Consider the following 57671-nt stretch of genomic DNA (forward strand, 5'->3'; position numbering starts at 1 on the left):
CCCATCGGGTTTCCCCTTTTGGATAAGTCGGGTGACGATAGGGTGCGGATTATTCCGCTTTGATACCTTGCCCTATTACTTGCTCAAGGTAAGATTATTACAGCCCCTTACGGGCGCACTACCATACTGTTTGAGATCGGCGTACCCGTCGCAAACACAACGCCACGCCCTCCGGTAATCTCATCAAGGTAACGGCATTTCATAAAAAGGTCGGAAGATTTCTGCGCTTCCGTCTGAGCAATACCGCCCACATTCCTCATTTTGGTGTAAAGATACAGATTCTTGTAATAATGACTTTCATCTATGAAAAGCCTGTCTATACCGAGTTCTTCAAAGGTTACGACATCATCCTTTCTTGATTGATCGTTTAATTTTTCCAGCTTCGTTTGCAGGGATTTCTTTGTCTTTTCAAGCTGCTTGACCGAAAAACGGTCGCCACGGTTTCGCTTTATATCCGCAATTCCTTCAATAATATCGTCAAGCTGCTGTTGTAAAACAGCCCTCTGCCGTTCAATGCTTATCGGGATTTTTTCAAACTGTGAATGACCGATAATCACAGCGTCATAATCGCCTGTGGCAATCCTGCCGCAGAAGCGTTTTCGGTTTTTCATCTCAAAGTCTTTTTTGGTAGCGACCAAGATATTCGCCGCAGGATAGAGCTGCAAGAACTCCGCCGCCCACTGCTCCGTCAAGTGATTCGGCACGACAAAGAGGGATTTATTGCACAGTCCGAGCCGCTTGGATTCCATAGCGGCGGCAGTCATTTCAAAGGTCTTGCCTGCGCCCACGGCGTGTGCCAAGAGGGTGTTGCCGCCGTAAAGGATATGGGCCACCGCATTGCGCTGGTGGGGCCGCAGGGAAATTTCCGGGTTCATACCGGAAAAACGGATATGCTCCCCGTTGTAGCTGCGGGGCCGGATGGCGTTATAAAGTTCATTGTATTTCTGGCACAGGTCGGCTCGGCGGGCCGGGTCTTTCCAAATCCAATCCTTGAATGCCTCCCGGATCTGCTCCTGCTTTTGCTGGGCCAGCATGGTTTCTTTGGCGTTAAATACGCGGGTGGTGCTGCCATCCGGCTCATGGATGGTATCATAAATCCGGGTGTCCCGCAGGTTCAAACTGTCCTCGATGATCGCGTAGGCATTTCGCCGTTTGGTTCCATAGGTCACATAGGCCAGGGAATTATTCAGGCTGTCCCGTGATTTCCCGCTCACATTCCACTCGCCGGTGGCCGGGGAATAGCGTACCTGTATGTCCTTCTTGTAGCTGAACGGGGTTTTTAAGAGTTCATGGACAAATTGGGTGTAATACTTCGGGTCAATCCAGGTAACGCCGATCCGCACGTCGATCTCCGCTGCGGAGAGGTCTTTGGGCTGGGCTTGCTCCAGTGCGGCCACATTCTCTGCAAATGCAGGGTCAATCTCTGCCGCCGCCCGTGCAGCGGCCAGCTTCTTCCGGACGTTGCCGGATAAATACTCGTCTGCCGTTTCCCATCCATCTAACGGGCCGCCACCGGCTTCCGGATTTTTGTAGATGACCCCTTTCAGGTCACGGATGATGCTGTCGGTTTCGCCTGGGGTGCCAAAAAGGGAGGACATATACCCCAAATCCACACGGGCACGTTCTCCAATAGAAACGGCCAGGGCTTCACTGGCGGTGTCCACATGGTCAATCGTCACCTGTTGGTTGATGGTGCGTTTTGTGAACATATCCGCCTTGCGCTCTAGGTTTCCGTCCTCGTCCAATACCTCCAGGGAACACAGCAGGCAGTAGGACGAATCCTGTTCAAAGGCCCGCTTGTTTCCAGTGCTGTTTAAGAGGCCGTACTCTGCGGTATAAGCGTCGTAGGCTTGATTCAGTTTTTCCTGAGCGGCCTTGATGTTCTCATCAGTGCCACCGTGAAGCTGCAACTCAATGAGATTTCGGGTCAGTTCCCGGAGGCTAATCATCCCCCGGATACGCTTTTCGGTGGTGGCGGGAACCTCTACCGGAATCCGTTCGCCGTTCTCCACAAAGTACAGCTTGCCGCTGACCTCCGTGTAGCTGAAATTCCGGGCTTCCGGATCGGCGGTTTCCATCCGTTCTAACAGCTCCGGGACTTCCACCGCACCTTTTTGGGAAAGAAGCTGCTGATCCGGCGGGGAGAGTTTTAACAGGGCTTCCCCAAGCTGGTCGGACAGCACAGCTCCCGGCAGCGGGGCGCAGGTAGTTTCCCGTTCGTTGCCGTACATACTCTTATCCCAGGCCATCATGCCCAGCACCATATCCGGGTGGGTTTCAAAATAGCGGTTGATAGGGATGCCGTCTGCGGTCTGTCCCAACTGCACCCAATCCGGCACCTGCTCCGGCGGCTGCGCCCGTTTTTGCAGGAACAACATATCCGTCGTCACATCCGTACCGGCGTTCCGGGAGAAGGCGTTGTTCGGCAGACGTACCGCGCCCAAAAGGTCGGCCCGCTGTGCCAGATATTCCCGCACGGTGGAATCCTGCTTATCCAGCGTTCCCTTTGAGGTGATAAAAGCCACAATCCCACCGGGCCGCACTTTATCCAGCGTTTTCACAAAAAAGTAGTCGTGAATGAGAAGGTTTTGCTTATCGTACCGGGGATCGGCCAGCTTATAGCTGCCAAAGGGCACGTTCCCCACGGCCAGGTCAATGGAATTGTCCGGCAGGTTGACACGCTCAAAGCCATCCACGGTGATATTCGCCTGGGGATAAAGCTGCTTTGCCAACCGTCCGGTAATGCTGTCCAGTTCCACGCCCATCAGGGTCGCGCTCTGCATAGACTCCGGTAGAAGCCCAAAGAAGTTGCCTACGCCCATAGCAGGTTCCAGAACGGTATCTGGATGAACGCCCATCTTCTCCAATGCCTGATACATTCCCTCAATCACGGTGGGGCTGGTAAAATGCGCGTTCAGGGTGGAACCACGGGCCGAAGCGTATTCCTCCGGGGTCAGCAGCGTTTTTAACTCTGCATACTCCGAAGCCCATTTCTCATTGGTTTCATCAAATGCCTGGGGAATGCCGCCCCACCCGACATAGCGGGATAAGATTTCCTGTTCCTCCGGCGTCGCGCTGCGGCCCTGGGCCTCCAGGTCTTTTAAGAGCCGGATTGCAGCCACGTTGTTCTGGTACTTTGTCTTTTGCCCGCCTGCACCCAGGTCAGGGTCGGTGATGTGGAAGTTTTGGGCGGCAGGGCGCTCTGGTTCCTCGATATGCAGCCGTTCCACAACCACGTCGTAAGGTAAGTGATTTTTTTCTCCTGGATAAACTTTCTCGGTTTCTGGTGTAGCTTTTATACCCCGGTCAACAATCGCTTCATTTGCTCGCTGCCATTCATCGGCAGATACAATGGGCTTTATTTCAGGTGGAGGGAGCGTTCTGCCACTGGCCTGAGAGGTGTCAGGGGCTTTCCCGGTCTGGTCTGGGATAGCTTCTTTGATACGTTCCCATTCTTCATCAGATACGGTAATATCAACTTCATGGGTAGCGGGGCCATTCCCAACCGTCAGGGTGTCGCCCTCGCGGGTAATCGGCTGCCCGGTCAGGTCAGGCTGCTGCTTTTCGGCATCCGCTTTCTCCAGTTCCTTTATAAATTGAGCGGCGGATTCTGCGTCGGGAAAAACCTTTGCCCAACTGTTCTCGTCATAATAGTAGTCCCATGTTTCTTCATCGAAAATAGCAAATCGGCCACCATCCGGGACATAGGAATCCGTGCTGCTGGCTTCTATCACAGAGTAGCGATGATACGGTTTTACATCCTCCTGAATGGCGGCCGGATCTCTCTGAGCCGCGTCAAGGCCCGTACGGATGAGGTGATCAAAGTCAAGTGTGACAAGTTCCTTGAGAATCAGTTTCGAGAGATTTTGGTACTTATCTCGATGTACCAATTCGCCGTCCAGCAGGTAACTGATGGACGGCTCTACGAGATTTGCTTCCACCTGAAGGATGTGCTGTTCGTTGTCTGTAGTGGTACAGGCTAACCCGATATGCCGCAAGTCGGTAAAATCCACCTCGGAACCATATTCATACTCACAAAATTCTGTAATCAGCCTTTTGGCTGTATCAAGCTGGGATTGTTCGTAGGTTTCCGAGAGCATTTCCTCTGTGCGTGCAGCCGCCGCCAGGTCTTTTTCCTGCTGGCGTTCCACCCATTCCCGCACGATGGATACCGGCTCATCCCGGAAGATGGGAAATCCAGTTCTGACCCCAAAGGTATCATCCCGCAGGCTGACACGCCCCGCAGCGTAATCGACCTGATCAATAGTATAGATACGGTTTTCCTGCTCCAGCTTCATCCGCAGGGGAATAAAATCAGCCACATCCAGGTTTTTGACAATTTGATACTGACCGTTCTCCCATTCGCCAATAGTGACGTTATGGCCGTGAAGCTGTAACTGCTTTGCCAGATGGGGCCAGCCCAGGTTTGTGCCGGTGACAGTGGTTTTCCCAAGTCCGGGAATCTCCTGAACCACGGTCTTTAGGCCCAGGTCGGCGGCAGCCTGCTTTGCGTCCTCCCCATAGAGCAAAAAATAATCGCCCACCTTGACGCTTACAAAAGAGCCGGGGTGATCGGCCTTTAATTTCATGTACTCTGGCACATCCGGCACAAAGGAAGGAGGAACGGGGGCTTCTGTGGACGGTTTGACCGCTTCGGACGCGCCCGCGCCGGTGGGTTCCGGGGAGGGAACCGGCGGGGGTGGGGTTGTACCCTGGCTGCCCCCGTTTTGGGGTTCTATCTGTCCACGCTCGGCCGCTTGCCGTGTGCCTGTTAGGGCTGCGGCAGCCTGCTCCAGCACTTCCTTATCCATCCGCCGATGAAAATCCGGAAAATCATAGTAAAGTCGTAAAAGATCCGGTTCATTGACGGCCAGGACTGCCCGCCGAACCGCTGCCTTTCCCTCAATCGCCACATTTTCCGGATCGCTGTTCTTGACTGCGTTTTGGTATGCTTCATCGGCCAGCACACGGGAAAGCACCATTGGCTGAAATTCCCCATACAGTTCCCGTACACTGCGAGGTTCAGTCATTGCGGAAAGGTCAAAGGATAGTTGCTCATTGGCCGCTGTGCCGGACTGCTCAAACAGTTTCCGGCTGGCTGTTTCCAGCTTGTTATCCTTTGGCTGCTCCGGCTTTCTGCGCCGGGAACGGGAAGAAGCAGCCTCCGCTTCCTGGCGAGAAATCTTCTGTACCTGCATTTCCGGCAGGTCAAAAAGAGTAAGCTGCCGGTAGTCCGGCTTTGCAGAAAATGGCGCGTCTATCTCCACAGACGCAGAAACAGCAGGCTGTTCACCTGCCGTTTCTTCCGGATTTAACTGTAAATTAGGTCGCTTCGGATGATCTCCTCCGCCGACTGCTGGATGTTGTTCATCCGCTGCACCCATTCCATCGGATTGCTGGCTTTCAATGCTTCGGTCACGCCCTGTTCTTTCGCCATTTCTGCCACCAGATTGTCCATCTGCTCCTGGGCTGTCCGGTCGATCTCGGTCAGATGCGCCCACAGCCTGCCGGTCAGCAGCATCGAATTGTAAAGTCCCTTGCGGTGCTCCATCAGATATTTCTCCCTGGCTCTTCCGAACCGGCCCAGGGTCTGCGGTTCGTTCTCCACCTCGTCCATCCGGAGATTGGGAACCTGATACCCGTTCTGTTTGGTGTATGTCAATATCGCCATGCTCGTCGCTCCTTTCACGCTTTAATGTGCTAAAGTTTCTGCTATCATTATACGGCTCCCTGTCAGACTTTGCAAGAGGATTTTTGGCCTTTTCCCGTTCGATTTTCCGGATAGTGTCGCCAATCTCCAAAAGCAGTTCCCGGCTTCCCTGGGATACTGCCGTCCCCAGGCAAGCCAGGGCAGCGGTGGTGTTAAAATTGGTGATCTCCCGAAGATCCTCTGTGTCCAGGTAATGGTTCACGTCCAGGCCGCAGCGGGAAAGGACGGCGTACTGGACACTCGCCCGCAGGGTGTTGCGGAACAGCACCTCTACGTTAAAGTCGTCAAGCTCTTCTAAGAAGCTGTCCTCCCTCTCATAAAGCAGGTCGGGGAGATATTCGCCGTAGCTTTCCTGTACCAGCTTATCCGCTGCCTCCATCAAGAGGTCACCCAAATCACTAGCACCGTCAATTCCAAAGGCATCCCGCAGCCGTTCCATGACCGGCTCGCGGTTTTCCTCTGTCAGCTTCCACAGCCACGGGTCTTTGCCGCCCCGCACCGGATGGGTGTCTGCTACATCATGCACATAGTCCAGATAGGGCTTGCCGCCGTATCCCTTGCGGATCAGCGCGATGGCGGTGCTGCCCGCATTGACCCACCGGTGCATTTTGTTGTTCCAGGTGGACATATCCGCACAGGCTGTCGCGTCCGCCTTTTGTGCGTAAATTAAGAGTTGATCGTCGAAATCATAGGCTTTATAGAACCGCGCCGCCGTAGTCAGAAAGCGGCACCATTCCTCCGGTGAGTGTGTGACCTTCCGGCTGGTATCGGCGGCCAGTTCCGAAATGGTCTGCCATTTCTGCGCCATAAGAACCTCCTTTCAAAAAGAAGAGCGGCACAGACACCCCATGCCGCCCCGAATGATTAAGTGGATTGCCTGCGCTCCCGATTGCGCTGGTTCATCTCGTCCAAAACCCGTTTCTGTGCTTCGGAGAGCGCCCGCGGCGGTGAGATTTTCACCCACTTTTTAGGCAATTCAAAGGTCAGCCCACCGCAGCGGTTATCCTCAGTCTGCCGCACCTGGGCCGGGTGGGTCTGGCACAGTTCCAGAAGCACCCGCTGCAAGGCCGCGTTATGGGTATAAACGCTGGCTGTGGTTTCTGCTTCGTTAAAAAGAATGATGGTTTCCTGTTCTACCTTCAGCAAGGCCATCCCGATCACCGTTCCCTTTCCGGCACACTGGCCCCAGGCAGGGGACGCGCCTCCTGCGCCCGGCGGAGCTGCTCCCGCAGGGACGGCGGCTTTTGGGGTCTCTTTTCTTCCCTGTGTTCCAGTGCTTTGACGGTATCGCTGGTCTTTTCCGCCTCCCGGTCTTTGGCGCGGGTTCGCTCCGGCTGACATTCCAGAAAGGCGAGGATTTCTCCATCCGGATAGCGGATCGGCTCAAAAATACGTCCGGTCTGCAAAAACATCCCCTCCATTCCGGCCCCGGCCTTATAGTTTCCCTGGCTGTCCCGTTCGCTTTCCAGAAGCACCAGGCCGTTGTCCAGCACATACCCCGGCTCCTTGCGCTGGTTCACCCCCGACAGGCCGATGGTCACAGAAAAATCGGTGATGGCAGCAAACTGTTCGCGGGGGCCGACCTCGGCAAAGGCGTGGGGCTGCATTTCATCCCCGTCATAAACGGGGACAAACAGCTTTGGAGCTGCTGGTGCGCCAGTAACGGTGTGGTCGCCAGATTCATACACGCCTGGGGCCTCCTCCATAAAGTAGAGAAGCGTCCCATTTTCCAAAATGTACTCCACGCCGGGGATATTCTCATAGCGCGGCCCCAGGTATCGCTCAAAAGTGTCAAAGGGCACCACGGCATATTGGTTTCGTTCCTCACTCATGCTTTGCACCTGCTTTCTTCTGGTCAAATTCCAGCTTGTAATTCACATACTTGCCGGTATCGTCGAGTACCACGGTGGCATCGTAGGCCACGCCCTTTTTCTCGCTGAATAGGCCGGTCATTTTGACACGCCCCTTTTTCAACAGTGCGCTTGCCACCGTTTTAGTCAGTTCTTTATGCTTGTCGGCAAAGAAGCGGCTGTTCTTCCACATGGTAAACCCGCAGGAACGGTCAACACACAGAAAACTCAGCTTGCTTTCCACCACATCCTTGCCGCAGCGGGGACACTTGCCAATCGGCTCCCGTTTATCAAAGAGGGAGGTATCTGCCTGGATTGCCCGGTAGCTCTCCACCAGATCGGCGGTCATCCGTTCAATCCCAGAGAGGAAATCGTCTGCGGAACGCTCCCCACGCTCCACCTCCTTTAAGGATGACTCCCATTCTGCGGTCAGTTTGGCCGATTTGATGCTGTCTGGCAGCACCACAATCAGGTTATGGCCTTTTTTCGTGGGAAGAAGCTGGCGGCCCTTGCGTTCCAGAAAGCCGCCGCGCACCAGCTTTTCGATCACACCGGCGCGGGTAGCCGGGGTTCCCAGGCCCGTGCGCTCCACATCCTTAATCTCTGCAAATTCCTCTGCGCTGGCGTGTTCCATCGCGGAAAGCAGCAGATCTTCCGTGAAGTGTTTGGGCGGGCTGGTGGTTCCTTCACGCACCGCCGCCTTGCAGCCGGAAAGGGACTGCCCCTCGGTGATGGAGGGCAGCGCGGCCGCTTCCGGGTCGTCCTTTTCCGGCTTCTGCTTCAGCGTGGAGAGGAAGGCTTGCTCCACAGCCTTCCAGCCAGGGCTTGTTACTACGCGCCCCTTTGCGGCAAAGGAAGTACCGCCGCAATCCAGCTCCACAGCCGTATCCTCGTAAACCTGTTTTTCGCTGACCGCGCATAAAAGCCGCACGATGACCAATGTGAGGATGTTGCGCTCCCCGGCAGGCAATGCGGCAAGCGCATCCTGCTTTACCTGCATGGTAGGCAGCAGCGCATGATGATCGCTGACCTTTGAAGCGTCTATTACACGGGAGATGTCCGTCGGCCCCACCTCCACAGAAAACGGCAGGCTGGAAACAGATTGTTCCAAAAGCTCCGGCACTGTGGCGGCGGTGTCCTCTGTCAGATAATTGGAATCGGTACGGGGATAGGTCAACAGCTTCTTTTCATAGAGGGCCTGTGCATAATCCAACACCTGCTGGGCAGTGTAGCTAAACAGCCGGTTTCCGTCCCTTTGGAGGGAAGTCAGGTCATATAGCTTCGGCGGGCTGGCGTTGCGCTGCTTTTTCTCCACCCTTCGGACAGTGGCAGTCTGGCCTGCACAGGCAGCTTTCAGTTTCTCCGCTTCCTTTTTATCTGCCATCCGGTCGCTTGCGGCAGGAAAACCGCAATCCAGTTCCACCGTGTAAAACTTCTCCTTTTTGAAACTGTCAATCGCGGTTTCCCGTTCCACTACCAAGGCCAGGGTAGGGGTCATGACGCGCCCCACGTTGAGCGTCCTTCGATAAAGGGTGGAGAATAGCCGGGTTCCGGTAATTCCCACCAGCCAATCCGCCTTTGCCCGACAGAGGGCCGCAGCATAGAGAAGGTCATACTCGCTGCTGGGACGCAAGGCGGAAAATCCCGCTTTGATTGCGTCCTCCTCCATCGACGAAATCCACAGCCGCTCCATCGGCTTGCGGCACCCGGCCTGCTGATACACCAGCCGGAAAATCAATTCTCCTTCACGGCCCGCGTCGGTGGCGCACACCAGGCTATCCACGTCAGCGCGGTTCATCAGGTCGGAAAGCACCTTGAATTGTTCCTTTTTCCCTGGGTCAACGGTAAACTGCCATTCCTTTGGGATAATCGGTAAATCCTCATACGTCCACTCGGAATACTTCGGATCATAGGCATCGGCAGGGGCCAACCCCACCAAATGCCCGACGCACCAGCTTACCAGAAAGCCGCCGCCCTCCAAATATCCCTGTTTTTTCTGTTTGGCTCCCAGCACAGCGGCCAGACTTTGGGCCACGCTGGGTTTCTCAGCCACCACTAATTTCAATCGCGTTTCCTCCTTTCTTTCAAAAGCTGCTTATAGCAGACCCCTATACAGCGCCTTCCCATACCATAGTTGCAGCCATAGCAGGGATGATCGGGCGGGAGCGCCGGAGGTTTTGGCGCTCGCCGCCCGGCAGGTTTCTGCTGCATCATCCGTTCCAGCCCTGGATTGTTACTGAATAGTGGCATCCTCGTCCTCGTTCGGAAGTTCCTGCTCCTCCTCATAAAGCCGGCGCTGTTCGGCTTCTTCCTCGGCAGTCAGTTCCGGCGCAGGTTCTTCCAAATCTTCCTCCCGGATGGTCGGTTCTTCCGGCCCTGCAAACTCAAATTCATCCAAATCGGCGGCATCGTCCAATTCGTGTTTGGGCTTATAAATCTTGAAGTAGTACCCCAGGCCACCTACGGCAAGCACCGCCACGCCGATCAAGGCCAGCATAACCGGACTGGTGCCGGTTTCCGGCGCAGGCTCCGGTTCGGGTTCCTCTATTACCTCGACAGGCTCCTCCGGCTCCGGTGCCAGTGTGGGTTCCGGCTCTGGTTCCACCGGCTCAGTGGTTTCTTCCGCGTCCGGCTCGGCAAGGGCCATCAGGTCGGACTCCGTGACCGCATTGAGGAAATAGACGTTTTCCGTATCGCGCTGTTTATCAATAACCAGATAAAAGACGTTTTCATCCTCGGTCACAATGGTATAAAACTCCTTTTCGTCCTCGCTGGTGGCGTTATCCAGGACAGTGCCGGTTCCGTTTGGGGTAAAGGGGTTCGGCTCGGCAGTTTCCTCCGGTTCGGTAGTTTCCTCCACCGGCGCGGGTTCCGTCTGCGGTTCGTTACTCTGTGCATAGGCTGTAACAGAAAAGGTGCCAAAGCACACCGCAAGCGCGGCCAGCACCATAAAAGAGCGTAGCTTATTCTTCATCGTCCATTTCCTCCTGTTCCTCCGGATTCTGTACCGACACAGGCAGGCCGCCGGTATTGCCGTTGCGGATGGCCTGAATGATGGAGGCCAGTTCTTCCGGCGTGACCTCCAGGCCGCGCACCATACCAACAATCTCGGTATTCTCAAGTTCCGTTTTCTGCTGCTCCAGCTCCCTAAGCCTTGCCTGCTGGGTAGTGATTTTTCCCTTGATCTTCTCAATCTCGGTCACGATTTTCTGAATTTTCTGGTTCATCAAAACTCCTTTCCGGGCGGTTATAAGCGCCCAATTGCGTAAAAGTGCTGTTGCCAGTAAGATGTGTTGATATTGGCGTACTGAATGGGTGAGCCACAGTGGATCATCATCCCGTCGCCCACATAAATCCCCACATGGGACACCGGCCCCGCGCTGTCATAAGTTCCCGTGAAAAAGATAATGTCCCCTGGTTTGGCTTCGGAGGACGAAATAATCGCGCACTGATTGTAAATGCCTTGCGCTGTGGTACGGGGCAGGTTATGAACGCCGCTGTTGGTAAAGACCCAGCAGACAAAGCCGCTGCAATCAAAGCTGGTAGACGGATTTGAGCCGCCCCAGACGTAGGGGTAGCCCAGGTACTTTTCCGCTTCGGTAATCAGCGCGGCAAAGGACGGGTCGGACAGGGCCTCACCGGGGATCTCATAATGCTCCCCTTCAGAGGGGTTCGCGTAGATGTTGTCTCCGAACAGATAGGGCTTGTTGCCTTTTAACTCCAGGATGGCGGCATACCGGCCCTTTTCATCTTCGGTCAGGTTTTCCACCGCCACCGTCCCCAGGGAATGGTTCCGCAGGGTCACATGGAGAATGTAATACTCATACGCCTCCTCGCTTTCATGTTCGTTGCCTTCCTCATCCGTCCAGGTCACAGTCCGGTAACGGATCTGCACCTCCTCACGGGTGGTAAGGGTATATTGCTGGTTGAACAGGGCTTCTAATTCTGCCTGTACCTGAGCCGGGGTGAAGGCATTGAATTTTGCAGTCAGGTAGGAAATCAGCTCATTGGGATCGTGGCCAATGGTGTCCACATCGTACTGGTACTCGTCATAGCCGGGAAATTCGCTTTCAATATTGGCCATCCTGCGTTCCAGCCCCTGTTCCAGCGCAATATAGTTGTCCTCCACCTGCAAAATGTCCGGATCTTCGGAAGTATAGGAGGTGCCAAGCACAGCACCCATCGCCCCTTCCATCGTCACGGAACAGGAGGACAGGGAAGAAAACACCAGGATAAATAACAGGGCCACGCCACCGACAATCACCAAAATCCCCCTATTGTTCTTGACCAGGGCAACAGCGGCCTGTCCTGCATTGCTGATTGCTTCCTTTGCTTTTTTTGCAACCGCAGCCCCACGGCTCCCCGTTCTCTGTGCTTCCCGATAGGCTTTGGCGTACTCGCGCTTTAGCTTTCGCTTCTGAAACATGGCTGACAGCGAATGCTTTTGCAGTTGGGGATTGTCCCGGATGGCGGCACGGTAGTTAGCATTGACTGTGGCGCGGGCACTTTTGACTTCCAGGCGTTCCACCCTGCGATAGGGCGCATCCTTTATCGAGTGGTAGCCCTTCCGGATCGCGTTCGTCGCTAGATTTTCTGCTGTAAACTCGGTTTTGTGGGCCGCTTCGGTGCCCACATTTTCCTTTTCCACCTGCCGGATTTTACTGTGGGCCGCCAAATCCACCGACCGTCCAGCCTTCAGCCCTGCCTGCGTCACCGGGTTTTTCCGGCTGCGCGGTTTTACCTCGTCCTCAAAACTCAGCGAGTGCCGTACCTTGCCGGTCATGGCGTCAAATTCCCGGTTGATCCGGGGGCGGCGCTTCTTTGGCAGGTCTGCTTTGGCCTTTTCCAGCTTTTCGTCCAGGATTTCCGCCTTTTTCTCTGCATGGGCAGCCCGTTCCTCCGGCGAAAAATGCAGCCGCTTACTTTTGGCTGCATCATCCGCGTCATAGATATTGCGCTTTCGCTTCATAGGCCACCCCCTTATGCCGCCAGGTCGGAGGGTTTCGTGGTCATTACCCGGTAAAGCTGCGTATTGCGCGGGAATTTGTCCTCAAAGGGAATAATCTTATCCCCAAAGAACAGAAGCCCTTCGCCCTCGCCGCTGTTGGTCACATGGTTTAGCTCCTGGGGGGAAATGCCAAGCCGCTGGGCCAGGATATTCCGGTCGCTGGCACCCTGGTTCAGCATCAGCACAAAATCGCTGTTTTCCAGGATGTTTTCGATCTCGGAACTGTCCAAAAGGTCTTTGACATTCTGTGTTAGGGATGTGGGGATGCCATTCCACTTGCGGAACCGCTTATAAATCTCGGCGGTGTAGGCTGCTGTCTGCGGCTCCTTTAAGAGCAGATGAAATTCATCCAGGAAAATCCGGGTGGTGATACCGGCGTAGCGGTTGACCGCTGTGCGCTGCCAGATATGTTTCTGCACGTTGGACATGACCAGCTTTTTTAAGCCCTGGCCCAACTTGCTGATGTTGTAGCAGACCATGCGGTTATTCAAATCCACGTTCGTCCTGTGGTTCAGATAGGATAGGCTGCCGGTGACGTAAATCTCCATTGCTGTTGCCAGATCATCCGCCCGCGAATTATGCTGCTCCCGCAGGCATTGGTATAAATCTCCCAGGATTGGCATATTCTCCGGCCTGGGGTTCTTCAGGTAATCCCGATAAACCAGGCTGATACAGCGGTCAATCAGGGACTTTTCAATGGGCATGAGCGGATTGCCGTAGGAGGCCATCATCAGTTCGCACTGTGAAAGCAGGAAATCCGCCTGCATGAGCATGGGGGATTCGCCCACATCAGTGGACAAGTCCAGATCCATAGGATTCAAATAGCTGTGGCTATCCGGAGCCAGGTAAATGGTTTGACCGTGAAGCTGCTCCGTCAAGGCGGTATATTCATTTTCCGGATCTAATATCAGGATGTGGTCGGGTGTGGCAAAAAAGGCATTGGCCATCTCGCGTTTTGCAAAAAAGGACTTGCCGCTGCCCGGTGTGCCCAGCACGATCCCGTTGGGGCATTTGAGGGTTTTCCGGTCTGCCAGGATGATGTGTTTGGTCTGTGCATTTACGCCATAATATAGGCCACCCGGCTGGAACACCTCACAGGAACGGAACGGCAGAAAGATTGCCGTTCCGCTGGTGGTAAGGCCGCGTTGGACTTCCACCTGGTTCACGCCCAGGGGCAGGGCCGACACAAAACCCTGTTCCTGCTGATAGTCCAGCCGGATCAGGTTGCAGTTGTTGGCGTTGGCAATGCCGTTCACCGAATAGATGATATTTTCCAGCTTCTGTTTGGTGGGCGCGGTATGCACCAGAAGGATGGTGACCATGAACATCTTTTCATCATGGTTCTGCAAATCCTCCAATAGCTTTTCCGCTTCCTTCCCGAAGGTTACAAGGTCAGGGGGAAGAATGTCCATGTCAAAGCCGGAGCGCACTGCCCGTTTCTGCTCGTCGATTTTGGCCTTATCCAAGTCACTCAACTTCCGTTTGACGGTCTTGAGCGCGGCCCCCTGATCGAGCGCCTTTGCGTGGATACTGACGATCTGGCTGCTCTCTATATTAAGAAGTGCGTTCAGCAGCGTGTCATACAGTTTGGTGGCCTGGATCTGCAAAAAGGAAACCGCGCCGACCGACGGGCCAACGCGGAAGTACCGGCCCTCCTTAAATAAGAAGGAGCTGGGAGCAATGTAGTCCTTACTGGAAAGGCCGGTTCCCACCAGCGAATCCCAGTTGAATTTGAATTTTTGCGGTTCATCCAGGTGTAGGCAGTGATGCAGCAACAAGAGCCGCTCATAGCCGTCCATCCCGTGTGCCTGGGTGCCAATGCCTTTGAACCTCTCCAGCACATCGGCTTCGATCTGCTCTAAGCGGGAAGTGGCCTGATTCACATCCTCAGCCTCCACCGTGAAGGTCAGACAAAGGCTGCGTTCCGTCTTGCACAGGCTGGCTTTGGAGAGCAGCATATCGGAAAACTCCTTGCGGATGGGGTCAAAGCTGTCGCCGGTGGGCAGAATCCGCAGGATTTTCCGGTATTCCACCATATCCGGATAATAGCAGACCACCGATAGCTGAAAGCCCACTGTGGGGCCGAAGTAGTTGACCAGGCGGCAGTACAATTCAAAAATTACCGCCTTATCATCGTCGGACGCTTCCGCATAGCTGCGATCCTCAAACGCAATGCTTTTGCTGTAAAGGCGGTTCCCCAGGCGGCACACCCCATTCTCATACATTTCCTCATAGGGAATGGTCTGTTGGGCGGTGGCGGCAATCTTACCGTCGCGTTTTGCCCGCTTGATGGCCTTTGCCAGTTGCTTTTTCTGCGCGGCATTCAGCGGTGTGTCCGGCCGGATGATCAACTCGTCGCCCCAGCCCACGGCCCGTTTCGGCTCCCGTCTTTTCAGTATTGGAAACAAGCTGTTTCACCTCCTCGTCAAAATAGGCTTGCCGCTCCAGAGCGGCAAATCGGTTCTCTGTCCGGTAGGGACGCGCTTGCTGCGTCAGGAACCGGACACGAAAATAATTTCTAAGCATCTTTTCCGGTGTCTGCCCGTTCTTTTCGTAAAGGGCGAAGAAGAAAAAGGGCAGAGCCGTAACAATCAGAAGAATCAAGGCAATATCGTTGCCCAGGCTTTTCCGGGTCAGAAAGTAAGTAGGAACAGCCACCAGTGCAGCCAGTGCAAAAAAGATAAGCTGTCGCTGGGTCAGACCAAACACGACCTTGCTCTTGACCTCGGTCAAGTCCTTTGTAATGTTCACATGGGCCAATCAACTCACCTCCCGTAAGTTCTCTCGTGGCGGCCACCCCTGAATGGAGGCAGCCGCTTCGTTGCCCCACACATCCCATCCCGGCGCACGGCTGCGGGCAAAAAGCTCAATCCGGGGCACATCACCCATCAGCCGGACAATGCGGCTGCGGGCTTCCTCCGGTTTCTTGCTGTGTTCCTCGATATGGGACAAAATCACCTGATGTACCCCGGCATTAGCACGCTTTGGGTGCCCTCTGGTAGCCAGCAGGCAGATTTCCGCATTGGCCCGTGTCCAGTAGCCCATGCCCGTAAACAGGGTGGACGCTTTCCGGTTTAGCTTCACCCAAACAAAGGCGACGGATTTATAGGTAAATCCCCAGGCATCCAATACCGGCCACGCTTCTTTTAACAGCGGGAACGTCACCCAAAGAAACAGGGTGCAATCCTTTGCTGCCAGCAGATGAACCGGCAGCGCCTTTATATCCTCCAGTGACATAGTGGAATAATGGCTTTCCGCAGAGCGGCCCGTGCCCTTTTTGCTCCACACCCGATAATGCCAGGGTGGATCGGCATAGATTACAGAATATTTTCCAGGTTCACTCACTCGTCCACCTCCTTTAATGGGCGTTTAGAATACTTTTTGCTACGCTGCCTGACTTAAACAGGCTGAAACAGAGCAGGACGGTGTAGGCAACACAAGTCCAGATGGCTCCGTGAAGGTCGCCGCCGGATATGGACAGGCTTTTGACCAAAATCGCATATATTCCGGTAATGACCATGATTAAGAAGCCTTGCAGCCCCAGGGCAACCAGGCCCCGGATGTAGTTGGTGCCGATATTTCCCCACTCATGGTTGGCAAGGGTGGCAAAGGGCAGCGGCCCCACGCTTGCATAGATGTATATTTCAATCATTCTGCCGTAGAGGATGATCGTGATGAGTGCGCCCATCACCGTCATGGCGAAGCTGACCACCCAGGTTTCCAACATCAGGGCAAAGAGTTCGCCAAGCCCCTTTGCTTCCAGTTCAGTGGTAATGGAAGCCAGTGCCGACGAAATATCAATGCTGGCGTTTGCGTCAATGACCCCGGCACTTTGCTGCACCATTGTCTGTGCCACCTCGAAGATGGCGATGATAAAGTCGAATGTATGGCTGACGACGTAGGCCGCAATCCCGGCTTTGATAATCCACTTAAAGAAGATGAAGGTATCAAAATCGTGCATATTGTTCCGATCTATGACCATGCGGATCAGTTCATAAGACAGGACTGCGGCAATCACAAGGCCCGCGATGGGGACGATTACAGACTCGGACAGGCTGTGAATCATGGAGAAGACGCCGGAGTTCCATTGCTCCGGCGTCTTTCCAACTTCCCCTGCGATAGTAGCGACCTTTGTATTTACATCACCAAACATATTCGACAGGTTTCCCGTGATGGCTTCAATCAGGAAATCCTTAATCCATTCTGTTATTGCGTCGATGATAAAATCCATAGGCCGTTACCCATACATTAACCGAGCAGACCAGACAGCAGGGGAACCACCTTCAGGCCCAGCAGAATGACACCACCTCCGGCCATAAGTTGTTTTATCCCCAATTAGGTGTAAAACTCTGCTCGATGGCGGGCGGCGGCGTACAAAAAATCTATATGGTGTTTTTAAGAGAACCGTCCCGGTAGGACAGGTCAGGCAGTGACCTGTTCCACCTCTGGGATGGGTTTGAGATTAAAATGAATTTCGATAGAAATGTGTCTTGTTTTATCTTCGTCAATGCGCTCATGCACGACGATTTCTTTGATTAAGCGGTTAAGGGTGGCTGCGTCCAGCTCTGTGATGTTGGCATATTCCTGAATGGCTTCCACCCATTGTTTTGCGTCATTGGCAAGCTGGGCTTCATCGGACAGCCGCTTCCTGCCCTCGGACACTTTTGCTTTAAGCTCCGTCTGCTCGGTCTGTGTCTTTTCCAGCATGGTGTTGAAATTCTGCTCACTGATACGCCCTGCAATCATATCCTCATAAAGCCGCATGACCATTTTATCCAGAACCTCAATCCGTTCCTCGTCCCTTGTAAGGGAGCGTTCCATTGCTTCCCGCTGTTCCCGCTGCTCGGCTTCACAGGTATTAGTCAGGCGGTCGGCAACCGCTTTCCCGTCCATCAGGGCAGCTCTGGCACATTCCCTGATTTTCCGCAGCACATGGCTGCAAAGGGTGTCATAGTCAATCCGGTGCTGGGTGCAGTGGTTCTTTCCAAAGGCATTGTAGGTCTTGCAGGAATAAATCTGCTGGGGATGTTTTGCGTTTGTGTAGCGTATCGTCAGCGACTTCCCACACTCGCCGCATTTTATCAATCCGGCAAACAGGCTGATTTCATTGGTCTGCCCCGGACGCTGGCGGGATTTCAGCTTGTTCTGCACAATGTCAAAGCTCATGCGGTCAATCAGCGGTTCATGCTGTCCCTCCACCACAATCCAGTCCTCCGGCTTCTTTTCCCCAATCGTGCCGATTTTGAAACGGTAGTCTTTTTTCTGGGAAGCAATCGCCCCGGTGTAGACGGGATTCATCAAAAGGTCTTTGATAACGGAGAAGTCCCACATATACCGTCCTTTTTCTGGGTCTTTCTTTTCCCATTTGGTGCGGGTATTGCGAAGCCCCCGTTCCCGGTTCCACCATGTGGGGCAGGGGATTTTTTCTTCCTCCAGCCGTCTGCGGATATAGTTCGGACCATGACCGTTCAGGGCATATCCGAAAATCAGTCGCACAATCGGGGCGGTTTCCTCGTCAATGAGCAGATGGTTTTTGTCCTCCGGGTCTTTCCGATACCCAAACGGGGCAAGACACCCGGTAAACTGTCCTTTCTGCGCTTTCAGAAGATAAGAGGAATGGACTTTCTTGGAAATATCCTTGCTGTACATCTCGTTCAGGATATTCTTGAACGGGGCAATATCGTTGTTATCCCGCAGGGTGTCGATACCGTCATTCATGGCGATATAGCGGACACCGTTTCTTGGGAAAAAGTCCTCAATCAAATGCCCGGTTTGCAGATAGTTCCGCCCCAGTCGGCTGAGGTCTTTCGTGATGACAAGGTTGATTTGCCTGCGCTCAATGGCTCTCAACATTCTCTGTAAATCAGGACGCTCCATATTAAGACCTGTGAAGCCATCGTCCTGATAGACTGCCACAACCTCCCATCCCTGCTTTTCGCAGTATTTTTCCAGCATATCACGCTGGTTTGCGATACTGGCACTTTCGCCTTGCAGGTCATCGTCCTTTGACAGCCTGCAATAGACCGCTGCACGATACCCTCCGGCAAGTGCCGAACCGGTTGTTCTGTATTCCATTTCGTTCATCATAGCCATTTACCCACACAATCCAGACGGTATCTGGCTCTTTTGAACCTCATCTTCATTATAGCTCATATCTTTCCTTTTAGCAAGATATTCTTTCGTATTTGTCTTACCGTATTTCTGGGAAATCAGGCTGACGAACACATCGGTTGCGTCCAGCTCCCCGTCAAACACCGTTGTAACATGAATCTCTGTTTTGTTTTTTGCCATAGGCAGTTATCCTCCATACATGAAAATAGCCAGACAGAGGGTGTCGGCAACGAAGTCCGGCAACGGGCTTCAAAAGACCTTGCAAACAATCTCAATCTGGCGATGGTTACTATTTATACTTTTCTTTTATTTTTCTGTTGTTTTGGTTGTCATAGGGGAGAAAAGCCGATAGTTTCGGGATTTTCCCCGGCAACCGGCTCGGCAACGGGATAGCAACAGGGGGTGCAACGGGCTGCCATTTTCAGAACGGAAGCTCCATCTGTTCTGTGACCTCCACAAAACCGTCCATCGTTTTTTCAGACGGGTTGCCGGAGTCCGTTGCCGGGTTTTCACGCTCCCAGCCCTTTTGTCTGCCATATTCGGAAAACATTCTTGGGTTCGGGAAGTACCGCCAGCCAGAAATGCACTGGTTCATAATCTCGTTGATTTCCCGGATTTCCCATTGCTTCGGCTCGTCAAAGGCATGGTTCAAGGCTTCCTTATAGAGCTGCTTGGAGCAGACCATGCTCCCGGTGTACCTATCAAGATACGCCTGTATCATTCCGGCTTTGGTGTCCTCCGGCATAAAATCCCGCTGGTGTTCTTTCAGATACCGCTGCATGTCGGGGCTGAAAGCCAGCTTGAACCTGCCGCTTCGGTAAATCTCCATCGCTTCCGCCCACATCTGCTCGATATAGGCTCTGGAAGCGGCTTCGTCCTCCAAAATGTGAACCTCGGCTTGCTCCGGGTACACCATGACGGGGATAAAGCGGCGGTTGCCGGAACGGTCAAGGGGCAGGAAGTCAAGGGCATTGGAAGTGCCGCCAAACACGCACTGACGGGGGCGGTCTGCTGGGTGGGTTTCATAGGGTATCTTGTAAACCTCTTTCTGCCGGCTTAAAAATGACTTGATTTCCTCAATGCTCTTGGCGTTTGCGGTTGCCATCATTTCCGACATTTCGATAATCCAGTGACCTTGCAGCTTACGGTACACATTGTCATCGTCCAGCTTCCGCAAATCATCGGAGAACCACTCGTCCCGGACTGCCAGCAGACGGAAGAAGGTGGACTTTCCAGCCCCCTGACCGCCTACCAGACAAAGCATGATTTCAAACTTGCACCCCGGCTGAAAGGCTCGTGAGATTGCACCCAGCAGGAACAGCTTCAACGCTTCATAGGTGTAATCGTCTGCGTCAGCCCCCAGAAAGTGCCGCAGACAGAAACGGATTCGTTCTGTCCCGTCCCACACAAGGGCACTTAGGTAGTCCCGGATGGGATGGTACTTGTTTTCATTCGCCACAATCCCGATGGCATTATCAATCTTTTTCTCATTGGTAAGCCCATAGGTTTCTTCCAGATAGAGAAGCAGATACTTCATATCCGTATCGTTCAGGGCTGTGCTTTCTCTGTGAAAACCGATGGGCTTTATGATGTCCTTGCGGTCGGTCAGGATGTTGTATGCGATAGCCCCGGAAAGCAGAGGGTCACGCTGGAATACGGTCAGGCAGTTCCGTATGCTCTGGCGGACACCGCCTTTCTCGGTGGTTTCCAGCCCCGCCTTGATTTCCTCAATGCTCTGGGGCGGCTGCATGGCGTTCATGGTGTTTTTTAGTTCTTGCTGCGTCTGCGGCTGCAAGCTCTGCCATTCGCTGTTCAAGCTGTATCACATCCTTTCCGTAGTCCGCAATCAAAGCCGCTTTTTCCTCTGTCTCCCCGAACAGCAGCACATCCAGCAGATATTCCACATGGGCTTGCTTTTGTAAGGCTTCCACAAACCGGGGATGAAAGGCTTCCTCTGGGGAGTGCGGGGCATATTCCGTTCTCCATGCCCGAAGCAGGTGGAGATAATCGGCAAGGATACGGAAGCAGCGGTTCTTTGCTTCCTGAAACTGTTCCTCCGGGGATTTCTGCCGGGGCTTGGGCTTTTTTGCCTTTCCCGGCGGTTTCCAGTCCTCATAGGAAAGCCCAAAGTCATTTGCCAGTTGTACGGCGGCTTCTTTCTTTGCCAGCCCATACAGGGCGGCGGCAAAATCAATCACATCCCCATCCGCACCGCAGCCGAAGCAGTGGTAACGCCGATCCAGCTTCATGCTTGGGGTTTTATCATTATGGAACGGGCAGCAAGCCATCCCGTTCCGACCTACATGGATTCCATAATGCTCCGCAGCCTGTCTTGTTGTGACGGACTGCTTCACAGCTTCAAATACATTCAAATCTATCCCTCCTTGAAAACAAAAAAGCACCTGACATTCTCTGATTGAAAATGGCAAGTGCCTGTTAAAGTTCCATATCCTGTTGTTTGTGTTTCGTCTGTGCCGGGACAGTTCTTTGTGCTTTTTTCTCGTCAGCCTTATCCTGCAAGACTTCCTTGATAGGCTGCTTCTTGGGCGGCTCTTTGCTTTCTTCTGTGCCGGGTGTAGCTTTCCGTACCCAGTAGCGGATGTCCCGCAACTTCTTCAAATCAGCCTGTACCTCGGTCAAAGGTTCTTTCAGCTCTGCGATTTCGCTGAGAAGTTTTTCCTGCTCCTCTTGCAGCTCCTTTTGGGTACTGTCCTTATCGTCTGGGTGCTTGGCAAGGTAGGCGGCGGCTTTCGCATACCGGGCAACCTCCGGGTGTTCCTGTTTGAATTTCTCCTTTGTTTTCTTAAAAAATATCTTCTGGTACTTCTCATAGACAGGCTTACATTCCTTGCAGGCTGTCTGGCTGGCAAGAATCCCGTCAATCACTTTGCTGCGGGCTTCCTTTGGCTTCATCTGATTGCGGTAATCTGCGGCTGATTTCCCGGAAGATTCCAGAAATGCTTCTAAGTCCTCCACAGTGGAAAGCCCCTTTTGCCGAAGATAGGACAGGGCTTCGCTGACTGCCTTTAAGTCCTGTGAAGTCCCCCGGTTCTGTCCAGCCCTTGTCCAGTCCTTCCGTTCTTCCTTTCGTATCTCCATGTACTTCATCAGCAGATTGGGAAGAAGTGTCGCTTCCTCCGCCGCCTTTTGTGCAAGCAGCTCTTTCCGTTTTTCTCCCAGCTCGGTAATCCAGCCTTTGAGGTTTTGGATAAGCTGCCGGATGGACTTCATCAGACTGTTGGCGGCTCTGATTTCCCGGTTCAGGTTTCCGATATTCGTCTGGATACCACGCTTTTCCATCTGCCGGACAGCAGCCCCCTCATGGACAGTGGGGACAATATCAAGCCCCTGTCTGGCATAGGAACGCAAGTCCACACGCTCCGGACGGTCATTGGCTTCCAGATAGCGGTTCTGGATGACCTCCCATTCATGCCGCCAGATTTCGCAATACTTCTGGTCGTTCCAATCCACCGTATCCTCCTTGTGGCTTTTCCATCTGCCGGACGGAAGTTTTATCCGTTCCCCGTTTTCGTCAAGGTCATAAACCTTGCGGCTCTTGGGAAGCCATTTTCCATGTTCGTCCATTGCCCTCATAGTGAGCATGACATGGGCGTGGGGATTGTGTCCCGGCGGATGGGGGTCATGGATGGCAAAGTCAGCAATCATGCCTTTGGAAACAAACTGCTTCTGGCAAAACTCCCGGACAAGGACAGCATACTGGTCGGGCGGTATCTCTCTGGGGATGGTAAGCACCCACCGCCTTGCAAGCTGGGAGTTCCATTGTTTTTCCACCGCTTCGGCGGCGTTCCACAAAGTATTGCGGTCTGCATATTCCTGTGGGGCATTAGGTGGGAGCAGGATTTCATTGTGGACGATACCACGCTTTTCCGGGTAGTGCTTCACTTGCTGGTCATATTCACAGAACAGTTTTTCGCCACTCTGGTAAGCAGCGGCGGCAACCGCAGACTGCCGCTGACTGCGCTGAACAATCGTGATTTCGTTGTGTGGACAGGGCATTTCGTGTCCCTCCTTTCGCTAATTGGTGGACGGGGTGGCGTTTTACCACCTCATTTTGGGCAGAAAAAAAGCAGGAAACCTTTCTTTCAGATTTCCTGCTCGGTGTGCCGCTGTGTGGGCGGCGGGTATTTAGTTGTAAAAGTTCGGGACAAGTTGACCCGATGTGAAGCTGACGAACTGGAATTTATTTGTTGTTATTTTCTATCAATCCCCAAAACATCATAGTATTCATCACTATACTCAATGCCACTATTGTCAAAGCGAGATTGCAGTTCTTTTACATAGTCATAAGGGTTATCAATAGGGGAAATTTCTAATTCTGTTTCAAGATAACTTAATGTCGCTTTCTGTTCCTCTGTGCGGATTGCTTCTTCCTCTTTGAGGTGTTTTTCAAATTTGTCTTTGTCCATCCAAATAATCTGCTCAATAGGATTAGTAGAACCACAAGCAAGAATAAGTCTCATAAAATCCTCAAAGGTTCTTGCCAGTGGATAAACAAAAACATCTGCACAAGTATCAGGATTGCAGGCAAAAACCATTTCCCCATACGGCTCAATAAAGCAATACATAATACTTCCTTCAAAACCTATTGCCTTTGCATTGGTCGGATAGCAGAAGTAAGAATAAATATCTTCAACTTGTTCAAGACAAATCAAAGAGCCATTTATATTCAGTTCTTTGTATTGGTCAAAAAGTGTTTCCATTTTATCACACTCCTTTACAACTTCTAATTTTTCAGTTCTACAAGTTGGAAGTTGTCGCTATGAAATTTCTTTTTCATCATCTCTTGGTGGTCGGACATAACATAACATTTCTTTTTCACAAGCACCAAATTTTGAGAAATTGGATTTCGCTTCTTTTAGCGTTATTCCATGATTAGAGTCGCTTGGTTCGTTATCAGAAGCAATGAACGGGTCATTCTCCCAAAAACAAACGGGGCAAATATACCCACAATCTTCATTTGCCGGAACATTATAGGTAAAATATCCGCAGCAAGGACATTGGTATTTTTTCATATAAACCTCACGTTTAAGCCTTGACCTCAAATTCCTGATTTATTTCTGACTTTATTATACTTCATCGATTATCGAAAAGATAGCATATTTTATGAAACTTGTCGGCTGGGAACAGCTTGCACCGCAAGGTGTCCCCAACAGGCAAGTCCACAAAAGGGTAGCTGGCTGCAGCCAGCGCAGGGGAAGTGTAGCGTCCCCTGTTTGATTTGGAGCAGACCATGACTGCGGAAAATCACAGCTCTCCGGCGAGGAGCCTTCGGAGAACGCAATGCACCAACCTCTGGGTGGTGTATAATTGCGCCCTTAGTAAACTAAGGGGTTTCCGGCTTCTCCCGTTCCAGCATTTTTTTCAATAGTTCCTGCGTGTCCTGCCTGTGAAAAATGAGTTTCAACAACAGCATGACATCATCATCTGTTAGGCGTTCCGGCTCTTGCAGAAAACTTTCCAGCATACCGCCACGAGTGCAGAGCCGGTGCGTCCGTTCCTTTCGGGTAAGCTGCTTTAACTGGTGCTGCAATGCCTTTTCATCATTGATGGCTTTCCGCAGTTTCTTTTCGCTTTTCTCCAGCTCCCGGTTGAGCTTTTCCAGCTTCGAGGTATCAGGCAAGGGCAGCGTCCTCCTTTCCCGGTATCAGCACATAAATCCTATTCGGTTCTCCCACGCCCTGACGCACCCGCATGATAAGTCCGGCGTTTTCCAGTTCATTCAGAGAACGCTTGACCGTCATGGGACTGCGGGACAGGACTGCGGCAATGGCTGTGACAGGGAAGCAGACAAACAGGATTCCGTTCTCGTCCTCCTGCTCTTTGGATAGCATAGCGTCCAGCATCCGGCAGTACATGACCTTTGCGGTGCTGCTGACTGGAAATCCTGTCAACGCTCTGGGAAATGGCATACAGGGCGGCAATGGTGTGTCTATCGTCATAAATTCAAAATTCATTCGGTGTGTTCCTCCTTTTTCTTTGATCGTTTGGATAAATAACGGGGGCAGTCAATCACAACCGCCCGGAAGCTCTGCTTGCACCCATGCTGGCATTTCCGGCATAATTCGTTGTAAGTGACACGCCCCCGGTCATTGAGGTAAAAGGAAAGCTCATGCTTCCTCTTTTTGCTCATTCTCGGCATATTGTATTTCCTCCCGTTTTAGTGTATGGTTTCGGGGCGATTTTCGGCAAAATTACGGTCATAGAGCCGATTAAAATCTCCCGAAGTATCAGCGATAGGGTAGACTATCCCCCTATCAGATTGTCGTGTTTCGGTATCATTTCGGTGTCAGTTCGCCAGTTCTCCCCGGTGTCGTTCCTCCCCTGAATCTCACAGCGGCGTATCGCTCCCTTTGGTACGCTCGTTTCGGTCAGGGTTCCTCCACATCCCTGCCAAAAGTCATGGCGCTACATCGCCGGGGAAGCATATCCCACACAGGCTGGTCATTCGATTGGAATAATCCATCGATGAACTACCTGTATCATAGAACATTTTTGTGCCCTGTGCCGTATGTCCACAAAGTAGGAATTAGGGGTAAAAATCAGAAATTTCCACGATTGCGGAAAGTGTGATATAATCCAGATAAGCGGCAGCAATGAAACCATTGGAAAGGAGCGTGCGCCCATGAAAGGAGCAACAAGCATACAGGAACGCCTTTGGGAACTCCGCAAGGACAAAGGCTTAAATCTGGAAGAACTATCAAAGCTGACAGGCATTTCCAAATCAGCTCTTGGAAGTTATGAAAAAGAGGATTTTAAGGAAATCAATCATGGCAACCTTATCACGCTGGCAGACTTCTATGGGGTCTCTGTTGATTATCTACTGTGCCGGATAGAGAACAGGGAGCAGATCAACACACCATTGACGGAGTTGCATTTGAATGATGAGATGGTGGCACTGCTGAAAAGCGGTCGGATTAACAACCGTCTGCTCTGTGAGCTTGCTACACATAAAGATTTTATCAAGTTTCTTGCAGACATTGAGATTTATGTGGACGGGATTGCTACCATGCAGATTCAAAACCTCAATGCACTTGTCGATACCGTCCGGCATGAAATCATTGAACGGTATCGCCCAGGCGAAGATGACCCGCATTTGAAAGTGCTGCAAGCCGCCCATATCAGTGATGATGAGTATTTCAGTCACATGGTTCTGGATGACCTCAACCTGATTATCCGGGATATTCGGGAAGCCCACAAAAAGGACAGTGAGAGTGCGCCCCAGACCACCGTTGCCGATGAATTGAAAGAAAATCTCGAAGCAGTCGAAAATTTCAAGGGCAGCCGGGATGAAAAGCTGGTTGTCCTTTACTGCAAGCAGCTCGGTATCAACTATAAAAATCTGTCAGACGAAGAATTTCGCTGGCTGATTCGGATTCTCAAAAAATCAAAGAAAATGGGAACGCCTATCAGCCAGAGGAAAAAACGGTAAAAAAACCGCTGTTGCATGGTTGGGGTGCCTTCCATGTAGCAGCGGTTCTTGCTGTGGTTATTATTTCATTCGTTTTCTTAATATCCGGCGATAATTTGTTTCTCCCTTTGGTGCGTCCTGTATAATTTCCAACACACCATCTTCAAGCATTTTATCAATGCGATTAGAAATCCATACATCACTAATTCCAAGTTGATATTTTCCTAAAACATTACCTATAACAATAGCCATTTTGAATTGCTCTGGCTGTTCCGCAATTTCACGAAGAATGAAACTATCATATATATCTTCTGAAACACTTTGCAATTTACCATTTAGCATTGCACGCAAAGGTGCATTTTCATTTTGAAGTTGATTCCATTTCATAGCACAAGCTGAAAGAAATACAGGCTTAGCTTTTTCTTGTAGAGTTATATATTTTCCCCATTCGCCAGGAGAAACCTCACCCCATGCTATTTTGGATGTCATAGTATTTTCTTTTCCATATTCCCAGGCAGGTAACTTAACCAAATAAATTGTTGTCTGACAGTTTAATGGTCGAAGTTGTTTCATAAGCCAGTACATACCGCAAAGTTCATCCGGATTATAGCTATACCAAATACGAACTTCTTCTCCAGCTACATATCGTTCAATAACCGAAGACAATGTAATATAATTATAATTAACAATACTTCTGATTAGTTACTATTAAATTTAATCTGTTGGTTCTTTTTGGTAGCGAAGAAGTCTTGTTTCCAATGTTCCAGTGTGGAGTTCGAAAAGATGATTATCATAGTCATAAAAATATATTGAATTCCCCTCTCCTATAACCCTTTTTCTCCCAGCTTTTATCTCTAAACCAAGGTTTTCTATTCTCTTAAGGTACATTTCATAATCCGATTCATCTATTTTAAATGCTATATGATTATAGCTTTTTTCCATTTCCTCTCCTTCCATAACTGCAATCCAAAGGTCGTTTATCAAGAAAAATTTTTCTTTGGATATAGAAAACTTTTTGTCTTCGCTTGAATAAATTTCTTTGGCTTCAAAAATTTCTTTAAAAAATTTTGTGGCTTTATCTAGGTCTTTGACAATAAAAGTAATATGACTAATTCCATATATCAACTTTCCCACCCCCAAAATATAAATAGTCTCTACTTCACATAATTCTACTGTTGTTCACTAACTTATTTTCTATTATATCTCAAAATCAAAAGATTTACCTCTGATTTAATGTTATGAGTTTTACTCAATTCTTATTGTGTCAAACTCATTTTTTTGTAATATGTAACTATTTTTTACCCTAATTTTCTGTATTTTTTCTTCAACCTGATAGTCTAAATCCTCTACAAACCAGACAGACAGCATTTTCTTGAGAACATTTTTCCGCTGTTCGCCAATTCCATTATCAGAAATATCTCCCACACTAAGAGCCATATCAAAACAATAAACATCACTGCTCTTGCCTCCCAATGGAATAGCATTCTCCCAAGCAATATGTTCTTGTTCCTGTGCTTGAATTTGTGCTTCTTTCATTTCATCTGAAGATGGAACACTCCCATCTTCGTGCCTCATAAAGACCGAAACTGCACTTCCTCTATACTTTCCCTTACCGTAAGTTTGGGCAATTTTCAAACTTCCACAGGCACTTTCACCAAATACAATTTCAATCATCTTATATACCTCCGATTTAATTACTCCCGTATGAATAAATTATATCATGCAAAACAATTTCTTCTGCCCGGTTGTGAATGTTATTACAACGCTGCACCCATTCCATTTGTTGAGTTCGCTTCAATTCCTCTGTCACGCCCTCGGTGGCTTTCATCTGCTCCATGATAGTGTCTAACCGTTCCTGTGCCTGTTCGTTCAGGTCTGCAAGATATGTCCACAATTCTCCGGTCAGTATCAATGTATTCAATCTGGCTGGGTGGACTTCCCTTAAATATTCCCGGTGCATCCGTCCGTACTTTCCGATAGGGCGGTGTTCCTCCGGCAGTTTCAAGTCCGGGATGTAGTAATCTCCGACAAGGATATAATCAATTCCGTTTTCCGTTATTCTTGGTTTCAATTCTCTCATGTTCCTTACCTCCTGTGGAAGCAGGCTCGTCTGGTACTAACTCAATCACATCGGTAATCTCACAATTCAGCGTTTCGCAGATACGGGCTAATGTATCCATGCTGATGTGCTTTCCCTCTTTGCTCATGTTGGCAATCATATTTGTTGTCATACCAGCAGCAAGCCTTAAATCCTCTTTCCTCATATCACGCTCTAACAGTGTGTGCCAGAGTGGTTTATAGCTGATGTGCATATTGTTTTCCTGCCTTTCTATCCATACCACCGGGGCGGCTGCCCCGGCAGGAACTTTTCTCTTATTATAGCACCAATCTTGTGAAATCAAAATTTATTCTTGTATCCTGCCGCTGATACCGTCTGGATTGGTTTTCCTTTCTTTTTTGTTCCCTTTAATTAGCCATGAACTGCTTGACCCCTTGTGATTTTGCTTATGTACGATAAAGAAGTAATAGAAGTGTAAAAAATTTTGCCGTTCCTATCCGGCACTTGGCCATTGTGTCGGATAGGTCGGGCGTTAGGCTTCGGGCAAGTCAATCTTGCCGACAAAGCTGTAATAAATCTCAATGTCCTGCCTGCGGGTGCCGTTCTCGTCATAGCTGCACTCATGCACGACGATTTTTTCAATCATTTCCCGCAAGAGGGTGGGGGTAAGTTCCTCAAAGGCAAGGTGCTTTCGGACAATACCCATAAACTTTTCCGCGTTGACGGTGGCGGCCTGCGACTTGTCCAGTTCGGCCTGCAAAGCGGCGGCGCGGTCTTTCAGTTCCCGCTGTTCCTGCTCATAGTCTGCCGACATTTCCATGAAACGCTCGTCGCTGATTTTGCTGTTCACATTGTCCTCATACAGCCGCTTGATAATGCGGCTCACTTCGGCAATGCGCTCCTGCGCCTGTTCAAGCTGCCTGGTGGCTGCGGCGGTCTTTCTCTTGCCGCCGATCTCGTTCTGCTGGATAAGCAGCTTCACAAAGCGGCTCTCATGCTTGGCGGCATACTCGGTCACTTGCCGGAGATTGGAAAGGACACCGGCGGTCAACAGGTCGGTGCGGATAAAGTGCGCCGTACAGTCGCGGGTGCGCTTCTTGTAGCTGCCGCAGATGTAACAATCCTGCTTGCGGGTCTTGTTCTGATACCGCTGCTGGTACATCACATGGCCGCAGTCGGCGCAGAACAGCATACCAGAGAACAGCCCCACTTCATCATAGCGGTTCGGGCGTTTGCGCTGCTTGCGTAACTCCTGCACGCGCTCCCATGTTTCCGTGTCGATAATCGGCTCATGGTGGTCGGGGAAAATGGCCTGCTTCTCCACGGGGTTCTCTACACTGTGTTTGACCTTGTAAGAGGGCTTTTCCGTCTTGAAGTTTACCAGACAGCCGGTGTACTCCCGGTTTTCGAGGATATGAACAACGGTGTTCGTCGCCCATTTGCACTCATAGCCGGGGTGGTAGCGGCGGGTGCTGCCCGTCCTGCGGTATTCCAGCGTCCCCGGCGTGGGGATTTGCTGCTCCGTAAGCATACGGGCAATCTTGGTCGGGCCATTCCCGGCAAGGCAAAGCTGGTATATCTGCTGGACAACCGGCGCGGTTTCCTCGTCAACGATATAGTTCTCGTCCTCGTCCATGAGATAGCCATAGACCGGCTTGCTGGTAACGGGCTTGCCGCTCATGCCTTTTGCTCGTTTTACTGCCTTGATTTTCTTGCTCGTATCTCTCACCAGCCATTCGTTGAACAGATTTCGCAGAGGGGTAAAATCATTGTCCATGCCGCCGTTTGCGCTGTCCACATTGTCGTTGACAGCGATAAAACGCACGCCCTTTTGGGGGAACAGCATTTCCGTGTAAAACCCTACCTGCAAGTAGTTTCGCCCTAACCGGCTCATGTCCTTGACGATAACCGTACCCACTTTCCCGGCTTCAATGTCTGCAAGCATGGCTTGAAAACCGGGCCTTTGAAAGTTCGCGCCGGAATAGCCGTCGTCGGTGTACCAGCGCAGGTTGGTAAAGCCATTTTGTTTTGCAAAGGTTTCGAGTATCCGTTTTTGGTTCGATATGGAATTACTCTCGCCTTGCAATTCGTCCTCATGGGACAATCTCGGATAAAGGGCGGTAATGAGGTTTTGGGTGGCTTGTCTTAACATAAAATCCTCCGTTTCCGACAGCCAGCCCCACTATTCCGTGGTTTCATTGTACCACGGAATAGGGCTGGTTGTATAGCGGCAAAAGTGTCAAATCTGCTTCTTTACAGCTTATCAAATCGCCGGTTTTTGTGTAGCGTCTTGTTGTGCCGGTTTCAGTAGAAAAGTTCATCTTCCTGTGATATACTCATATCAGCTTCAAAATCCAAACATAAGGGAGAGGTACTCTTGGATAACAACAACAATAAGCGGGAAAAAATAATCATATTCATTTTGGGGGCTGTTCTAATCATCGCCGTCTTGTCCATAATCGCCATATTCAGCAGTGCAATCATGCGTCTGCTCGGCTTTGAGTATGAGAGTGTCGGCGGCTTTATCCTGTATTTCATAATCGCGTCGATTGTTTCATATCCCATGAATTTAGTCGCAGGCGCATTTCCAAAAGCATTGCTTAACCTTGACAGAATAACAAGGGAAATGGCCGTCTGTATGTATGTGCTGTTAGATACTATCACTACATTTTTCGGCTTTTATATCGTCGATTATTTCATGCCCTCTGTATCTGCAAATACGATTTCGCTGATTGTTTTGGCTCTGGTGTTTGCACTCTTTGGGATTAGTGATGTAAAGAAAAAAGAGTCCTGATTTCAGCTTTTCCAGTTCCAGCGGCCACGCTCCCCGGCATGGCCGCTTTTTCCATTCCCCGGTTCACGCCGGATAGGTCGGCTCCTGTGTAGCAGCGGCTTCCGCTTCCAGTACCCGCGCCATTTTGTCGGCGGCGGTGGTCGTGGTGTCTTTCTTGAAATAGCCGGACACGACAAGGACGGAATTGCCCATGCGGATTTCCGTCACGCAGTCGGGGCGGCGGGCGGTGCGGGTGTCGTGCTGCTTGTTATCTGCCATAGGCAATACTCCTTTCAGTCGGTAATCAGTTTCTTCATGCTCTCCATTTTCCGCTGCGCGGTTTCCTGCCGGAAGTTGTCGCCGGTAAAGCGTACCGGGACGCACATGGAAAGCAGGCGGTCATAAATCCGGGAATGGGCGGTGTCCTCCGGGTTGTGCAGGTCGTCCAGCGTGAGGTTGGTCGTGACGATCAGCGGCTTGCCGCTGCGGTAACGGCTGTCAATCACATTGAACACCTGTTCCAGCCCGTATTCCGTTCCGCGCTCCATGCCGAAGTCGTCAAGGATAAGCAGCGGATAGCGGCAAAGGCGGGAAATGTACTCGTTGCGCCCCTCAAAGCTGGCGGCAAGGTCATTGAGGATAAGGGCAAAGTTCGTCATGTGAACGGGGATTTCTTTCTCCATGAGGGCGTTTGCGATACAGCCCGCAAGGTAGCTTTTCCCGGTTCCCACGCCGCCCCAGAACAGGCAGCCGATATTGTCGGTTCGCATATCCTCCCAATGCTCCACATATCGGCGGGCAATCCCGGCCTGCGGGTTCCTGCCGTTGTCGTTCTCAAAAGTCCAGTCCCGCATGGTGGGGTCGGTAAAGCCCCGGCGTTTCAGTTCTTCCACGGTGTCAAGGTGCCTACGCCGTTTCTCGGCGGCCTCCCGTTCCTCGCGGGCGGCTCTCTGGCAGTCGCACTCTGCCGGGTGGCGGTCACGGCCAAAGATAGCGGCCTTATCCGGCGCAAAGTAGGCTTCTTTCGGCTTGCGGCATTTGCCGCAGTAGAGTAAACCGTCCTCGCCGGTGTAGTCCTCCGGCTCCGGGGCGGTGGCCGTCATATTCTCCAAAACAGCGTTGATTTCGTTCTTCATAAACTCTCGCCCTCCTTGCATGAGTAGTCTGGTATGCCCTTTTTCGGGGCTTTCTTGGCTGCGTCCTCCTGCGCCCATTTGTAGATTGTGGCGGCATGGCTGCGGTATCGCTTGCCGCTGGACGCGATATGGCAGGATAGCCGGTCAATGTAGTAGTTCCATTTGTCGGGCAGGTCTGCTTTCAGCCCGTCCAGTTCTGATTGCGAAAGAAAGACATTTTCATACCGTCCATAGGCGGCGCGGGCGGTCTGTCCCGTATCTAACTCTCGCTCTCTCTCTTTTTCTATCTCTATCTCTTTCTCTATCTCTATCTCTGGTGGACAAATGTCCGCTTGATATGGTGGACAAATGTCCGCCCCGGCTTTTGGCAAGGCTTTCTGCTCCTGCAAAGCCAGCCTTGCCCGCCGTTTCCGCTCCCCCTCGGTAGAGGATTGGCCGATAAGCAGTTCAATGTTGCTCATATACAGCGCGCCGTTCTGTAACGGCTCCACAAGCCCCAGCTTCATAAAAATCTGCAAGGCTCGTTCTACGGTGCCGACTTGCTGGCGGGTAATGGTGGCAATCATCTGCGCGGTGTAGGGGATATTTTCATCAAGCTGCAACTTCCCGCCGTTTTTCAGCGATTTCAAGTACAATTTCAAGAGAATGTTGGAATAGAGGATGCCGTCCTGCATACTTTCCAGCAGCACGATAGCGTCCTCGTCAAAGTAATTCTCTTTCAGCTTGAGGTAGTAGTATTTTCGGTTATCTGACATGGTTCCTCCTTTGGGTGGATTTGGGGCGTTTGTACGCATTTAGAACGCCGTTTCCGGGGGAAAAGGATAAATGTATCGCGCACCCTTTGACACCCATGAAAAAAGCCTTGATTTATGCGGGTTTGAAAGGCTCTAAAGCGTGACATTTATGCCTTTGTTTCCGCTTTCGCTCGGCGGCTTTGATTTTCTTCATGCGCCCGGCGCAGTCGGGGCAGTATTTTCCCCGGTTGGATTTGGGGACAAATGCCGCGCCGCAGACCGCACACCGTTTCCGGCTCCCCCGGTACAAAAGGGCTGCGGCCAGCTCCCCGTCAAGGGGCAGGACAGCCACACGGAACCAGCGGCACATGAGGGAAAGGGAAATGCTCTGGACGCACACGCAAGGCTCCCCGTCGTCTAACAGCAGGCAGTTCCCCCCGTCGTAGTTACAGCACTCATGTACCAGCCGCCGCGCCCGCCGGTGCTGGCGGTAGTCCATGCGGGGCAGCTTATCGCTCATGGCTCTGCTCCTTTCTGCGGCGGGGTTCCTCCCGGCGCAAAATCTGGTCGATATTCCGCTTGACGGTCTGCAACTCCGTGTACCGCTGTTTCTGTTCGTGGTAGGTGTTATACAGGCCGGATTTCTTGGAAACAAGCTGCTCGATCTCGTCCTGCAACGCTTTTCGGGCGGGCAGCTTGGTAATGCCATGCTCCCGGAAGTACCGGGCGGCTGCGTCGGCTATGATAAAGTCGCTCTCATGCGCCTGCCGGTATGCGGCGCGGGCTTTCTCGGATTTCTGCGCTTTCAGCCCGTCGCGGGCGGGCTTGGTCTTGGCGTAAGCAAGTACCTGTTGCTGCAACTCCTTTTTCCCTTGTAGCTTGGTTTCCAGTGCTTTCAGTTCGCCGCTGGTCTGGCGCATTTCCTGATAGGCGGTATCAACGGCGGCTTCTAACTGCTCCGGGGAAGTGAAGCCGTATTCCTGATACACATTCAGCGTCGCGGCCATTTGTTTAAGGTTGTGCATGGTCGCCCAGCGTTCATAGCCCCGGCCTTTGCCCTCGGCTTTCTTCTGCTCAATGTCCACAAGCCGCTGTACATTCGGAGCGGTTTGAGGGGCTTTTGTGGGCTGTATGCCGGTTTTCCCATGCCGCTGGTATTCGGGTATGGCTGCGGCCTTTTCTGCGGCTCTGGCGGCGTTCTGCTCCAAAACGGCAAGGACAGCGGCGCGGTCAAAATCGTCGCCCAGCTTGCGGGCGGTAATGGGCTTTGTCCTGTCCGGCGTGAGGTAACTAAGCCGCCCCCGGCTCTCCTTGACGGTCACGCCCTCCCGCAGCAGCAGAGAGGAAAAGTCCTCGAATGAGGCCGCCGCCGACAGCGCGGCGCGTATGGTCTGCCGCAGCTTTTCCTTGTTCGTTTCAAACTTGGTCTGCCGGGGCGTGATACCGCCTGCAATCATGGGGGCGTTCTGCCTGTCCAGCGCGGCCTGTCCCTTTTTCTGCGCCCAATACTCCCGGTCTGTGACGCGGTTCTTGCTGCCGTTCAAGAGGTCGATTTGGTAAAGCCCCTCCCGGTGGCACATCTCCATGACTTCGGACTTGAAGTAGCGCAAGGCCGCGTCGGTACAGCGGTGCTTGCAACCGGCTTTCGTGTCGGCTGGCCTGTCCATGTAGGGCAGGAACGGCACTTCCTCTATCCGCAGGCTGTTAATGACGATATGCACATGGATGTTGCCGCTGTGGTTATGCCCGTCCGGGTGGGTGCATACAAGGGCTTGGTGGCCGGGAAAATGCTCGGTGCAAAACTTCTCGCCCAATGCCTGCGCCCGGTCTACGGTCAAGCCATTGTCCGGCCCGTCCCGTGGGTCAAAGCTGATGATATAGTGGTGGCTTTTCACATCTTCCCGCTGCTGGTTCTTCCCGTATCGGAGATTTGCCCGCATACACGCAACGGCAAAATCCTCGCCGCCGCAGTTCAGTGTGGACAGCCGGTAGTCCTCGCGGGGGATAAGCCTGCCGGTTTCATCAAGGACAGGCTTCATGGTAAACTCGTCATGCTCAAAAAGCAGGTATTGTTCGGCGGCTCCGTAGTCGGCGTTTTTAGAGTTGATATGCTTGAGTGTTGCCAACCGCGTCACCTACTTTCTGTAAGACTTCATACTTGAGGGCGGCAAGGTCGGCTATGGCGGCGCGTACCTCGCCGGAGAGCGCATTGTAGGGTGCGCCGTACTCGTTCAGATACCGGGCTATCTGGTTGAGGTTGCCGCCGATCCTGCCGTACTCGGCGGCCAGCTTCCCGACAGCGGAGAGCAGTTCGTCATTGACCGCCGACACATGGATAACGGGGCGTATGGTGGTGCGCCGTATCGCCTGCCGGAGAAATTCGGACTGGCTGATACCATAGGGCGCAAGCCGCGCTGTGAAGTCGGCATATTCATCTTCGGACAGCCGGGTTTTCACAACGCGGCTGCGGTGGGGCGTGTTGTATCGCTTCGGCATGGGCTGTAAACCTCCTTTCACTTATCACAAAAAATAGGCTGGTCTGTTAGGTATTTCCGGGACAGTTCCCGCAAAAAAAGCGGCCTGCCGGATGGTAGCTACTCATAAAACAGCATCAACAATCAACTGAAACAGGGTAGCTGCCATACGGATTGCCACAAAAGCGGGTAAGAGGTCAAAGACTTCTTGCCCGCTTTTTCTGTGCCGCGTGGAACGATAGAAAGGCATTTTTGCGCTTTCAAGGGATACGATACTACTTGTTCTGTTTCCGTTCTCTGCAAGTCGCATAAATCAAGGCTTTTCGCCTGCCTAAATGTCCACGCTGGCATGGCAAAATGTTACGCAGTAGACCGCCATTTTTGAGGGTGGGGATATAAACACTCAACTCTTGTGTTTTCAAGTCTGCAAAACCGCGTTGTGTAAGGCGCTCTCGCTCTCTATTGCGTAACACATCATCATAGATTGAGGGCGCAAGCGGTCTATCCGTTTGCGCCCTCTTGATTACCCGACAGCAAAGACGGGCAAAGCCGTCAAGGACGCGAAGCGCGAAGTTTATCCTTGACGGCTTTTTCTGCCTTTGCTACTTGTCATCTGTCAAAGCGGAACTTGGGTAGTGCTTCCATTAAGGACGCTTTGAGATAATCTTGAATATCGTCGTTGATACTCCCTTGAAAGTAGGACAGATATTTGATGTAGCCGGTATAGGTTTGAATGACGGTGTTCACCGCTTCCGGCTCCCCGGCGGTTGCCTTTACAATCGTTTCATAGGGCAGCAAATTGTATTTCCTATTCTTCATCTTCTAACGCCTCCAGTTCTTTTCGTATGAAGCGCAATGACCTTTTTCGTCTACGAAAGATTGTGCTTCTGCAAACTCCGAATAGCCTTCCGATTTCCGTATCGCTGTAACCGAGGTAGTACCGCAAAAACAGCACTTCACGCCGCTTTTCCGGCAGACGCAAAAGCGCGGCCGCTAACTGCTCGCTTTCTACAATGACCGTTTCCCCACGAACGGTAAAAGTGGTAGGCATATCGTATTTCACAAAATACTCGTCTGTTGTGGCAATCGGCTCAAAATCAAACTCCCGAAGATAGTCGAGTGATACCTCAAACTGTTGCTTCCGCCGTATTTTCTTGTAAATACCCAGCGCCGCATGGTAAAGGACAATCTTGCAAAAGGCGTTGAAAGTGCGCTCGATATGTTCCCGATACTGCTCACTATTCATCATTTTTCTCACCCCCTTTCTTCCCAAGCAGGGGGCAAAATACCAAACGCCCACGCAGCATAAAACCGCATGGGCGTTTGGTACAGGAACTATAAGAGATAACTATATGACTTGTGTGTTCATACTCATAGGCGCAAAATCCCATGCAAGCGCAAGGGCTTTTTTTGACCGCAGGTTATGAGAAGAAAGATAATGAAATACAGACATATTGACACATCCCCAATACTGCTAAACGATAAACTTCTCTATGGCAGCAACGATTTTCTTGATTTCTGTATTGGTGGTGTTGATACATAAATCGTAGTTTGCTTTATTGCCCCAATCTTGTTCTGTATAAAATTGGTAGTAACGTGCTCTTTTCTTATCAATAGATATAATTTTTTGCTGCAATTCTTTATCCGTCATCGCCGCTGCGTCGGCTCCCTTTTCCCTGCAACGGGCAATTTTAGAACTTATATCCGCATATACAAACAAGCGAAAAGGGTTCAAATCTTGCAAAACATAGTCTGCACATCGTCCTACAATGATACAATCCGATTTCTCTGCCATTTCGCGGATTATTTCGCTTTCCTGCTTATAAATGGACAGACGATTTTCCAATGTATAGTTGGTAGGAATACCAAAAGTGCGAGCAGTTGTTATTGGTAACAGCGGCAGGGGCCTGCTTTCCTCCACTTGCAACACATAACTTTCCGCTAATTGAGTTCGTTTCATCAATTCATCAATAATCTCTCGGTCGTAATAGGCAATATTCAGTCTTTCGGCTAAACGCCTGCCAACTTCTCTTCCACCGCTTCCAAATTCACGGCCTATGGTAATGATCCGCTTCATATCATGTCCCTCCTTAAAATCCAACTTTCTGATTTTCTTTCTTGCGCTTTATGAAAACAATCAAAACAACTGCTATAATCGCCGTCATGATTTCACTGATAGAATGGCAAAGCCATACGGCTTCGCTGCCAAAAATCAGCGGAAGAACGGCAACCAAAATTGGCGGCCATATGACGCTACGGCATAGAGATACCGTAAGGGCGTTACTTGTGCGCCCATTTGCCTGCCAATAAGAAATCATTAAAATATTAAATCCTGCAAGGAAGAAACCGGAAAAGTAAGGTAGGCTTTTACTTTCCATAAAGTTGATTAGTTCAATATCTCCCGGATTGAAAATCGTGAAAAAGCCGCGAGAGAAGAACACGATCAAGACATAGCACAAAACGCCTATTGCTAAAAATGCTTTAATGGAAAAGCCAAGTAGAGATTTGCTCCGTTTTTCTTCCCCTGTCCCCATAAAATAACTAAATACGGGTTGCAAGCCCTGCGCCATACCAAGAAACAGTGTCAAAATAATCAACATTAAGTAGCCGATGACAAGGTAGGCTGCAAGTCCGATTTCCCCAAAGCCATAATGCACAATGGCAAAGTTATATACAAAGGTAATAATGCCAATAGTAAACTCCATGATAAAGGACGGGAAGCCAAGTACATAGACCGAGCAAATGCTCCGCCACTTCAGTTTGAATTTCGTTAAGTACAAATCCCCGCGCTTGAATATGAAATGGGGCAGCATAATTAAAACGCTGAAAATGGGGCCAAGTGCGGTAGCCAATGCTGCACCGGCAATCCCCATGTTCAATGGGTACATAAACACATAGTCCAAGACAATATTTGATACAGAGCCAAACATGAGGGCAAACATGGCAAGTTTTGGACGGTTATCATTACGCACCAGACCGCTTAACAAGAAACTGAAAAGCAGGAATGGGGAAAAGGTAATGATGTACCACATATAACTGATTGCTTCATCATGGATAACCGGAGTTGAGCCTAAAAGTTCAGCAAGCGGGTGAATAAAAATATTTCCCAATACGCTAATCAACAGCCCCATAACAGCCGTACATAGGGCGGCAAGGCTAAAAATGTGGCGTGCTTTTTCTTTCTCACCTTGACCGAGATGTGAGGAAATCAAAACGCCCGCGCCTGTGGCAACTGCCATAGACAATGCAATTAGTATCTCGACAAGCGGAACAGAAACGGCAGCGGCGGCCATAGCGTCGCGGCCAAGTCGATTGCCAATGAATACACCGTCAACAATCATATAGACCGAGTTAAACAGCAACCCTATCATTTGCGGTACGGCATATTTGGCAAATAAAGTGTGTGATTTGCCTTCATACATGATAATCAATCCTCCTAACAAATAAAAAAAGGCCAGCGTTTGTGTAACGCTGGCCTACTACACAATAAAATGAAACCCCGGCGGGCTGATTTTATTTACAGTCTATTTAATTTTTCCTTTTCTTTTACAAGTCCTATCGCCTCTTTTCCTGTTATGTGGTCGATTGTCATTTCCAACATACAAAGAGGCTTCCACCCACGGTTTATGGCATGATCGCGGCTTGCGGCAGTATCTTCCGGCGCATATTTGATTGCCAATTTTTCTATCGCTGCTCTCTTTTCGAGATCACCTTCGATTATCCGTATTTGTCCAAAAGCAATTACACTTCTAAAATAAGTTGTGTACTCCTCCGGCACAACTAAATCTTTATCAATCACACAAAACGACGCTTTTTCAGTTCTTTGAATAGCGTCTATTTTATGACCGCTTTTTGCGCTGTGAAAATAGATTTTCCCGTCGTCATACACATAACTGATTGGAACGGCGTAGGGATAATCGTTGTCGCCCAAAAGGGCAAGCACACCAGATGTCCCCTTATGCAGAATATCCGCAATCTCTTGCCGCGATAGTTCCTGTTTTTTTTGCCTCATTTCTCGAAATATCATATTGACCTCCACAAAAAAATAGACGTTTTTTTTTACTCCTTCCATGGCCGACTGGAGTAAGAATAAGCGTTTCTCGGCAGAAACATATTTTTATTTAGAATATCACAAATTGCATGGTAAGTCAATATCATTTTCCGGATTTTCATTTTTATATAGTGAGGGGGAAAGTGCAACAAAAGCTGCCTTTCAAACGGGATATTGAGTGAGAGAAAGTAAAGGGTTTGGGATTTTCCCAACAAGCCAAAATCGCAAATGGGTACTCATTTGCTGTGCTTGCTCCCTACTCAAAACAAAGGAAAGGACGGGAAAGGAATGGAAAAGAAGCGAACAATCAAAGACGGGCAAATCGTTGTAAAAAATCCACTCTATCAAGAGTTGCCCACACACGAAGTTACAATTCAATCCGGCAGGACGTTCTATCGTTTTACGGGAAGCTACGACGGAAGCCGAAGCCTACCCCATAAAGTTTTACGGCTTATGGGGCACTCCCCTATTGATGAAAAAGACGAGGAGCGTTAAAATGAGTATAAGCAATCCTGTAATGGCAGACTGCCCGCCGATGAAAGGAGCAGAAACGATGTTAAGGCAGTCTGGCAAGATTACCGCCCTCTATTGCCGCCTATCCCGCGACGATGAACTAACGGGCGACAGCAACAGCATTGTAAATCAAAAGGCGATTTTAAGTAAGTACGCAAAGGAAAATCATTTTTCAAATCCATTGTTTTTCGTGGACGATGGATATTCCGGGACAAACTTCAACCGTCCAAGTTGGAGCGAACTTTTGGAAAAAATCGAAAACGGCGAAGTGTCCACCTTGATCGTCAAGGATATGTCGCGGCTTGGGCGTGATTATCTGAAAGTGGGATTTTATACCGAAGTCCTGTTCGTGGAAAAGGGCGTGCGTTTTATAGCTATTAACAACGGCATAGACAGCGCAAACCAGCAGGACAGCGACTTTACCCCCTTTCTCAATATCATCAACGAGTGGTATGCGAAAGACACCAGCAAGAAGATACGCGCGGTGATGAAGTCAAAAGGCGAAGCGGGGGAACACCTCTGCACCAACCCGCCATACGGCTACAGGAAAGACCCGGAAAACAAAAAGCGGTGGATTATCGACCCCGAAGCTGCCGAAGTTGTCAAGCGGATATTCGCCCTTTGTCTGGACGGTTACGGGCCGTCGCAGATTGCCCGTATTCTGAAAGATGATAAAGTCATAACGCCGACAATCCATTTTCAGCAGACAGGCAGGGCGACAAGGAACGCGCCGCCGGATAATCCCTTTAACTGGACGGGCGATACAATAGCCGACATTTTGGAGCGTCCGGAATATCAAGGGCATACAGTAAACTTCAAAACCTACAAGCAGTCCTACAAGAGCAAAAAGACCTGCAATAATCCCGAAGAAAAATGGCTTGTGTTTGAAAATACCCACGAAGCAATCATTGACGCTGACACATGGGCGCGGGTGCAGGAATTGCGGAAGAACAAACGCCGCCCGACGAGGACAGGAAAGACAAATATGTTTTCCGGCATTGTGCGCTGCGCCGATTGCGGTGAAAAGCTGTATTACTGCACAAGCAGGAACTTTGAAGCAAGGCAAGACCACTTTGTCTGCTCTACTTCAAGGCTCAAAGGGAAAGAGGTTTGCGCGACGCATTTTATCCGCGCCGTTGTCTTGGAACGGGGCGTACTCGCCCACATGAGAATGACGATTGCCTGTGTTGCGAACCATGAAGAACAATTCCGCAAGGCTATGGGTGCGAAGCAGAAAGCCGAAGCAAAAAGAGAACTCGCGGCGAAGCGTCGGCAACTGACGCAGGCAGAACGACGGATAGAAGAACTTGACCGACTATTCAAGCGTATTTATGAGGACAACGTAGGCGGAAAACTATCTGACAGCAGATTTCAAATGCTCTCTGACGACTACGAGCAGGAGCAGAAAGAACTGCGGGAAAAGCTGTTGCGGTTGAATGAAGAAATTACAGAACAAGAGGAACAGGCAGAGAATATCGACAGGTTTATCTGCAAGGTGCGGAAGTATCTCGACTTGAACGAGCTGACACCCACTATCCTAAACGACATGGTAAAGGCGGTATATGTTCACGCGCCGGACAAGTCGAAGGGTTATCGGGAACAACAGATTGACATTTCCTATGACCTTGTAGGAATACTCCCCGCGTCTTTACTGATTGACCTGCAAAACGGAGAAACGGCATAGCCGAAGCTACGCCGTTTCCTGAAAACATTCTTATGCTGTTTTATGCGTGCCGCCCCGACGGAAATATTTTTGCGGCGCAAGCCGCCATAGCAGGGTTTGGGGAAGGCACTCCCCAACAAGTTTCCCGCGAGGGGCAAAACCGCAGAATTGCGGATTTTGGCACCGTGGTAGAAACTTGCTCTCCGTGACTGCAAACTTTCCCTCACTTCCGTCCGCCACTTTTTCGGAAAATCGCAACCACAAAAGTTTGTTTCTCCTTTCCTGCTACTACTAATCCTGCAAAGGGCATTCCTGCCCGCTTTCGCTAAAATGACACCTGACGCAGTGGTTTCTACCCGGTGCTGGCAAAAATCTTGCCCTTTGCTCTCCACCACGGGTAAAACATCCAAAATGCCAAACACCAATGCAGCCCCCCTCACTTACTACTACAACCGGCAGGGGTCAAAATGGCCGGGAGCAGAGCCGGACGACAAAAAAGCAGTAAATCTTTTACAAGACTTACTGCTTTCACTGGCCGCGCTGGTGGCGGCTGGTATTCGGTTTTTATGGCTTGTCCGGCGGATCGTCGAGCCGGAACTTGAATTGACAGTCCATTAACCGCTGCTTTACATAGTCCTCCACCTCGGCGTTGACCTGCCCGTTCACTTTTGAGAAATAGCGGATATATCCGGCGTAGTGGAGCAGGACAGCGTTTACGGCTTCCGGGTCACACTCACGGGCTTTGAGGATTGTTTCGTAGGGGAGAAGTCTACTCATACCGGCTCACCCCCATTTCTTCGCGTAGCCGCTGCAAGGCAAGCTGGATATGCCGCCCCGCTGTGCTGCGTGACCGGCCAATACACGCGCCGATCACGCGCTGCGGCTGGCGAAGAAAGTAATAGCGCAGGATTTCTTCCTGTGTCTGCTCCGGCAAAACAGAGATCGCGTCGGCAAGGGCGGCGTTGCTCAATAGGACGGTCTGCCCGCAGACGGTAAAGGGGTGTTCTTCGTCCGGCTCCGGCTCGGCAAACTGGACAAACTTCTCATTCGTCAGATAGTCAAGGGAAATTTCCCGTTCCCATTTCTGCCGCAGCCGTATGATTTTCCCGATAGCGGCATACCGAATAACGGCTTTACAAAAGGCGTTGTGCTTGTACTGGATATACTCTTGATAGGCTTCAATCTCGGTCATGGAAATTCCCCCTCTCTGAATAATAGCGTGGGGCGGCAGCACCCCTTGCTGTCGCCCCTTGTCTGCCTACCAGCAAAGGCGGGCGGGGCTGTCAACGGCGGCGCGTATGCGCCGTTCATCTTGACCGTTGACTGGCTCGGCTGGCTTTGCTAATCAAACTTTTTCTAAATCAAATCTTTCTTCACAAAAATCTTTTTTGAAATCACAAACGATACAAGCCATATAAAAATCCCACAACCACACAAAATAGCTGCTGCTATTGCTGAATTTGATTGCATAAGTGAAGCTAATTTTGAGGGAAAGCTAATTCGTTTTGTTATGTCTATAATAACAGGGGAAAGAAATAGCAAAAAACACACAAACTTTGTCTTTTCATACCCAAACTTATATTGTATCGGAAGAAAAATTCCCATTCCAAACGCTTGAATTAGAAAGACCAACGCAGCAGCTTGAGCAAAGTTATCGAGTTTAAGTTCTGGAATAAATTGCATTTCAACCAAATACGCGATACAGCAGACCGTATAAATAATAAAGTACAGTGTATATTTTGAAATAACCACTTTCCCTTTTGTATAGGGAGTTGAAGAAAGTAGAGCAGTTGCTCTCGGATATTGATTTTCTTTTTCTGATATAGCTAAATTAAATGCGACTGAAGAAATCAAAACCGCCATTAGCAGACTAATCATACCGCCCATTTGAGGCTGCCGCCATGCAAGTAATAATGGCAAACCGATTGCTATTGCAACTACTCCCAAAGAGTAGCCTTTGACTATCATTAAATCTTTCTTTATCAGGGGTATCAACATCTTATTCACCTTCCTTTACATACGCCAGCATTATATCCTCTATCGAAGCCCTTTCAAGAAGTACGTCGGGATAAAGAGATTTGATTTTCGACGCATTATCTGAAATTCCTGTAAATCCATATTTGCTTTTTTCCAAGTGAAGCATAAGCGATTTTATATCCGGGGAAAGATACTTGACATCACCTTTAACAACTCTAAATTTATCAAGCAAGAAATCCTTTTCTTCTTCAAAAAGAATTTTTCCTGCATTTATCATTATCAACATATCTGCTGATTTATCCAAATCGGTTGTATTATGAGTAGAATAAAAAACAGCTCTACCGCCTGGCTCTATATAGGATTTCAATATGTTAATAAACTGTTCTCTCATTAACGGATCAAGTCCACTGGTCGGCTCGTCCATAATGAGTAATTCCGCATTATGTGATAACGCTAACGCCAAAGCGTACTTCATCTTCATTCCCTTAGACAATGTTCCGATTGTCTGCTCCTGTTGCAAAGAAAATCTTTCCAAATATTGTGTGTAGGTGTGATTGTCCCATTCTGAATAGGCAGGAGCAAGTAAAGCTGTCATGTCCTTGATTGTCAATTCGTCATAAAAACAACCACTGTCAAACACAACACCTATTTTATCTTTGAATGTCTTTTCATCTGTTGAAATGTCTTTGCCACGAAACTTGATTATCCCGCCATCTCTATGGACTAAATTCAAAAGTGCATTGATAGTAGTTGTTTTACCTGCACCATTCACACCGATAAATCCGGTTATACAATCCTCATAGATTGAAAAACTGACATTTTTCAACTCAAAATTTTTATATGTTTTTTTCAATCCGGATACTTCTAAAATCGCAGCCATATCCTATACCTCCTCGTAAAGAATATCCATCATAGCATTGAGTTCATCTTTGCTAATATTTAATGATTTTGCAGTCTGTATCATATCCTGCATTTTCTGTTCTACAAGTCTACGTTTAGTATCTCTTAGTAATTCAGCATTACTTGCAGATACAAACGTTCCAATACCAACTTGACTTACGACAAATCCCTCTTGTTCTAATTCTTCATATACTCGTCGTATCGTAAGCACACTAACGTGCAAATCATTTGCAAAAGAACGAATTGACGGTAACGGGTCACCCTCAACTAATTCATTTTTCAAAATAGCGTCCTTTATCTGGTCTTTGATTTGTTGATACAAAGGGGTGTCAGAAGTGTTTGAAATAATTATTTTCAAAAACCTGTTTCCTCCTTATTTAAGTGTGATGTTTCTACATACACACTATACACTAAATACACTTATTTGTCAATCAATTTGAAAGCAAAAACAAAGCGCAGGACAAGTTATGATGTCCTACGTTTTACGGAATAGTGGGCTGTCGTCTATCAAATTCTTGTGTGCTACTTTATCGCACATGAGCATTGGAGGCTGGATTATCTCCCCCATATCCTTCCATGAGGTTGATAACGCCCCACACGCCGACACCGGCACCGATGGCAGTCACGACAGTAGACAGAGAAGAAACAGCAGTAGTAAAGAATTCCATAGGAACCTCCTTGTAATGTAAAAAATAGATTGGTAGAAACAAAAAAGGCCCACACCGTTTGAAAGAGTTCGCTGCAAACGGTGTGGGCGGTTAAGCCGCAGAAATCGAGTCGGCTTCTCCCAGGTCATAGACCTCAAATTCATCTTCCGGCTTTACCTTCAGCCGGTGGGCTAAGTACCCCTTCACATCCAGGGTGTACTTCGGGTTGGCATCGGCGGTGTACCGATACATCGGGTGGCGGGTCAGGTCATACTTGCGGGAATAGAACGGCCGGACGCCCTGTACCTGCAAAATGCAGCGGCTGGAGGGCATAACTGCCAGTTCATCCACGCTTTTTAATTCCTTTCCCAATTTTTGATAGTTTAGGCCATAGCTGCGGGAAGTGCCCCGCGTGTCGCTGGTGTTATAGGTGTCGATAGTTTCCTTTCCAAGCATAGTGGCCACCATCTTTAGGCTGCTTTCCTCTTTTCCGCCAAGAAACAGCAGTGATGAGCAGCAGCCCGCAATGGTTTCTGCGTTGTCCCGGTACATCCCTTTAAGCTGGCTGTATGTCTGGAGGACGATATGTGCCGAGATATTCCGGGAGCGGATAACGCTGACCAAATGCTCCCAATTCGGGATCTTCTGGTTGGCAAACTCGTCAAACAGGCAGGTCACATGAACAGGCAGCCGCCCGTGATAGACGGTCAGCGCACGGTTGCATAGGACGTTGAACATCTGAGAGTACATCATCGCTGAGATGAAATTGAACGTGGGGTCGCTGTCGGACACCACCGCAAACAGGGCGATTTTTTCCTCCCCTAGCTTTTCCAGTTCCAATTCATCGTACTCCATCATTTCCCGCACTGCCTGAATGTCAAATGGAGCCAGCCTTGCGCCGCAGGAAATTAAGATCGACTTTAGAGTTTTGCCAGCAGCCATCTTAAATTTCTTATATTGGCGCACTGCGAAATGATTTGCGTCGCGCTGCTCCAACTGTTCAAACAGCAGATCCACCGCAGACTTAAAGTTCTCATCATCCTCCCGGCATTCGCAGGCATTGAGCATATCCAGCAGGGTGGTCATGTTCTTTTCTTCTTCCGGCGCTTCATAGTAGATGTAGGCGATTAGCGCCTGATACAACAGGGCCTCGGCCTTGCTCCAGAAATCGTCCCCACCCTTGCTTTCCTTACTCTGTGTGTTCTCCATGATAACCGTCACCAATGAGAGGATGTCGGTTTCACTGTGGAGATAGTGGAAGGGATTATAGTGCATCGAGCAGCTAAAGTCGATGGTATTCAGGATTTTCAGCTTATAATGACCTTGCTGCACCAATGCACGGCCTACTTCCTCCACGACGGTTCCTTTCGGATCTGAGCAGACATAGGAGGCATTCATTTGAAGTAAGTTGGGCTTGATGTGGTAGCGGGTTTTTCCGCTGCCGCTGCCCCCGATGACCAGGACGTTGAGGTTGACATTCCGCTTCTCCGGATCGGCAATCTTCCCAAGGGTCAACCGCTCCGTATCGGTCAATAGGATATTTTGGGAGAAATCGGAGTTGATGAACGGCGCTATATCCTTTTCGTTGCCCCACCGGGCCGTGCCGTATTCTTCTCCGTGCCGGTACTTTTTCGCATTTTTGATTTTTGACCAGACTACCAGACGCAGCAGCACAGCCGCTACCGCGCCCACCAGCAAATCAAAGGGGTGGAAGCTGGGAAGCGGATTTTGAAATACAAGGCCCAGCTTTGTAAAGGCTGCCAGCAGCTTATCCAGTACATCGCCGCTGGTGGTCAGCCGGTAGGCTTCACCCAGCTTTGTGCAGAGCAAACCGGCAAACACATAGGGTAGACTTGCCTTGACCGCTTTCGCTGGGTTAATCTTTGGCAGGTTCTTCATCGCGCCACCTCCTGCTGTTTATTGCGGGAGAGGGATTGTGCCATTTTCCGGACAACCTCCTGAAGCTGTGTAAGCTGGCGGCGAACCGAAGGCTTTTCCTGGGACTGGCGCTTTACTACCTTGCCGGAATATTCCGCAAAGGCAGCAGTCAGTGCATCCGCGTCCCGCGACTTGAAAAATACCAGATAACGGGGTGGCTGGCTTGTGGTGTCCTTTTTCAGCGCGAAATCAACGCCATACTTGCGGGCAACGCGCTCAAAGGATTTGATGTTGCCGTCTGTAATCTCAATGTTGGAAACGCCTGCGCCTTGCCGGACAAGGTGCTTCACACTCTGCTTGCCTTTATAGATTTTCGGGTTTTTCTGGCTTTTCTCCATTTCCGCCAGGGCCTTTTCCACGGCTTTCTTCAAGAGATTTGCGGTCAGCTTTCCCGCCTTAATGCTGATCGCCACAGATTTTTGTTCCAGTTCTTCCTGCATGGGCTATCCTCCTTTCCGGCAGGGTGGAAATGGAAAAGAAGATACTAAGGCGGCACCACCAGCCGGTGCAGCAGGGAACGCAGCAGCCGGTGGAGAGTATCAGCGGGCTTCCTCATGGCCCTGGCTCCGGATTTTCAAAATACCGTCCAGTGTGGTGGCCGTAATGCCAAGCCGCTGCGCCACAGCAATATCGTTCTTTACGGCTTCATCCACCTCGTCGCCGCAGACAATCAGCACATGGCTACGCCGCAAAAGTTCCCGCGCCATATCAATCCCGTCCTTATGTTCGGCGGGAATGGTGTCATTGAGGAAGTGCGGCAAATAGAGGATGGGACAGATCGGGGTAAAACCGGCCAGATAGACCTTGCGGCAGTAGACCGCAGCCTGGTCGGTGTCGGTAAATTCCTGACCGCTCCATGCGGCAGAAATATATGCAAATGGCTTCTTCACGGGGTCGCTCCTTTCTCCGGCTTCATGCCGGGTGGCAAACAAACGACCCCGTGTCAAGAATAAAATGAACGCGCACCGTGCGCGTTCTTGACACAGTGCCGTTCATTTGCTGATGGGTAATCAAGGCGGGCCGGATAAGACCGGCTCGCCGCCCTCATTTGAGTATGAAAAAACAGTTACCCACTGCCATACATATCGTGATTGACAAGTGCGGTGTAGTAACTGTTGATAGTAGTAGGCGCATTGTAGAGGGAGGTTAGGAGGTAAGCGCGGATGTTCCGTACCTTCGTCGTATTTTCCCGCAGGCTGCTGATCACATACTCGATGTGGCTGGAGTCCAGCTTCAACAGCCTGCTTTTCACAACCTCTTTTGGGAAGTCCTCACCGCCAATGCGGATCATTTTTCGGGTGCTGCATACCGTGTCCACCAGGATTTCCAGAATTTCATCCAGGAGTTCATAGCCGTAGCCAAGATTTTTCCGGAGATGGTCATACTCAATGTTCTCTTTCAAAATCTCCCGATAGGCTCGTATCGTATCCATCGTATCAGCCGCCGTAGGCGGTCTATCTTCCGGAGGTCGTACCGCCGGATAGATAGATGGATCAGTATCACTCAGATCAGTCTTATTCTTATTAGTATTGATTGTGTCCGATTTTCGGAAGTCAAGAGTTCCGCTTTCGGGAAGTGCAGACTTCCGATTTTCGGAAGTCTTGACTTCCTCTTTCCGGATGAAGTTCTTGACGTAGATTTTTGTAGGGCGGCCCTGGCCCTGCTTCTTACGCTCGATCAGGCCCACCTTGTCCAACTCGGTGAACAGGGACACCGCCTTGTTGTGGCCGCAGCACATCGCGTCCATTGCTTCTTCCAACGTGAAGTAGATAAACACGCGCTCCTGTTCGTCCAGCCAGTTATTGCGTATGGACAGCCCCATGCGATCCAACATCAGGCCATACAGGATTTTCGCGTCTGCTGTTATGCGCCGGAAGCCGGGGTCGGTAAACAACACCTTCGGAATCCGGTAAAAGGTATATTGCTCTGCCTCGGTTCCGTAAAAGTAATCCAATGCACCCGGCTCGGCCATGTTTTCACCCCCTTTTCTTTCAGACCGGCAAAACAAAAGGCGCTGCCCGAAAGCAACACCTTTTGAAATATCCACCATCCGAAAACGGCGGATTTATGCGGTTTTTTGAAGCAAATCCCTACAATTTAGCGGCGGCCTGTCTGTGTGTATTTGTTGATTGGTGGAGGGTGTCCCTATGGCTAGTTTGCTAATAGGAATATGTAGAGCGATCCACATTAAGAAAATTTGCCACTTGCTGTTGCGTCATTTCACGATAATCTCTTAATAGCCTTAATCTTTGTCCAAATGCTTGACGATCAAATTGAGGCATTCAAGTCCCGCCTTGTGAATTTTTCTTTGTTTAAAATACATACTATAAGCGTTAAAAACAAAGTAATAATACTTATAGTCTATCATATGTTAAAGATAATATCAATAGTCTGTGTATTTGAAAAATGAATATTTATAGACTATTTACATAGGAAGGAGGATGGTCTATGGGAATCGCACAGACTATTGGACAGCGAATTCGAAATTACCGATTGCAAAACAAACTTAGTCAAGAAGAATTGGCAGAGCGCGCTGGGTGTCATCACACCTATATTGGACAAATAGAACGTGGGGAAAAGAATGCCAGCATAGAGAGTATCGATAAGATTGCATCTGCACTTGGGATTTCGCTTTCAAAACTGTTTGAATTTCTTGGCAGCGAAACACCGAAAGAGGATGACTATGCATACCAAGCTTATGAGCTTATTACGGCTCAATCCCCAGAAGAACAAAAGAAGCTTTATGAGATTCTTTATTCGATCAAAAAATATAAAAATATTTGAAAACATCAGCCGATTATACTGTTTAAAGTATGAGCGGCTATTTTTTTGGAAGAATCAGTTTTGCTACAATATCATCTTGATGTACAAAAGGATCCTCCCAATATCTTGAATCAAAAGAATTCTGAGTATTGTCTCCCAACACATAATAGCAGTCATTTGGCACTATCAAAAATTCACTTTCTCGGTCTGGCTTTTCATAACCTACCATATATTCAATGGCTTCTAAATCTACGATATCTCCGGGAACAGCTGCAATTCGTTTCACTAACAATTTCCCGTCGTGCTTAAAGATAACAATATCACCGTAATTTAAGGAAAAATAAATTCGATTTCCCAAAATAAAGCTATCTTTTGATAAGGCGGGTTCCATGGACGCAGTCGGAACATATCCGAAAACAAAAACAAATCTCATTAGTAAGTAAATAATTACTGCTATAGCCAATGGAAATATAAATGGCTTCACTTTATTCAATACTGCTTTCATAAAAATTCCTTTCTAAACAGAAAAAAAGGGATGCTTTGAACAAAAGTCCAAAACATCCCTTCATCATTCTTACATTAACCTATATCATATGTACCGGCAAGCCTCACGATTTCCGGCTGTGATTTCAAGTATTTTCTGGCACGAGACATCCATACACGTACCTTTCCAGGAGAGGTGTGAAGTGCCTCGCCAATTTCATAACTGTTGTAGCCGTCGGTAGACATTCTAAGTGCCTGAATGCCTTTTTGGATAATTTCAGTAGCGCTTGTTTCAGCGTTGCTGATGGCATTTTCGATTTCAAGACTCTCACTAAAAGATGAAAAATGTGCATCCTCCTGTGCTTCATAGTTATATGTTGACAGGAGGATCTCTCTGTCTCCCAAACGATTAGCGCGAATCAGCGCATCGGATATCTCATGCCAAATGAGTCGGTATGCATAAGTCGAAAAACATCCACCCTTATCTGTATAGGCTGCTTTACATAGTCCAATATAACCAATCTGCACAATATCATCATATGAATAGATACCCAGCTGGTTTGTACCATGAACTTTATCCTTGATCACCTTACCAACCAGTCGCATATTTTGCTCTACTTTTTTCTGTTGTTCCTGCGTGAGTTTCATGAAGCAGCACCTCCTTGTATCACCTCAAATTTTGGGACTTTTTTATTTCCTCTTTTTTGAAGCATTTTGCGACTTTCCTCAATGACTACCTTGCAGTAGTATTCTCCCAGATACCCAATATGGGCTTTTGACAGCGGGGCGGAAAGCAAATCCGCAAGCCATTGGTAGGCGTCTTGTTTGCTCATCATTCCACTCAAATAGAGCTGATCAAAATACTGATGAGCAGTTCTTCTAAGTGTGCGCAGCTCATGATTTGCTAAGCTGCCAACAGGAATGGTGGTTCCGGTATGGACACGAACGTAAGCATCACATTCCGGATAATTTTTACATACATACAGCATCGTATTTTTATTGTTGTCTCGATATATTCCATCTGCACTGCGTAAAATAGCAGGGCTGCCACAATAGGGGCATCGGATCTGAGTGTTGTTAACTCCCTTTCTTTTCTTCTTATTTTTCATTGTCACATTCCTCCGTATAAATACAAAAAGCCGGAAGGTCTGCAAAAAAATGCAGAGCTAAGGTATTGGAAAAATGTCCAAATCTTAACTCTGCAGTATTCAAGCAGCCTTCCGGCTTAATATTCAAAAATGGCTTGCGTCATTGTGGATCGCTCTGTGCGCTAATCCGTAACGGGTTCCACGCCTCTGTGCGGCATGTATGACACCGGGAGCTCTCCGATGTACCGAAAGCCTGGGCGCAAGCCCCTGCCACGGTTATATAATAGCACAGAGTTTTTATACTGTCAAGCCATTTTGAAAACTTTAACGCATTTTTTATTAAAAAGTTTTCAAATCTTTTATTCACTCGCAAATAAAAGTCAGTCTGGGATATCTATTCATCATCTTCGTCGTCATAATCCTGTTGGGATTCCGCTGCTTCCTGGCGCTTTTTTACAAAATACAGTCCAATCAATCCACCGACAGCAATCAGCATACCACCGCCAAACAGGATAAGATGAACCACCGGAATGCCTGCAATGGTATTGCTTTCGTCTTTTTCGGTTTCAGATTCTGTCTGTTCAGAGTTGCCTGTGGCAGAGGCTTGCTCAGGTTGTGGAACAGGAGCGCTTACTGAAGAATTCATGCATGACAGAACATAAGACTTGCTTCCTCCGATCTCAAGACGAAGAACACCGTCTTGGTCAACGGTTATAGTTCCTGGATAAAGGCCGGCGTCTGTTTTCAATTGAAACTCAGTACCTGCCCAATCTACTCCCAATTGAACTTCGAGTTTTTCTGGTTCCATGACCTGCAGTTCTGTACCGTCAGTGCCATCCTTGGCGAATACCGTCTGCGGAATGAGTACAGTGATTATTACGCAGACTAAACTTAGTATATATTGGAGATATCGTTTTTTTGATTTCATAACTGCCTCCGTTTCTTCCTTCTTTCTGGGTTTCGCGAATGTAAATATGATTCGCTCAAAGAGCCGGTCCTTCTAAAAACTCAGAAGGACCGGGTTCTTAATGAGCGAGGGATAATTACTGGTCGTTTTTGTTTTTGCGGCGTTTTCTCAAACATACAATGGTGGTACCTGCAATGCCGGTAAGGCCACAGATCATAAGACCAATCCACAGACCGAGATTTGTTTCATCACCTGTTTTAGGTACATCTACTGTAGTCTTTTCGTTGTACACATTAACCGTTAAGACCTCATCTGCTACGATTTCTACGGTTACTGGATCCGCAATTTTATAATTGGCGCTGACGCTATTTTTCAGTTCGGTTACTACATATTCGCCGATGCGCAAATTCTCAATCAGGATTTCTCCAGATTCGTCGGTTACAAAGGTTTGATCATAACCATTTGGTCCGGTCACACGGAATTCAAAGCCTTTCTTCGTACCATCGGAAGAGGTCTTGATGATTTTCAGCGAACCCTTTTGTGCCTGGTTAATAAAGCCCTTGCCAGCTTCATTTTCGACTTCGTAGGTTTTTCCATCTGTATCAATCATGATATAGTATACGTTTTCGTCCAAAACGAACCCTTCCGGAGCCGTTTTTTCTCGCACGAGAACGCCGCCATAACGAATGTCGTTCATCTCATAGATTCCCTTCAGGGTTTCTTCCATGGTGCCAAGAAGTTCATCTTCGTCATCCAATTCCTTATTTCCGTTACTGTCTCGGAAAACTTCGAAAACAGCGCCTGACAATTTGTTTTCCGGAAAATCTGCATCATATTTTGTTAAATGCAGGTTACCGGTAATAAACGCGTTTTCGATTTCAATTTCGATTACTTGTTTATCTTCGGTGATAGAAACCGGGAAGCTTTCATCACTGAGAACAAATCCTGTCGGCTGCGAAATTTCACGAATTACCCAATCTCCAAGAGGGATGTTCTTAAATGAAAAGCTGCCGTCATCTGCAGAGGTTGTTGTCATGAGTGCATTCTCTTCCGTAAATTCTGTGCAATCCGGACGGAATAACCCAATGATTGCTCCACCAAGAGCATTGCCGTCTTCATCGACTTTTTTGCCTTGGATTTCGCCGCGCTTCAGAGTGTTATCGACTGCTGCACCATCATTTGCAGCGATTTCGATCAGCGGAACATCTTGACCGCCATACTCAAATACAAATGGGTATTTCTCATCGCTAATGATGTAATGGCCATCAACAGACAGCTCCTGCAGATAATAGCTGCCTATTGGCAAGTCTGATGTGCAAACAGCAATTCCGTCTTCTGATACAGATACAACTTCAATCTGACCATCTGCAGGGATAATGCTTCCATCAGCTGCTGTAATGTCTTCTGCAGCAAACAAGCCGAAGGTAACAGAAGTGATTTCGCCGTTCATTCCAAGTCCGAACAGTTCATCCTGTTCCAAAGCCTTCTGAATGCTCACTTTTACTTTTTGACGTTCATTATAGAATCCCGTCTCTGCTTCAGTAATTTCAACATCCTGACCTGCATATACAAGTTCTACTTCATGGATCTCATCATTGAGTACCATCGGATATGGAGCTTGTATCTCCTTCACATTGAATTTTCCGAGGTACAACTCTTTACTGGTAGCGATACCGCTTTCATCGGTTTCTATGGTATCCACAACTTCTCCTGCGGAGTAGCGGAGAGTACCATCCAAAGTATAAATGTCTTCAGCTGCTGTAATCTCATAAACAGCACCAGGGAGACCCTGCACAGAGTAGACAGGCTGATAGATTCCGTCAGACTCAGTTACACTGGAGAACACTTCACCGGTCTTTTTAATATGAATGACGCCTTTTTGTGCGACATTGGACTTTTCTACTTCAATGATGGTTACACCATCTTCTTCTGTGGAACCTTCCTCTGTCACATCAAAGTAAACCGGATCCGAGTTTACAACATAACCATATGGAGCATATACCTCAACTAAAGAATACCCGGACCCGTATTCCAAAGGCTCCGGAGTAATCAGATAGCCTTTATCATTTGTGTAGAAAGTATCAATTGTGGTAACTTCCGGATAGGTGATTGTTTGAGTGATCTGAGTTCCATCCGGTTTGAAAAGTTGGAATCCGGCACCGGCATACGGAATAGTCTTGCCAGTCTCCGCATCTACTTTAATAATTTTGATATGGGATTCAAACACCCTGTTGTTCAGGATATAGTGATAAGTTTGGCCATCTTTGGCGATGAACACATCGAAATCATCAATGAGATCTCGGCCTTCCCATCCAGATACTTGATGCACTGTATAAATGCCATAAGGGAGGTCTTTGGTTTTTGCATATCCATTTTCATCACAGGTGAGAAAATCTCGTTCTGAATCAGCTGCTGCATCGTAAGAACCAGAAGATTTCAGATAAACCTGGAACTCTGCACCGCTTTCTGGTGTTTCAATTCCAGTTTCGCCGTCATCAGTGTGCTTAATCAATGCAATGTTACCTTTTTGTACCTGTTCTTTTACATCATTGGCTGTTGTATTCAGTTCTACTGTATAAAGCTCCGGATCTGCTCCAACCGGATAGATTGTAGGATCCAACAGATAACCTTCACTTGGATTGATCTCACGAATGGTCCAGTCCGTATCACATACATAATACCCAGTTGTGAAAGATCCATTGCTGTCAGTAGTAAAGCTGTCTACAAGTGTTTCTCCCTTATAAAGGCCATAGGTAGCACCGGCAAGCGATGCATCTCCCTGTGCTTCACCAGTTTCCGCATCGCTTTTAGTAACCGTTACGCGGAACTTTTTGAGAACATTGTGTACAGATTGGTTTGTTACTTCATTCCATTGAACAGTAGTGTTCTGTGCTTCGGGAATTACATAGCGGATCGCCGTATCTACCTCTTCCAGAATATACGGTGTGCTGCCAGAAATCAGGACATTGTCAAAAGTCGCAATACCGGAACTGTCGGTTACTGCATACTCGTCAACAGGAATTCCCGCCAAAGAAGTGCCATACAAATGAAATTTCATACCTTCTGTAAGCCCATCTTCTGATGTCTTTGTAACTTTTAGGCTACCTCTTTTCAGAGTGTTATTAAATGTAACAGTGGATGTTTTTCCGCTGACAATCGTTACTCTCTGGACTTCCTGCGGCTCATACTTATCAATAACCTGTTCTGTCACAGTATAGACGCCAGGATTCAAATCACTGATATCGATGACACCATCTTCATTGGTTGTTTTGACTTCGTGATAGCCTTCACCGGAAATCGTAAAACTGATTCCACTTACTTTTCCATCTTCGGAAGTTTTCAGCAAATGCATATTTCCAACCATGATCTCAAGTTTCAAATAACCGGTTACAGGGTCAGAAACAGTGGCGCCATAGGTTGTAAAATCCTGCTTTCCTCCACCAATGTTGCCATCGGACCAAATTACGACGCCTTTGCGTTCACCATTCTTTTTCTCTGCCATGATGCTGACTGCATCTTTGGGTGCTTCATTACAGCGGATTGTGAGCTTATTTCCGTTCACCTCAAATTTCATGCCGCTTGTACTGCTGGAAAAAGAATAGTTTCCTAATACGCCGTTTGTATCCGTTAAAGTAACAGAATAATCTGTGCCGTTCCATTTCAATTCGTAGGTATCAGCACTTCCGGAGCTTCTGGTAAAAAAGCTGGGCAGCATTGTGTGCTGCTGTACCTTTTTCTCCATATCCGTGTAATACTGGAAAATCAAATCGCGAAGGGGATGACTGTCTTTGATAGTGTCTTTAATGTTGGCTTTGCCTTGTGCATGCGCATCAACCTTATTAAACTGACTATCACGTTCCCCCACGACTGTTTCCCAAATTAGAAGCTGCGTTGCAATATAATGTGCGACTTCTTTGGTATGAGTTGGGTTGGACATATCCCAGCTTGTTTCTCCGTTACCTTGCCATCCATACTGCATAATGCGCCCGATATAAGCTTTGATAATAGTCGGTGCAATCGTAGGATTCAACCCGGAAGGATAGTTGTTCCAGAATGTTTCATCAAATCCATCGTACTGATCGCCGGTGTGGACACCAACGCCTGGCTCAATACAATACATGGCTTTGCCTTCAAATGAATCTTGGAAGTACATAGAATAACGTGATTTCTTCTCTGGAGTACTCCAATTCCCCATAAAATCAAACGCCGGATGTCCCCAGTCGCTGGGATTTGTTGAGTTATCTCCGCTTCTTGGTACATCAAGAATATAAGCCGTCATTTGTTTTGTGTCTGCAAATACTGTCGATGTCATTCCGGAGAAGACTCCCAGACTCATAACAATCGACATCAAAAACGATATGATTCGTTTTCCTTTACTCATCATAAGTTCCTCCTTAAAATTTGCAAAAGAAAAAGACCCATCATTTGATGAGTCTTTTTAGCATAGTGTTAAATTTAAGCGTATCCAATAAAAATGTTGTATTCGTTGTTTCCCAAATCCTCCGTCCAAATCCAGAAAGCAGTAAAGCCACTTTCTACATACCAATTTAAACGATCACACAAATCTCTCTCCAAAAACTTGCTGTCGGCATTCGCAAAGATGGGATCATCATTGCAAGCTGTTGCTGTAGAATCCAATTTCAAACCTATGTACTGGCCATATTCTATCGCATCAGTTAAATATGGACTGATGTCAAACGGTTTTTCTTCAGGTACAGACGGCTCAGGTGTTGATTCCGATGGCTCTGTTGGTTTCGATGTTGGAGGAGATGTTTCCTCGGGATTGGATGGTTGAGGCTTTTGTTCAGGCTTTTCCGCCGGTTGTGATTGTTTCGGTGGTTCTTTATCATTAGACGGTACTTGCGTATGGGAAGATGCAGGTGGTTTTTGGTTTCCTGAACCTTCAGAATTTTCAGTGGCGACGCTTTGACTGTCTGATGGATCAGACTGGGTTTGTATATCTTCACCTGAGTCTGGTTGTTCCGATTCTAAACTGGAACTACTTTGTTCTTCAGATGAGCTATCTTCTTCCGGCATAGATACAGACTGAGCTGAACTGTCCGAGTTTTCCTTATTCGGCAGATAGCCGGAACAGCTGCACAAAAGCAAGAATATACAAACGAGTATTGGCAAAATGAATTTCTTCATACTGTGACCCTCCTTGTGTCTTTACCTTATTACACCAGAGTATCACAAAAAATGCAACATCAGCTTGCCAAAACTTGATATGCCCGATCTGCTTCATCAACACAGCGATTTAACATTTCGAAATATCTCTGTGGTGATATCTCCGTATCCAGCCACTGAGTCGCCCGATAGGAATAACATCCTACCGATTCATTGATCGCATGACTCCCAAGCACGCTCTTCAGATTCAGTTCATTGACCATCTTTTTCTTTTTGGCAGAACTAACATGCTGAATAGATCGTGCAAGGCAGATTACCATCAATGGATGA

General features: G+C 49.1%; 57 protein-coding genes and 6 pseudogenes (1 of these 63 running past the window's edge). 5 read left to right on the forward strand and 58 right to left on the reverse strand.

Features of this window, described 5'->3' with window-relative positions; translation table 11 throughout:
- Nucleotides 1–122 precede the first annotated feature (122 nt).
- From WGC32_RS15080 to WGC32_RS01875, 23 genes and pseudogenes are all read right to left on the reverse strand, one after another.
- A pseudogene (locus WGC32_RS15080) lies at nt 123–3284 on the reverse strand (DEAD/DEAH box helicase family protein); the annotation flags it as partial.
- Nucleotides 3285–4475: 1191 nt separating this feature from the next.
- A pseudogene (locus WGC32_RS15085) lies at nt 4476–6518 on the reverse strand (MutS N-terminal domain-containing protein); the annotation flags it as partial.
- A 56-nt stretch (nt 6519–6574) separates the two neighbouring features.
- Nucleotides 6575–6862 (reverse strand): hypothetical protein, encoded by a 288-nt coding sequence (locus WGC32_RS01775; protein ID WP_342680495.1) that lies wholly within the window; start codon nt 6860–6862, stop codon nt 6575–6577.
- A gap of 5 nt (nt 6863–6867) precedes the next feature.
- A complete protein-coding gene (locus WGC32_RS01780) occupies nt 6868–7542 on the reverse strand; it encodes a hypothetical protein (protein WP_342680496.1) in 675 nt (224 codons plus the stop codon).
- Nucleotides 7535–9625, reverse strand: coding sequence for a type IA DNA topoisomerase (locus WGC32_RS01785; protein WP_342680497.1), 2091 nt, complete (start codon nt 9623–9625; stop codon nt 7535–7537). Before WGC32_RS01785 ends, WGC32_RS01780 begins: the two co-directional genes overlap by 8 nt.
- Before the next feature lie 168 nt (nt 9626–9793).
- On the reverse strand, nt 9794–10534 hold the full coding sequence (locus WGC32_RS01790; RefSeq protein ID WP_342680498.1) for a DUF4366 domain-containing protein: 741 nt from the start codon (nt 10532–10534) through the stop codon (nt 9794–9796).
- Entirely contained in the window at nt 10524–10787 is a 264-nt protein-coding gene (locus tag WGC32_RS01795) for a DUF4315 family protein (RefSeq protein WP_330032998.1), read from the reverse strand. Before WGC32_RS01795 ends, WGC32_RS01790 begins: the two co-directional genes overlap by 11 nt.
- 20 nt (nt 10788–10807) lie before the next feature.
- A complete protein-coding gene (locus WGC32_RS01800) occupies nt 10808–12529 on the reverse strand; it encodes a C40 family peptidase (RefSeq protein ID WP_342680499.1) in 1722 nt (573 codons plus the stop codon).
- An 11-nt stretch (nt 12530–12540) separates the two neighbouring features.
- Entirely contained in the window at nt 12541–14937 is a 2397-nt protein-coding gene (locus WGC32_RS01805) for a VirB4-like conjugal transfer ATPase, CD1110 family (protein WP_462933613.1), read from the reverse strand.
- The gene (locus WGC32_RS01810) at nt 14834–15319 is read right to left on the reverse strand and encodes a PrgI family protein (RefSeq protein ID WP_242963327.1); all 486 of its coding nucleotides are present in this window, start codon (nt 15317–15319) and stop codon (nt 14834–14836) included. The genes WGC32_RS01805 and WGC32_RS01810 overlap by 104 nt, the downstream gene beginning before the upstream one ends.
- A gap of 9 nt (nt 15320–15328) precedes the next feature.
- Nucleotides 15329–15913 carry an MT-A70 family methyltransferase gene (locus tag WGC32_RS01815; RefSeq protein ID WP_087221665.1) on the reverse strand — a complete coding sequence of 195 codons (585 nt, stop codon included), beginning with the start codon at nt 15911–15913 and terminating at the stop codon, nt 15329–15331.
- A gap of 13 nt (nt 15914–15926) precedes the next feature.
- Nucleotides 15927–16799 carry a VirB6/TrbL-like conjugal transfer protein, CD1112 family gene (locus tag WGC32_RS01820; protein WP_087221667.1) on the reverse strand — a complete coding sequence of 291 codons (873 nt, stop codon included), beginning with the start codon at nt 16797–16799 and terminating at the stop codon, nt 15927–15929.
- Nucleotides 16800–16816: 17 nt separating this feature from the next.
- Nucleotides 16817–16900, reverse strand: a pseudogene (locus WGC32_RS01825) (Maff2 family mobile element protein); the annotation flags it as partial.
- A gap of 90 nt (nt 16901–16990) precedes the next feature.
- Nucleotides 16991–18661: a recombinase family protein gene (locus WGC32_RS01830; protein ID WP_342680500.1), complete on the reverse strand. Its 1671-nt coding sequence runs from the start codon at nt 18659–18661 to the stop codon at nt 16991–16993.
- Complete coding sequence (locus tag WGC32_RS01835) at nt 18662–18859, reverse strand: hypothetical protein (RefSeq protein WP_003020324.1); 198 nt, start codon at nt 18857–18859, stop codon at nt 18662–18664.
- A gap of 241 nt (nt 18860–19100) precedes the next feature.
- Nucleotides 19101–20438, reverse strand: coding sequence for a virulence-associated E family protein (locus WGC32_RS01840; protein WP_173104114.1), 1338 nt, complete (start codon nt 20436–20438; stop codon nt 19101–19103).
- Complete coding sequence (locus tag WGC32_RS01845) at nt 20407–21051, reverse strand: CHC2 zinc finger domain-containing protein (RefSeq protein WP_117461919.1); 645 nt, start codon at nt 21049–21051, stop codon at nt 20407–20409. The genes WGC32_RS01840 and WGC32_RS01845 overlap by 32 nt, the downstream gene beginning before the upstream one ends.
- A 64-nt stretch (nt 21052–21115) precedes the next feature.
- Complete coding sequence (gene mobQ, locus WGC32_RS01850) at nt 21116–22696, reverse strand: MobQ family relaxase (protein ID WP_173102493.1); 1581 nt, start codon at nt 22694–22696, stop codon at nt 21116–21118.
- A gap of 194 nt (nt 22697–22890) precedes the next feature.
- Complete coding sequence (locus WGC32_RS01855) at nt 22891–23400, reverse strand: hypothetical protein (RefSeq protein WP_006873177.1); 510 nt, start codon at nt 23398–23400, stop codon at nt 22891–22893.
- A gap of 57 nt (nt 23401–23457) precedes the next feature.
- Entirely contained in the window at nt 23458–23712 is a 255-nt protein-coding gene (locus WGC32_RS01860; protein ID WP_006575072.1) for a CPCC family cysteine-rich protein, read from the reverse strand.
- 311 nt (nt 23713–24023) lie between these two features.
- Nucleotides 24024–24320, reverse strand: a complete 297-nt coding sequence (locus tag WGC32_RS01865) for a DUF3847 domain-containing protein (protein WP_009296086.1) — start codon at nt 24318–24320, stop codon at nt 24024–24026.
- Nucleotides 24313–24654 carry a DeoR family transcriptional regulator gene (locus WGC32_RS01870; protein WP_054328106.1) on the reverse strand — a complete coding sequence of 114 codons (342 nt, stop codon included), beginning with the start codon at nt 24652–24654 and terminating at the stop codon, nt 24313–24315. Before WGC32_RS01870 ends, WGC32_RS01865 begins: the two co-directional genes overlap by 8 nt.
- Nucleotides 24651–24839, reverse strand: coding sequence for a hypothetical protein (locus WGC32_RS01875; protein ID WP_054328105.1), 189 nt, complete (start codon nt 24837–24839; stop codon nt 24651–24653). The genes WGC32_RS01870 and WGC32_RS01875 overlap by 4 nt, the downstream gene beginning before the upstream one ends.
- A gap of 483 nt (nt 24840–25322) precedes the next feature.
- Between WGC32_RS01875 and WGC32_RS01880 the strand changes: the two genes are divergently transcribed.
- Nucleotides 25323–26129: a helix-turn-helix domain-containing protein gene (locus tag WGC32_RS01880; RefSeq protein WP_006873172.1), complete on the forward strand. Its 807-nt coding sequence runs from the start codon at nt 25323–25325 to the stop codon at nt 26127–26129.
- 60 nt (nt 26130–26189) lie between these two features.
- Here WGC32_RS01880 and WGC32_RS01885 read toward each other — a convergent pair.
- From WGC32_RS01885 to WGC32_RS01910, 6 genes and pseudogenes are all read right to left on the reverse strand, one after another.
- Nucleotides 26190–26777: pseudogene (locus WGC32_RS01885) on the reverse strand (DUF3658 domain-containing protein); the annotation flags it as partial.
- Nucleotides 26778–26822: 45 nt separating this feature from the next.
- Nucleotides 26823–27233, reverse strand: coding sequence for a fosfomycin resistance hydrolase FosXCC (fosXCC, locus tag WGC32_RS01890; protein ID WP_024725385.1), 411 nt, complete (start codon nt 27231–27233; stop codon nt 26823–26825).
- A 150-nt stretch (nt 27234–27383) separates the two neighbouring features.
- Nucleotides 27384–27782: pseudogene (locus tag WGC32_RS01895) on the reverse strand (DUF3658 domain-containing protein); the annotation flags it as partial.
- 16 nt (nt 27783–27798) lie between these two features.
- Complete coding sequence (locus WGC32_RS01900) at nt 27799–28188, reverse strand: TnpV protein (RefSeq protein WP_009296082.1); 390 nt, start codon at nt 28186–28188, stop codon at nt 27799–27801.
- Nucleotides 28148–28510 (reverse strand): helix-turn-helix domain-containing protein, encoded by a 363-nt coding sequence (locus WGC32_RS01905; RefSeq protein WP_022742028.1) that lies wholly within the window; start codon nt 28508–28510, stop codon nt 28148–28150. The genes WGC32_RS01900 and WGC32_RS01905 overlap by 41 nt, the downstream gene beginning before the upstream one ends.
- 189 nt (nt 28511–28699) lie before the next feature.
- The gene (locus WGC32_RS01910; protein WP_342680501.1) at nt 28700–30319 is read right to left on the reverse strand and encodes a recombinase family protein; all 1620 of its coding nucleotides are present in this window, start codon (nt 30317–30319) and stop codon (nt 28700–28702) included.
- Nucleotides 30320–30544: 225 nt separating this feature from the next.
- Between WGC32_RS01910 and WGC32_RS01915 the strand changes: the two genes are divergently transcribed.
- Nucleotides 30545–30961 (forward strand): regulatory YrvL family protein, encoded by a 417-nt coding sequence (locus WGC32_RS01915; RefSeq protein WP_089701074.1) that lies wholly within the window; start codon nt 30545–30547, stop codon nt 30959–30961.
- A 63-nt stretch (nt 30962–31024) separates the two neighbouring features.
- Here WGC32_RS01915 and WGC32_RS01920 read toward each other — a convergent pair whose 3' ends face one another.
- The 11 genes from WGC32_RS01920 to WGC32_RS01970 form a co-directional block, all read right to left on the reverse strand.
- Nucleotides 31025–31219: a transposon-encoded TnpW family protein gene (locus WGC32_RS01920; RefSeq protein WP_079697851.1), complete on the reverse strand. Its 195-nt coding sequence runs from the start codon at nt 31217–31219 to the stop codon at nt 31025–31027.
- A 14-nt stretch (nt 31220–31233) separates the two neighbouring features.
- The gene (locus WGC32_RS01925; protein WP_342680502.1) at nt 31234–32076 is read right to left on the reverse strand and encodes an ATP-binding protein; all 843 of its coding nucleotides are present in this window, start codon (nt 32074–32076) and stop codon (nt 31234–31236) included.
- Complete coding sequence (locus WGC32_RS01930) at nt 32073–32831, reverse strand: phage replisome organizer N-terminal domain-containing protein (protein WP_342680503.1); 759 nt, start codon at nt 32829–32831, stop codon at nt 32073–32075. Before WGC32_RS01930 ends, WGC32_RS01925 begins: the two co-directional genes overlap by 4 nt.
- Before the next feature lie 112 nt (nt 32832–32943).
- Nucleotides 32944–33330 (reverse strand): cysteine-rich VLP domain-containing protein, encoded by a 387-nt coding sequence (locus WGC32_RS01935; RefSeq protein WP_087371203.1) that lies wholly within the window; start codon nt 33328–33330, stop codon nt 32944–32946.
- On the reverse strand, nt 33320–34936 hold the full coding sequence (locus WGC32_RS01940; RefSeq protein ID WP_342680504.1) for a relaxase/mobilization nuclease domain-containing protein: 1617 nt from the start codon (nt 34934–34936) through the stop codon (nt 33320–33322). The genes WGC32_RS01935 and WGC32_RS01940 overlap by 11 nt, the downstream gene beginning before the upstream one ends.
- On the reverse strand, nt 34908–35306 hold the full coding sequence (locus WGC32_RS01945) for a plasmid mobilization protein (RefSeq protein WP_118482398.1): 399 nt from the start codon (nt 35304–35306) through the stop codon (nt 34908–34910). Before WGC32_RS01945 ends, WGC32_RS01940 begins: the two co-directional genes overlap by 29 nt.
- 587 nt (nt 35307–35893) lie before the next feature.
- Nucleotides 35894–36103: a helix-turn-helix domain-containing protein gene (locus tag WGC32_RS01950; RefSeq protein WP_118637849.1), complete on the reverse strand. Its 210-nt coding sequence runs from the start codon at nt 36101–36103 to the stop codon at nt 35894–35896.
- Entirely contained in the window at nt 36093–36533 is a 441-nt protein-coding gene (locus WGC32_RS01955; protein WP_118637847.1) for an RNA polymerase sigma factor, read from the reverse strand. The genes WGC32_RS01950 and WGC32_RS01955 overlap by 11 nt, the downstream gene beginning before the upstream one ends.
- 225 nt (nt 36534–36758) lie before the next feature.
- Entirely contained in the window at nt 36759–37361 is a 603-nt protein-coding gene (locus WGC32_RS01960; RefSeq protein WP_118637845.1) for a cytidylate kinase-like family protein, read from the reverse strand.
- Nucleotides 37362–37374: 13 nt separating this feature from the next.
- Complete coding sequence (locus tag WGC32_RS01965) at nt 37375–38706, reverse strand: MATE family efflux transporter (RefSeq protein WP_118637843.1); 1332 nt, start codon at nt 38704–38706, stop codon at nt 37375–37377.
- A gap of 95 nt (nt 38707–38801) precedes the next feature.
- Nucleotides 38802–39311 (reverse strand): pyridoxamine 5'-phosphate oxidase family protein, encoded by a 510-nt coding sequence (locus tag WGC32_RS01970; RefSeq protein ID WP_417944636.1) that lies wholly within the window; start codon nt 39309–39311, stop codon nt 38802–38804.
- A gap of 312 nt (nt 39312–39623) precedes the next feature.
- On the opposite strand from WGC32_RS01970, the gene WGC32_RS01975 reads away from it, so the two are divergent.
- Nucleotides 39624–39830 (forward strand): hypothetical protein, encoded by a 207-nt coding sequence (locus WGC32_RS01975; RefSeq protein ID WP_118636074.1) that lies wholly within the window; start codon nt 39624–39626, stop codon nt 39828–39830.
- A gap of 58 nt (nt 39831–39888) precedes the next feature.
- Nucleotides 39889–41532, forward strand: coding sequence for a recombinase family protein (locus tag WGC32_RS01980; RefSeq protein ID WP_106765277.1), 1644 nt, complete (start codon nt 39889–39891; stop codon nt 41530–41532).
- Between the two features lie 543 nt (nt 41533–42075).
- On the opposite strand, the gene WGC32_RS01985 is transcribed toward WGC32_RS01980, so the two are convergent.
- The 11 genes and pseudogenes from WGC32_RS01985 to WGC32_RS15090 form a co-directional block, all read right to left on the reverse strand.
- On the reverse strand, nt 42076–42288 hold the full coding sequence (locus WGC32_RS01985; protein WP_342680505.1) for a helix-turn-helix domain-containing protein: 213 nt from the start codon (nt 42286–42288) through the stop codon (nt 42076–42078).
- Complete coding sequence (locus WGC32_RS01990) at nt 42281–42703, reverse strand: sigma-70 RNA polymerase sigma factor region 4 domain-containing protein (protein WP_342680506.1); 423 nt, start codon at nt 42701–42703, stop codon at nt 42281–42283. The genes WGC32_RS01985 and WGC32_RS01990 overlap by 8 nt, the downstream gene beginning before the upstream one ends.
- Before the next feature lie 164 nt (nt 42704–42867).
- Nucleotides 42868–43509, reverse strand: coding sequence for an ABC-2 transporter permease (locus WGC32_RS01995; RefSeq protein WP_286732141.1), 642 nt, complete (start codon nt 43507–43509; stop codon nt 42868–42870).
- A gap of 1 nt (nt 43510) precedes the next feature.
- The gene (locus WGC32_RS02000; RefSeq protein WP_342680507.1) at nt 43511–44368 is read right to left on the reverse strand and encodes an ABC transporter ATP-binding protein; all 858 of its coding nucleotides are present in this window, start codon (nt 44366–44368) and stop codon (nt 43511–43513) included.
- Nucleotides 44369–44371: 3 nt separating this feature from the next.
- A complete protein-coding gene (locus WGC32_RS02005; protein WP_342680508.1) occupies nt 44372–44746 on the reverse strand; it encodes a GntR family transcriptional regulator in 375 nt (124 codons plus the stop codon).
- Nucleotides 44747–44927: 181 nt separating this feature from the next.
- A pseudogene (locus tag WGC32_RS02010) lies at nt 44928–45056 on the reverse strand (Maff2 family mobile element protein); the annotation flags it as partial.
- 90 nt (nt 45057–45146) lie between these two features.
- On the reverse strand, nt 45147–46934 hold the full coding sequence (locus WGC32_RS02015) for a VirD4-like conjugal transfer protein, CD1115 family (RefSeq protein WP_342680509.1): 1788 nt from the start codon (nt 46932–46934) through the stop codon (nt 45147–45149).
- Nucleotides 46931–47413, reverse strand: coding sequence for a PcfB family protein (locus tag WGC32_RS02020; RefSeq protein WP_087221904.1), 483 nt, complete (start codon nt 47411–47413; stop codon nt 46931–46933). Before WGC32_RS02020 ends, WGC32_RS02015 begins: the two co-directional genes overlap by 4 nt.
- 99 nt (nt 47414–47512) lie before the next feature.
- Nucleotides 47513–47863, reverse strand: coding sequence for a DUF7768 domain-containing protein (locus WGC32_RS02025; protein WP_002592984.1), 351 nt, complete (start codon nt 47861–47863; stop codon nt 47513–47515).
- A gap of 176 nt (nt 47864–48039) precedes the next feature.
- Nucleotides 48040–48945 (reverse strand): DUF6017 domain-containing protein, encoded by a 906-nt coding sequence (locus tag WGC32_RS02030; protein WP_342680510.1) that lies wholly within the window; start codon nt 48943–48945, stop codon nt 48040–48042.
- Nucleotides 48946–49132: 187 nt separating this feature from the next.
- Nucleotides 49133–49255 carry a helix-turn-helix domain-containing protein gene (locus WGC32_RS15090; RefSeq protein WP_462933609.1) on the reverse strand — a complete coding sequence of 41 codons (123 nt, stop codon included), beginning with the start codon at nt 49253–49255 and terminating at the stop codon, nt 49133–49135.
- A gap of 166 nt (nt 49256–49421) precedes the next feature.
- Here WGC32_RS15090 and WGC32_RS02035 point away from each other — a divergent pair, with 166 nt between their 5' ends.
- Nucleotides 49422–49757, forward strand: a complete 336-nt coding sequence (locus WGC32_RS02035) for a helix-turn-helix domain-containing protein (protein ID WP_316687729.1) — start codon at nt 49422–49424, stop codon at nt 49755–49757.
- Between the two features lie 37 nt (nt 49758–49794).
- On the opposite strand, the gene lepB is transcribed toward WGC32_RS02035, so the two are convergent.
- From lepB to WGC32_RS02070, 7 genes are all read right to left on the reverse strand, one after another.
- Nucleotides 49795–50241: a signal peptidase I gene (gene lepB, locus WGC32_RS02040; protein ID WP_342680511.1), complete on the reverse strand. Its 447-nt coding sequence runs from the start codon at nt 50239–50241 to the stop codon at nt 49795–49797.
- Nucleotides 50242–50315: 74 nt separating this feature from the next.
- Complete coding sequence (locus tag WGC32_RS02045; protein WP_342680512.1) at nt 50316–50867, reverse strand: sigma-70 family RNA polymerase sigma factor; 552 nt, start codon at nt 50865–50867, stop codon at nt 50316–50318.
- A complete protein-coding gene (locus WGC32_RS02050) occupies nt 50864–51328 on the reverse strand; it encodes a DUF3268 family zinc-finger domain-containing protein (protein WP_316687734.1) in 465 nt (154 codons plus the stop codon). The genes WGC32_RS02045 and WGC32_RS02050 overlap by 4 nt, the downstream gene beginning before the upstream one ends.
- 373 nt (nt 51329–51701) lie before the next feature.
- Entirely contained in the window at nt 51702–52235 is a 534-nt protein-coding gene (locus tag WGC32_RS02055) for a hypothetical protein (RefSeq protein WP_342680513.1), read from the reverse strand.
- A 115-nt stretch (nt 52236–52350) separates the two neighbouring features.
- Entirely contained in the window at nt 52351–56598 is a 4248-nt protein-coding gene (locus WGC32_RS02060; protein ID WP_462933610.1) for a SpaA isopeptide-forming pilin-related protein, read from the reverse strand.
- A gap of 71 nt (nt 56599–56669) precedes the next feature.
- Nucleotides 56670–57362: a hypothetical protein gene (locus WGC32_RS02065; protein WP_342680515.1), complete on the reverse strand. Its 693-nt coding sequence runs from the start codon at nt 57360–57362 to the stop codon at nt 56670–56672.
- Between the two features lie 59 nt (nt 57363–57421).
- On the reverse strand, nt 57422–57671 hold the 3' portion of the coding sequence (locus WGC32_RS02070; protein ID WP_316687738.1) for a hypothetical protein. The gene runs 164 nt beyond the window's last position; only the last 250 of its 414 coding nucleotides appear in the window; its start codon lies beyond the right edge, outside the window — the gene reads right to left on this strand; the stop codon is at nt 57422–57424.

The organism is Zongyangia acetica (genome assembly GCF_038739695.1).
In the GTDB taxonomy this organism is placed as follows: Bacteria; Bacillota; Clostridia; order Oscillospirales; family Ruminococcaceae; genus Zongyangia; species Zongyangia gallinarum.

Coding starts and splice junctions, on each gene's coding strand:
- WGC32_RS01775 (WP_342680495.1), bottom strand. CDS start 6,862: ATGGCCTTGCTGAAGGTAGAACAGGAAACCATCATTCTTTTTAACGAA.
- WGC32_RS02015 (WP_342680509.1), bottom strand. CDS start 46,934: ATGAAGAACCTGCCAAAGATTAACCCAGCGAAAGCGGTCAAGGCAAGT.
- WGC32_RS01820 (WP_087221667.1), bottom strand. CDS start 16,799: ATGGATTTTATCATCGACGCAATAACAGAATGGATTAAGGATTTCCTG.
- WGC32_RS01925 (WP_342680502.1), bottom strand. CDS start 32,076: ATGAAGAACGAAATCAACGCTGTTTTGGAGAATATGACGGCCACCGCC.
- WGC32_RS01995 (WP_286732141.1), bottom strand. CDS start 43,509: ATGTTGATACCCCTGATAAAGAAAGATTTAATGATAGTCAAAGGCTAC.
- WGC32_RS01935 (WP_087371203.1), bottom strand. CDS start 33,330: ATGAGCGATAAGCTGCCCCGCATGGACTACCGCCAGCACCGGCGGGCG.
- WGC32_RS01875 (WP_054328105.1), bottom strand. CDS start 24,839: ATGCCGAGAATGAGCAAAAAGAGGAAGCATGAGCTTTCCTTTTACCTC.
- WGC32_RS01930 (WP_342680503.1), bottom strand. CDS start 32,831: ATGTCAGATAACCGAAAATACTACTACCTCAAGCTGAAAGAGAATTAC.
- WGC32_RS02065 (WP_342680515.1), bottom strand. CDS start 57,362: ATGAAGAAATTCATTTTGCCAATACTCGTTTGTATATTCTTGCTTTTG.
- WGC32_RS01990 (WP_342680506.1), bottom strand. CDS start 42,703: ATGACCGAGATTGAAGCCTATCAAGAGTATATCCAGTACAAGCACAAC.
- WGC32_RS01920 (WP_079697851.1), bottom strand. CDS start 31,219: ATGGCAGATAACAAGCAGCACGACACCCGCACCGCCCGCCGCCCCGAC.
- WGC32_RS02030 (WP_342680510.1), bottom strand. CDS start 48,945: ATGGCCGAGCCGGGTGCATTGGATTACTTTTACGGAACCGAGGCAGAG.
- WGC32_RS01985 (WP_342680505.1), bottom strand. CDS start 42,288: ATGAGTAGACTTCTCCCCTACGAAACAATCCTCAAAGCCCGTGAGTGT.
- WGC32_RS02055 (WP_342680513.1), bottom strand. CDS start 52,235: ATGAAATCAAAAAAACGATATCTCCAATATATACTAAGTTTAGTCTGC.
- WGC32_RS01910 (WP_342680501.1), bottom strand. CDS start 30,319: ATGTTAAGACAAGCCACCCAAAACCTCATTACCGCCCTTTATCCGAGA.
- WGC32_RS01960 (WP_118637845.1), bottom strand. CDS start 37,361: ATGAAGCGGATCATTACCATAGGCCGTGAATTTGGAAGCGGTGGAAGA.
- WGC32_RS01780 (WP_342680496.1), bottom strand. CDS start 7,542: ATGAGTGAGGAACGAAACCAATATGCCGTGGTGCCCTTTGACACTTTT.
- WGC32_RS01955 (WP_118637847.1), bottom strand. CDS start 36,533: ATGATGAATAGTGAGCAGTATCGGGAACATATCGAGCGCACTTTCAAC.
- WGC32_RS01980 (WP_106765277.1), top strand. CDS start 39,889: ATGTTAAGGCAGTCTGGCAAGATTACCGCCCTCTATTGCCGCCTATCC.
- WGC32_RS01830 (WP_342680500.1), bottom strand. CDS start 18,661: ATGGCTATGATGAACGAAATGGAATACAGAACAACCGGTTCGGCACTT.
- WGC32_RS01975 (WP_118636074.1), top strand. CDS start 39,624: ATGGAAAAGAAGCGAACAATCAAAGACGGGCAAATCGTTGTAAAAAAT.
- WGC32_RS01795 (WP_330032998.1), bottom strand. CDS start 10,787: ATGAACCAGAAAATTCAGAAAATCGTGACCGAGATTGAGAAGATCAAG.
- WGC32_RS01900 (WP_009296082.1), bottom strand. CDS start 28,188: ATGAGAGAATTGAAACCAAGAATAACGGAAAACGGAATTGATTATATC.
- WGC32_RS01970 (WP_417944636.1), bottom strand. CDS start 39,311: ATGATATTTCGAGAAATGAGGCAAAAAAAACAGGAACTATCGCGGCAA.
- lepB (WP_342680511.1), bottom strand. CDS start 50,241: ATGAAAGCAGTATTGAATAAAGTGAAGCCATTTATATTTCCATTGGCT.
- WGC32_RS15090 (WP_462933609.1), bottom strand. CDS start 49,255: ATGCCTCAATTTGATCGTCAAGCATTTGGACAAAGATTAAGGCTATTA.
- WGC32_RS01870 (WP_054328106.1), bottom strand. CDS start 24,654: ATGAATTTTGAATTTATGACGATAGACACACCATTGCCGCCCTGTATG.
- WGC32_RS02035 (WP_316687729.1), top strand. CDS start 49,422: ATGGGAATCGCACAGACTATTGGACAGCGAATTCGAAATTACCGATTG.
- WGC32_RS01855 (WP_006873177.1), bottom strand. CDS start 23,400: ATGGAAACACTTTTTGACCAATACAAAGAACTGAATATAAATGGCTCT.
- WGC32_RS01880 (WP_006873172.1), top strand. CDS start 25,323: ATGAAAGGAGCAACAAGCATACAGGAACGCCTTTGGGAACTCCGCAAG.
- WGC32_RS02000 (WP_342680507.1), bottom strand. CDS start 44,368: ATGGCTGCGATTTTAGAAGTATCCGGATTGAAAAAAACATATAAAAAT.
- WGC32_RS01800 (WP_342680499.1), bottom strand. CDS start 12,529: ATGAAGCGAAAGCGCAATATCTATGACGCGGATGATGCAGCCAAAAGT.
- WGC32_RS01945 (WP_118482398.1), bottom strand. CDS start 35,306: ATGCCGAAGCGATACAACACGCCCCACCGCAGCCGCGTTGTGAAAACC.
- WGC32_RS01790 (WP_342680498.1), bottom strand. CDS start 10,534: ATGAAGAATAAGCTACGCTCTTTTATGGTGCTGGCCGCGCTTGCGGTG.
- WGC32_RS01860 (WP_006575072.1), bottom strand. CDS start 23,712: ATGAAAAAATACCAATGTCCTTGCTGCGGATATTTTACCTATAATGTT.
- WGC32_RS02020 (WP_087221904.1), bottom strand. CDS start 47,413: ATGCAGGAAGAACTGGAACAAAAATCTGTGGCGATCAGCATTAAGGCG.
- WGC32_RS01965 (WP_118637843.1), bottom strand. CDS start 38,706: ATGTATGAAGGCAAATCACACACTTTATTTGCCAAATATGCCGTACCG.
- WGC32_RS01835 (WP_003020324.1), bottom strand. CDS start 18,859: ATGGCAAAAAACAAAACAGAGATTCATGTTACAACGGTGTTTGACGGG.
- WGC32_RS02050 (WP_316687734.1), bottom strand. CDS start 51,328: ATGAAAAATAAGAAGAAAAGAAAGGGAGTTAACAACACTCAGATCCGA.
- WGC32_RS01840 (WP_173104114.1), bottom strand. CDS start 20,438: ATGAACGCCATGCAGCCGCCCCAGAGCATTGAGGAAATCAAGGCGGGG.
- WGC32_RS01950 (WP_118637849.1), bottom strand. CDS start 36,103: ATGAAGAATAGGAAATACAATTTGCTGCCCTATGAAACGATTGTAAAG.
- mobQ (WP_173102493.1), bottom strand. CDS start 22,696: ATGCCCTGTCCACACAACGAAATCACGATTGTTCAGCGCAGTCAGCGG.
- WGC32_RS02060 (WP_462933610.1), bottom strand. CDS start 56,598: ATGATGAGTAAAGGAAAACGAATCATATCGTTTTTGATGTCGATTGTT.
- WGC32_RS02045 (WP_342680512.1), bottom strand. CDS start 50,867: ATGAAACTCACGCAGGAACAACAGAAAAAAGTAGAGCAAAATATGCGA.